The 56,794-nt window shown below is 59.6% G+C and carries 52 protein-coding genes (2 of these 52 cut by a window edge); 26 read left to right on the top strand and 26 right to left on the bottom strand.

Annotated elements, in window-relative coordinates; all coding sequences use genetic code 11:
• The 5 genes from K6118_RS00545 to K6118_RS00525 all read right to left on the bottom strand — a co-directional run.
• Window positions 1–1,080: the 5' portion of an MFS transporter gene (locus K6118_RS00545; protein ID WP_247118174.1), read on the bottom strand. Its footprint begins 168 nt before the window's first position; only the first 1,080 of its 1,248 coding nucleotides appear in the window; the start codon lies at window positions 1,078–1,080; its stop codon lies off the left edge, out of view.
• The gene (locus K6118_RS17465; RefSeq protein ID WP_247118173.1) at window positions 1,073–2,800 is read right to left on the bottom strand and encodes a serine hydrolase; all 1,728 of its coding nucleotides are present in this window, start codon (window positions 2,798–2,800) and stop codon (window positions 1,073–1,075) included. Before K6118_RS17465 ends, K6118_RS00545 begins: the two co-directional genes overlap by 8 nt.
• The gene (locus K6118_RS00535; protein WP_247118172.1) at window positions 2,797–4,347 is read right to left on the bottom strand and encodes a tetratricopeptide repeat-containing sulfotransferase family protein; all 1,551 of its coding nucleotides are present in this window, start codon (window positions 4,345–4,347) and stop codon (window positions 2,797–2,799) included. Before K6118_RS00535 ends, K6118_RS17465 begins: the two co-directional genes overlap by 4 nt.
• Before the next feature lie 88 nt (window positions 4,348–4,435).
• A complete protein-coding gene (locus K6118_RS00530; protein ID WP_247118171.1) occupies window positions 4,436–6,793 on the bottom strand; it encodes a TonB-dependent receptor in 2,358 nt (785 codons plus the stop codon).
• Window positions 6,794–6,899: 106 nt separating this feature from the next.
• Window positions 6,900–7,529: a TetR/AcrR family transcriptional regulator gene (locus tag K6118_RS00525; RefSeq protein WP_247118170.1), complete on the bottom strand. Its 630-nt coding sequence runs from the start codon at window positions 7,527–7,529 to the stop codon at window positions 6,900–6,902.
• A 267-nt stretch (window positions 7,530–7,796) separates the two neighbouring features.
• On the opposite strand from K6118_RS00525, the gene K6118_RS00520 reads away from it, so the two are divergent.
• The 6 genes from K6118_RS00520 to K6118_RS00495 are packed head-to-tail and all read left to right on the top strand — an operon-like array spanning window position 7,797 to window position 13,981.
• On the top strand, window positions 7,797–8,561 hold the full coding sequence (locus tag K6118_RS00520; RefSeq protein WP_247118169.1) for a hypothetical protein: 765 nt from the start codon (window positions 7,797–7,799) through the stop codon (window positions 8,559–8,561).
• Window positions 8,562–9,803, top strand: coding sequence for a hypothetical protein (locus K6118_RS00515; protein WP_247118168.1), 1,242 nt, complete (start codon window positions 8,562–8,564; stop codon window positions 9,801–9,803).
• Window positions 9,790–10,746, top strand: a complete 957-nt coding sequence (locus tag K6118_RS00510; protein WP_247118167.1) for an AAA family ATPase — start codon at window positions 9,790–9,792, stop codon at window positions 10,744–10,746. The genes K6118_RS00515 and K6118_RS00510 overlap by 14 nt, the downstream gene beginning before the upstream one ends.
• A complete protein-coding gene (locus K6118_RS00505; RefSeq protein WP_247118166.1) occupies window positions 10,746–12,056 on the top strand; it encodes a DUF58 domain-containing protein in 1,311 nt (436 codons plus the stop codon). Before K6118_RS00510 ends, K6118_RS00505 begins: the two co-directional genes overlap by 1 nt.
• Window positions 12,057–13,064: a stage II sporulation protein M gene (locus K6118_RS00500; RefSeq protein WP_247118165.1), complete on the top strand. Its 1,008-nt coding sequence runs from the start codon at window positions 12,057–12,059 to the stop codon at window positions 13,062–13,064.
• Window positions 13,061–13,981: an RDD family protein gene (locus tag K6118_RS00495; protein ID WP_247118164.1), complete on the top strand. Its 921-nt coding sequence runs from the start codon at window positions 13,061–13,063 to the stop codon at window positions 13,979–13,981. The genes K6118_RS00500 and K6118_RS00495 overlap by 4 nt, the downstream gene beginning before the upstream one ends.
• A gap of 46 nt (window positions 13,982–14,027) precedes the next feature.
• On the opposite strand, the gene K6118_RS00490 is transcribed toward K6118_RS00495, so the two are convergent.
• The 4 genes from K6118_RS00490 to K6118_RS00475 form a co-directional block, all read right to left on the bottom strand.
• Entirely contained in the window at window positions 14,028–14,831 is an 804-nt protein-coding gene (locus K6118_RS00490; protein ID WP_247118163.1) for a DUF7847 domain-containing protein, read from the bottom strand.
• Between the two features lie 70 nt (window positions 14,832–14,901).
• Window positions 14,902–15,720, bottom strand: a complete 819-nt coding sequence (locus tag K6118_RS00485) for a DUF975 family protein (protein WP_247118162.1) — start codon at window positions 15,718–15,720, stop codon at window positions 14,902–14,904.
• Window positions 15,721–15,894: 174 nt separating this feature from the next.
• Window positions 15,895–17,937, bottom strand: coding sequence for a penicillin-binding protein 1C (pbpC, locus tag K6118_RS00480; RefSeq protein ID WP_247118161.1), 2,043 nt, complete (start codon window positions 17,935–17,937; stop codon window positions 15,895–15,897).
• Between the two features lie 53 nt (window positions 17,938–17,990).
• Window positions 17,991–23,264 carry an alpha-2-macroglobulin family protein gene (locus tag K6118_RS00475; protein ID WP_247118160.1) on the bottom strand — a complete coding sequence of 1,758 codons (5,274 nt, stop codon included), beginning with the start codon at window positions 23,262–23,264 and terminating at the stop codon, window positions 17,991–17,993.
• Between the two features lie 355 nt (window positions 23,265–23,619).
• On the opposite strand from K6118_RS00475, the gene groES reads away from it, so the two are divergent.
• Together groES and groL are read left to right on the top strand one after the other, a co-directional pair.
• The gene (groES, locus tag K6118_RS00470; protein ID WP_247118159.1) at window positions 23,620–23,907 is read left to right on the top strand and encodes a co-chaperone GroES; all 288 of its coding nucleotides are present in this window, start codon (window positions 23,620–23,622) and stop codon (window positions 23,905–23,907) included.
• Window positions 23,908–23,967: 60 nt separating this feature from the next.
• Entirely contained in the window at window positions 23,968–25,611 is a 1,644-nt protein-coding gene (groL, locus tag K6118_RS00465) for a chaperonin GroEL (protein WP_247118158.1), read from the top strand.
• Window positions 25,612–25,845: 234 nt separating this feature from the next.
• Here groL and K6118_RS00460 read toward each other — a convergent pair whose 3' ends face one another.
• The gene (locus K6118_RS00460; RefSeq protein WP_247118157.1) at window positions 25,846–26,043 is read right to left on the bottom strand and encodes a hypothetical protein; all 198 of its coding nucleotides are present in this window, start codon (window positions 26,041–26,043) and stop codon (window positions 25,846–25,848) included.
• A gap of 28 nt (window positions 26,044–26,071) precedes the next feature.
• On the opposite strand from K6118_RS00460, the gene K6118_RS00455 reads away from it, so the two are divergent.
• The 6 genes from K6118_RS00455 to K6118_RS00430 all read left to right on the top strand — a co-directional run bounded on the left by K6118_RS00455 (window position 26,072) and on the right by K6118_RS00430 (window position 30,946).
• The gene (locus K6118_RS00455) at window positions 26,072–26,632 is read left to right on the top strand and encodes a GNAT family N-acetyltransferase (protein ID WP_247118156.1); all 561 of its coding nucleotides are present in this window, start codon (window positions 26,072–26,074) and stop codon (window positions 26,630–26,632) included.
• Window positions 26,633–26,769: 137 nt separating this feature from the next.
• Window positions 26,770–27,354, top strand: coding sequence for a DUF1285 domain-containing protein (locus K6118_RS00450; RefSeq protein ID WP_247118155.1), 585 nt, complete (start codon window positions 26,770–26,772; stop codon window positions 27,352–27,354).
• A 4-nt stretch (window positions 27,355–27,358) separates the two neighbouring features.
• Entirely contained in the window at window positions 27,359–27,982 is a 624-nt protein-coding gene (locus tag K6118_RS00445) for a CoA pyrophosphatase (protein WP_247118154.1), read from the top strand.
• Window positions 27,979–28,329, top strand: a complete 351-nt coding sequence (locus K6118_RS00440; protein ID WP_247118153.1) for a hypothetical protein — start codon at window positions 27,979–27,981, stop codon at window positions 28,327–28,329. Before K6118_RS00445 ends, K6118_RS00440 begins: the two co-directional genes overlap by 4 nt.
• On the top strand, window positions 28,307–29,500 hold the full coding sequence (locus K6118_RS00435; protein ID WP_247118152.1) for a CCA tRNA nucleotidyltransferase: 1,194 nt from the start codon (window positions 28,307–28,309) through the stop codon (window positions 29,498–29,500). The genes K6118_RS00440 and K6118_RS00435 overlap by 23 nt, the downstream gene beginning before the upstream one ends.
• 102 nt (window positions 29,501–29,602) lie before the next feature.
• Window positions 29,603–30,946 (top strand): globin-coupled sensor protein, encoded by a 1,344-nt coding sequence (locus K6118_RS00430; RefSeq protein ID WP_247118151.1) that lies wholly within the window; start codon window positions 29,603–29,605, stop codon window positions 30,944–30,946.
• A gap of 122 nt (window positions 30,947–31,068) precedes the next feature.
• Here K6118_RS00430 and K6118_RS00425 read toward each other — a convergent pair whose 3' ends face one another.
• From K6118_RS00425 to K6118_RS00405, 5 genes are all read right to left on the bottom strand, one after another.
• Window positions 31,069–31,653 (bottom strand): lipid-binding SYLF domain-containing protein, encoded by a 585-nt coding sequence (locus K6118_RS00425; protein WP_247118150.1) that lies wholly within the window; start codon window positions 31,651–31,653, stop codon window positions 31,069–31,071.
• Between the two features lie 88 nt (window positions 31,654–31,741).
• Entirely contained in the window at window positions 31,742–32,206 is a 465-nt protein-coding gene (locus K6118_RS00420; RefSeq protein ID WP_247118149.1) for a nucleoside deaminase, read from the bottom strand.
• A 60-nt stretch (window positions 32,207–32,266) separates the two neighbouring features.
• The gene (locus K6118_RS00415) at window positions 32,267–32,713 is read right to left on the bottom strand and encodes a YqaA family protein (RefSeq protein ID WP_247118148.1); all 447 of its coding nucleotides are present in this window, start codon (window positions 32,711–32,713) and stop codon (window positions 32,267–32,269) included.
• Between the two features lie 13 nt (window positions 32,714–32,726).
• The gene (gene hemF, locus K6118_RS00410; protein WP_247118147.1) at window positions 32,727–33,602 is read right to left on the bottom strand and encodes an oxygen-dependent coproporphyrinogen oxidase; all 876 of its coding nucleotides are present in this window, start codon (window positions 33,600–33,602) and stop codon (window positions 32,727–32,729) included.
• 8 nt (window positions 33,603–33,610) lie between these two features.
• Entirely contained in the window at window positions 33,611–34,072 is a 462-nt protein-coding gene (locus K6118_RS00405) for a tRNA (cytidine(34)-2'-O)-methyltransferase (protein WP_247118146.1), read from the bottom strand.
• Window positions 34,073–34,358: 286 nt separating this feature from the next.
• Between K6118_RS00405 and petA the strand changes: the two genes are divergently transcribed.
• The 6 genes from petA (at window position 34,359) to K6118_RS00375 (ending at window position 38,544) form a co-directional block, all read left to right on the top strand.
• Entirely contained in the window at window positions 34,359–34,910 is a 552-nt protein-coding gene (petA, locus tag K6118_RS00400; protein WP_247118145.1) for a ubiquinol-cytochrome c reductase iron-sulfur subunit, read from the top strand.
• A gap of 11 nt (window positions 34,911–34,921) precedes the next feature.
• A complete protein-coding gene (locus K6118_RS00395; protein ID WP_247118144.1) occupies window positions 34,922–36,193 on the top strand; it encodes a cytochrome b in 1,272 nt (423 codons plus the stop codon).
• 13 nt (window positions 36,194–36,206) lie between these two features.
• Window positions 36,207–36,998 (top strand): cytochrome c1, encoded by a 792-nt coding sequence (locus tag K6118_RS00390; protein ID WP_247118143.1) that lies wholly within the window; start codon window positions 36,207–36,209, stop codon window positions 36,996–36,998.
• A gap of 141 nt (window positions 36,999–37,139) precedes the next feature.
• Window positions 37,140–37,445, top strand: a complete 306-nt coding sequence (locus K6118_RS00385) for an ArsR/SmtB family transcription factor (protein ID WP_343269895.1) — start codon at window positions 37,140–37,142, stop codon at window positions 37,443–37,445.
• 183 nt (window positions 37,446–37,628) lie between these two features.
• Window positions 37,629–38,048: a glyoxalase superfamily protein gene (locus K6118_RS00380; protein ID WP_247118141.1), complete on the top strand. Its 420-nt coding sequence runs from the start codon at window positions 37,629–37,631 to the stop codon at window positions 38,046–38,048.
• A 67-nt stretch (window positions 38,049–38,115) separates the two neighbouring features.
• Complete coding sequence (locus K6118_RS00375) at window positions 38,116–38,544, top strand: Rid family detoxifying hydrolase (RefSeq protein WP_247118140.1); 429 nt, start codon at window positions 38,116–38,118, stop codon at window positions 38,542–38,544.
• Between the two features lies 1 nt (window position 38,545).
• Here K6118_RS00375 and K6118_RS00370 read toward each other — a convergent pair whose 3' ends face one another.
• From K6118_RS00370 to K6118_RS00340, 7 genes are all read right to left on the bottom strand, one after another.
• Window positions 38,546–39,046 (bottom strand): hypothetical protein, encoded by a 501-nt coding sequence (locus K6118_RS00370; RefSeq protein WP_247118139.1) that lies wholly within the window; start codon window positions 39,044–39,046, stop codon window positions 38,546–38,548.
• The gene (locus K6118_RS00365) at window positions 39,046–41,070 is read right to left on the bottom strand and encodes a M28 family peptidase (protein WP_247118138.1); all 2,025 of its coding nucleotides are present in this window, start codon (window positions 41,068–41,070) and stop codon (window positions 39,046–39,048) included. Before K6118_RS00365 ends, K6118_RS00370 begins: the two co-directional genes overlap by 1 nt.
• A 102-nt stretch (window positions 41,071–41,172) precedes the next feature.
• Entirely contained in the window at window positions 41,173–41,478 is a 306-nt protein-coding gene (locus K6118_RS00360) for a dATP/dGTP pyrophosphohydrolase domain-containing protein (RefSeq protein WP_247118137.1), read from the bottom strand.
• Window positions 41,475–42,125, bottom strand: a complete 651-nt coding sequence (locus K6118_RS00355) for a carbonic anhydrase (RefSeq protein ID WP_247118136.1) — start codon at window positions 42,123–42,125, stop codon at window positions 41,475–41,477. The genes K6118_RS00360 and K6118_RS00355 overlap by 4 nt, the downstream gene beginning before the upstream one ends.
• Before the next feature lie 67 nt (window positions 42,126–42,192).
• A complete protein-coding gene (locus tag K6118_RS00350) occupies window positions 42,193–42,753 on the bottom strand; it encodes a PAS domain-containing protein (RefSeq protein WP_247118135.1) in 561 nt (186 codons plus the stop codon).
• Between the two features lie 99 nt (window positions 42,754–42,852).
• On the bottom strand, window positions 42,853–43,440 hold the full coding sequence (locus K6118_RS00345; RefSeq protein WP_247118134.1) for a PAS domain-containing protein: 588 nt from the start codon (window positions 43,438–43,440) through the stop codon (window positions 42,853–42,855).
• 24 nt (window positions 43,441–43,464) lie between these two features.
• Entirely contained in the window at window positions 43,465–43,953 is a 489-nt protein-coding gene (locus K6118_RS00340) for a MarR family winged helix-turn-helix transcriptional regulator (protein WP_247118133.1), read from the bottom strand.
• Window positions 43,954–44,077: 124 nt separating this feature from the next.
• Here K6118_RS00340 and K6118_RS00335 point away from each other — a divergent pair, with 124 nt between their 5' ends.
• A complete protein-coding gene (locus tag K6118_RS00335) occupies window positions 44,078–44,950 on the top strand; it encodes a branched-chain amino acid aminotransferase (protein WP_247118132.1) in 873 nt (290 codons plus the stop codon).
• A gap of 85 nt (window positions 44,951–45,035) precedes the next feature.
• Here K6118_RS00335 and K6118_RS00330 read toward each other — a convergent pair whose 3' ends face one another.
• On the bottom strand, window positions 45,036–45,443 hold the full coding sequence (locus K6118_RS00330) for a helix-turn-helix domain-containing protein (RefSeq protein WP_247118131.1): 408 nt from the start codon (window positions 45,441–45,443) through the stop codon (window positions 45,036–45,038).
• A 211-nt stretch (window positions 45,444–45,654) separates the two neighbouring features.
• Here K6118_RS00330 and K6118_RS00325 point away from each other — a divergent pair, with 211 nt between their 5' ends.
• The 5 genes from K6118_RS00325 (at window position 45,655) to K6118_RS00305 (ending at window position 52,101) form a co-directional block, all read left to right on the top strand.
• Window positions 45,655–46,464, top strand: coding sequence for an outer membrane protein assembly factor BamD (locus tag K6118_RS00325; protein ID WP_247118130.1), 810 nt, complete (start codon window positions 45,655–45,657; stop codon window positions 46,462–46,464).
• Between the two features lie 25 nt (window positions 46,465–46,489).
• Window positions 46,490–48,160, top strand: a complete 1,671-nt coding sequence (gene recN / locus K6118_RS00320) for a DNA repair protein RecN (protein WP_247118129.1) — start codon at window positions 46,490–46,492, stop codon at window positions 48,158–48,160.
• 6 nt (window positions 48,161–48,166) lie between these two features.
• Complete coding sequence (gene ligA / locus K6118_RS00315; RefSeq protein ID WP_247118128.1) at window positions 48,167–50,530, top strand: NAD-dependent DNA ligase LigA; 2,364 nt, start codon at window positions 48,167–48,169, stop codon at window positions 50,528–50,530.
• Window positions 50,531–50,608: 78 nt separating this feature from the next.
• Window positions 50,609–51,589, top strand: coding sequence for a TIGR00341 family protein (locus K6118_RS00310; protein ID WP_247118127.1), 981 nt, complete (start codon window positions 50,609–50,611; stop codon window positions 51,587–51,589).
• Between the two features lie 194 nt (window positions 51,590–51,783).
• Window positions 51,784–52,101, top strand: coding sequence for a hypothetical protein (locus tag K6118_RS00305; protein ID WP_247118126.1), 318 nt, complete (start codon window positions 51,784–51,786; stop codon window positions 52,099–52,101).
• Between the two features lie 84 nt (window positions 52,102–52,185).
• Here the strand turns inward: K6118_RS00305 and K6118_RS00300 are convergent, their stop codons facing one another.
• The 3 genes in view from K6118_RS00300 to K6118_RS00290 are tightly spaced (at most 44 nt apart) and all read right to left on the bottom strand, a layout consistent with a single transcriptional unit that may run on beyond the window.
• Window positions 52,186–53,097 carry a 50S ribosomal protein L11 methyltransferase gene (locus K6118_RS00300; protein ID WP_247118125.1) on the bottom strand — a complete coding sequence of 304 codons (912 nt, stop codon included), beginning with the start codon at window positions 53,095–53,097 and terminating at the stop codon, window positions 52,186–52,188.
• 36 nt (window positions 53,098–53,133) lie between these two features.
• Window positions 53,134–55,491: an ATP-dependent helicase gene (locus K6118_RS00295; RefSeq protein ID WP_247118124.1), complete on the bottom strand. Its 2,358-nt coding sequence runs from the start codon at window positions 55,489–55,491 to the stop codon at window positions 53,134–53,136.
• A 44-nt stretch (window positions 55,492–55,535) separates the two neighbouring features.
• On the bottom strand, window positions 55,536–56,794 hold the 3' portion of the coding sequence (locus K6118_RS00290; protein WP_247118123.1) for a chloride channel protein. The gene runs 211 nt beyond the window's last position; 1,259 of the gene's 1,470 nt are visible here — the last part of the coding sequence; the start codon falls outside the window, past its right edge; it ends in the stop codon at window positions 55,536–55,538.

The following is a 56,794-nucleotide window of genomic DNA, read 5'->3' as shown; positions in this document are numbered from 1 at the left end:
GGCGGGCCCGGATGCCAGGCCCAGCTTGGAGAAAAACCCCGAAAGGGTCGCCATGCGGCCATGGCTGTCGAATGCGGCGCACATGCCGAGGAGGTAAGGAATCATGAAGGCCCATGTGATGCCGGTGATGATGTTTGCCAGGAAGAACAGGCTGCCATAGTGCGAGAGATGGAACATTGCCATCCCGGCCAATGTCAGCACAAAACCGGCGATCAGCGGCAGGGTGCGGCCGTTCTTGAGCCCGAAGAAATAGACCGCGAGCGCCCCGAGGACGGCGATCCAGTTGGCAAAGCCGAGCGAGTTGCTGATGCTGTCGGTCCCGAGCCCGGCATTTTTGCCAAGCTCGATGACATAGGCCGCCAGCCCCATGTTGGCGGCCTGGAAACAGAAGACCGCCAGCAGCGCTAGAACCAGCGGGCGCAGGACAACCCGGTCATTGCCGTCGTCATCGGGGGTGGGGAGCTTTTTTGGTTTCGGCGGATAAGCATCCAGAAACGGCACCATCAGCAGGGTAACAAGGCTGAAGGCGATAAGCGCATAGAACAGCACTTCCGTGCCATAGATCGGCACCAGCCGGGGCAGGGTCATCAACCCGACGCCGCCGAGGCCATATTGCACGACCAGAAGCATCCCGAAGACCCGGTCCGGCACCGCCGTGCGGGCAATCACCGAAAAGCCGATCCCGACCAGGAAGCCGCCCGCCATGCCGTGCAGGAAGCGCAGCGGCACCAGGATATTGCCGGTTGTCTGCAAGGAGGAGACAAAATCAACGCCGGTCATGCATAGAAGGGCGATGACGGCGGCGGCTTTCCAGCGCAGGCGTTTGATAACGAAGACAGCGGTGAAGGCACCGAGCGCCGCGCCGTAAACGTTGGCGGAGGCGACATAGCCTGCCGCCGCGCGCGAAAGCCCCATGCCGCTGACCAGACCGCTCACGAGCGCGGGCATGATGTTGACGTAAAACAGCCCCGCCGTGGTGAGGAAAGACAGCAGAATGGCCGCGACATGGCCGTTGGGTGCCGCTGTCGGCAACCCGGAGCGCTGCGGTAAGGGCGGAGCAGTGCCGTTCAGGTCAGTCATGGCTTTCCTTGCATATGGGGGTGATTTTGGAGAGTTCCCGAATGGGGGCGGCGAAGGCGTGCACACCGCTGTCGCTGACATAATAGTAGGCGGCGCCGTTCGGCAGCATGACCACTGAAATACCGCCATAGCCGGACAGGAACGGCAGCCAGGTATCCTTCCGGCAGCCAAGCGTCTTTCTGGCGTTCCAGGCCCAGAAGCCGTTTTTGTAGCGTAGCGTGTCAGCCCCGGCAGGCAGCCCGCGGTCCTTGGGCGCGCGCTGGAGGGCGGCATCCAGTGCCGGTGTGGCAAACAGGCCCCTGAGGGGGACGCCGCCGGTCGCCAGCCATGAGGCGGTGCGGGCGATGTCATCCCGGTTGAAGACCATGCCGTAGCCGGTGAAATCCTGGGCGTCTGCGCCCTCGGTCCGGCGCATGATATCCATCAGTGGGCTGAGGTTCAGTTTGTGCCAGATGGGCCTGACCAGATCGCGGTAGAAGTCCGACGGCTTGCCGGTCCGGGCGCGCAGGTAGGCGTTCATCGCCACGCCGAGGAGATAGGTGTCCGAGGTATGGTAGACCCATTTCTTGCCGGGTTTGCTTCTGTGCTTGAAATGCGTGCAGGCGAAGGCCGTCTTGTCCGCGGCGGTGCGCACGTCGAAGAAGGGCATATAATCGGCGGCGCCTTCGTCCACATGGGGGGTCGCGGTGCCATAATTGCCCGTGGTCATGTTGAGAAGATCGCCGAACGTGACGCCCCGCCAGCGTTTGAGGGCGCACTGGGGCACATAGTCCGCGACCTTGGCATCAAACGCGCCTGGGTAGAGGGCTTCAAGGCGCATGAGCCCGAGCCCCGCCGCCAACGATTTGGCGAGAGAATAAGACGGCAGCGTAAGCGCCCCACAGTGCGGGTAGGGACCAAGGCGGGTGGTGCAAGCCCCAGCATAGAGCGTGCCGTCATAGACGACGCCGTAGCTCGACATCTCCGTGGGTGGAATGAGGTTTGCCTCAGCGAATAGCTTGGCATCCAGGCCTGGGTGTTCGACCGCGAGGGCGGAGATGGGTTTGACCGGCAGGAGGGCAGCCTGTTCGGCTTTGAAGGCCGCTTGACGCGCGGCAAGGTCCGCGACCGGGTGCGGCTGCCAGGACGCCTTGTAGGAAGCCCAGAAATTATATTTGAAGTAAGCGCAGGTTTCGCTGCCGATCTGGACAAGCGCGTTGGAGGCTTTGCCGTCCGTGCCAATGTCCACCAGTACCACGCCGTTATGCAGGCAGTTGGCATTTTTCTCCATCAGCGCGAAAGGGATGGAAAGGCGGGTGCCTGTACCACTTCGCCACGCGCGACCGGGGGAAAGAACCCAATCGAAAGACGGATGGTCGGCTTCGATAATGCCGCGTTTCATCGGGACGAGGGCGTCACCGACCTCATAGAAGTCGAAGTCGAACGGTGGCAGGTCGCGGACCCGGTTGGCGGGGTCGGCCGCGATGCCGTCCTTGTCCAGAACGGCCTGGAACCCACCGGCAAGCGCTGTGGGGTCAAGATGCAGATGGCCTGCGAGCGGCTGCGCTGGCGCCTCCGCCTTGGCGGGGCTCGCGAAGGCGCCGAACGGGAGGGCCCACTTGAACACCTCATCGCCGTGGAGGAGCGCATCCACATGCTCATCCGCGCCGTATGCGGCACTGCCGAGTGCCAGGGTGCCCAAAAGGGCAAGGCGGGCGATATGTCCGGCTGCCTTGATCACAAGGATACTCCTGCTTCATTGAGGCGGTCACTGAGCGGTGTCAGCTGTTCTTCGAAATGACGCCAGTGGCCGACAGAACTGGTGTAAAGCGGCTGGCGTATCTGCGCGGCGCTTGCGGTGGCGCTCGGTGTGCGGTTGCTGTGGAAATTGAGGCAGTCGGCCTGCCAGTCCAGCCCGCAATGGTCCAGAAGACGCCGGACCTCTGTCTCGGGCTCGGTCACCAGCTGTTCATAGCGCACATCAAGGATACGCCCGGGCATCAGGCCGTGCCAGTGCGCCATCAGCGACCGGTAGGCCAGATAATAGGCCGCCAGGTCCTCAAGACGGTAGCTGTAGGGGTAGCCCATGCGGAACAGGGTTTTATAGATGGCGAAACAGCTGTCCATCGCGCCGCGTTCCAGATGGATGATGCGCGCGGTCGGCAGCGCGCGGGCGATGAGGCCGAGATAGAGGAAATTGGCCGGGGTCTTGTCGATGAGCCAGACGCTGTCCCGGCCGCGGCCGCGCGTGCTTTCAAGGTAGGATGCGCCGAGGGCATCGAAATCGAGCGTGGCTGTGGCTCGGATCAGTTCGCTTTTGCTGGTCACCGGTCCCGTGTGGCGGGTAAGCGCGAGGGCGAAGTCATTGATTTCGCCCAGGCTTTCTACGGCGTTATGGCTGCTGAGGATACGGTCGACCAGGGTGGTGCCGGTCCGTGGCATGCCGACGATGAAAATGGGGCCGGGCTCGGGGGACGCTGCGGGGATGCCGCGCGCGAACGCCGCGCCGAAGGTGGCTTCGATCTCTGCCATCGCCGCCACATCGTCATCCACGCGGTAGCGCATCATGCCAGCCCGCAGGTTGGCGCCGCGCTGGAGATGCGCAAACGCGGCATCCCAGTCACCCAGGTCCTCATATTCCTTGAACAGGGCGTAGAAGAGCTGGATAGCGCCCTTATGGTCCGGGATGCCGGCCTTCAGCAGGCCTTCCATCTCACCGATATGGTTATGGTCCGGCGTCTGCTTCTTCAGCGTCGACCGGTTATAATAGGCGTCATAGTCCCCGGGCCGCGCCTTGATGGCGGCATTGAGCCAGCCTTCAGCCCTGTCCATGTCACCAAGCGCAATGGCGGCCGTGGCTGAATTATAAAGCACATCCGGATCAGCCGGCGCCTTGGCGCGGGCCTTCGCGTAAACGGACCCGGCCTCTTCAAAAAGGCCGAGTTGGATGAAACCTTCGGCAATGCGCAGCAGCAGCGCCGCATCGTCCGGCGCGCGGCCCGCGAGGGCCGACAGGCGCTCGATCGCCTCCGCGGTCCGGCCGCAAAAGGTCAGCGCTTCAATGAAGGCAAGCGTGACGTCAGGCCGGAACGGGGTAAGGGCATCGGCCTTGCGGGCATGGCTGAGCATACCGTCAAAGTCGCCGCGGGACCGCTTGATGCGGGTCATCATGAGGTGACCCTCGGGCGCGTCCGGCTGCGATCCCAGAATGCGGGCGCAGGCAGCCTCCGCGCCGGGCAGGTCGCCCGACCGTAGCTTTGCTTCGCATTCTTTGAAATCTGTCAGCATGACTGGCTCGCGTTCCCGCAGTGTCCGAGAAGGGTGGTGCTGCCGGACGGCATACCGTCCGGCAGAGGATGGTTGACCTGTCCGCGGCCTAGAACCGGTAGGTCGCGGAAAGCCCGAAGGTACGCGGCAGGGCGATCTGCTGCTTGGAACCGTTGCCGTAGTAGCCCTGATCCGGTGCCGTTCCCATGAGTTCTTCCTTGAAGATGGCACTGACGCCTTCCGCGTTGAAGATGTTTTTCACCCAGAGGGAGACGTCGAACTTGTCGAACACCAGCGCGACCGAGCCGTTCCACAGGCTGTAGGCGGGCAGGGTGGCATCATAGCGGACCGACGTGCCGATTGCGTTCCGGGCCGAGGACTGGAAGTAGCCGTCGATGCGGCTGACCAGCTGGGCCTTGTCGCTGATGGCATAGGTGTGGTCGAGCGCGACGTTGAACATATGCTTCGGTGCACCCGGCAGCACGGCGCCGTCCGACGCGATCAGTGACCCGACCGGCGAGGTGAAATCGCTGGTCAGCTTGGCATCCGCATAGGCGTAGCCCATGCTGTAGTGGATGCTTGGCGTCAGGTTGCCCTCGATCTCGACCTCGATGCCCTTGGTGGCGGCGCTGCTGCCGTTCTGCACGGCGAAGAAGCCCCAGACCGGCGTGGCAGTGTTAAGCTGCGGGTCCGACCAGTCGACATAGAACAGGCTGACATTATAGCGGATGTCGTGGGCCGAGCCCTTGAAGCCAATCTCATAGTTGTCCACCCGGTCGGATTTGTAGACCAGCCAGGCAGGGGATTCGGCAAAATAGCCTGTGGTGGGCACACCGTTCTGGCCGCCGCGGCGGTAGCCTTGCGACCAGGTGGCATAGGCCAGGCTGTCGTCCGACAGGTGATAGGTCAGGTTACCCTTGAACAGGATCTTGCTTTCCGAGTTGCTGAAGGTCGAGTTCAGTTCCGGGAACAGGTCCGTGTAGAAAGGCAACGCCATAAAGGTGGTGGAGGAGCTTTCGTTCTTGAAATAGCGCGCGCCAACCGTGACATCGATTTTGTCGGATAGCTTATAGGTCAGCTCGCCATAGGCGGCCTTCTGCTTGAAATTTTCGTCCAGAACATAGTGGAAGTCCTGGTCGCCCGATACCCACGGAACGTCAGAGCCGAACAGCGCGTCAATATAGTCCTTGGCGCCGCGCAGATAGCTATGCTGGGTCGCCTGGCGGTCCTGGTCCTGATAATAGAGGCCGAAGACATAGCTGACCGGGCCATCACCCGAGGACACGAGCCGCACTTCCTCGACGAAGGCCTTGTCCTTGTAGGCGCGGTCGGCGGAGGCCATGGGCCTCGGATAGTTGTAATAGTAACCCAGCCAGCCGTTCTGGGCATAATAGCCGGTGTTCTCGCTGATGCTGCTGCCGTGCGTGTTGTAAAGCGAGGACGAAGAGGTCAGCGTGGCGAAGCCGAGGTCGAGCGTCGCTTCAAGTGCCCCAAGCTCGGTGTCGCTGTTCGCGGGCTCGAGCTGGACGGAGCCGTTCTCATATTTGCCGTAAGGATTGCCGTAGCCGTCCTTGCCGACCGTTTGGGCGCGGCGGCCGCCCGATTTGTCGGACTGGCGGGTATAGGTCGCGGTTACCTCGAACGTATCGCTCGGGCGCCAGCGCAGGCTGGCGCGGCCGAACCAGGCTTTGTAATAGTCGGCATCCTTGACGGACCTGTAGCTTGCGGTCGGGTCCAGAATACCCTTCGGAGCAATCGGGATGCCGTTTGCATCAAGATTATAGACATTCACATAGTCGGTCAGGCCAGGGTAATCCTGGCGGGTGCCGGCGAAGCGGAAGGCCAGGGTGTCACTGAAGGGTACGTTGAGCACGATATCGCTCGACCAGCCGATGCTACCTGAGCCCTTGACGCTGCTGAGCGAGCCGGAAACCTGACCGGAGAAACCGTCAAAGTCCGGCTTGCGGGTGATGTAACGTACCGTACCGCCGAGCGCGCCGGAACCGTAAAGCGTGCCCTGCGGGCCGCGCAGGACTTCCACGCGCTCCAGATCCTTGATCATCAGGTTCGCGAAGATCGGCGTATCATTAATGTAGGTTGAAACCGTCGGTGCGGACGAGGTCGCATAGTCCCCCAGGGTGTTGCTGTCTACATTGAGGCCGCGGATGTGGATGCTGTTGACCGTACCGGCATTTCGCGGGCCACGGTCGACCACAGCGACCCCGGAGACCGAGCGCAACAGCTCGGCTGAATCCAGCATCTTGAAATCGTCGATCCGCGTGCCGGAGACGGCGGAGATATTATAGGGGATGTCCTCGATGCGCTCGCTGCGGCGGGTTGCCGTGACGACGATCTCGTCCAGTTTTGTGGTGGTGTCCTTGTCGGCGGCGAGCAGGGCCGTAGAGCCGATGCCGCTGAGCGCAGTGGTTGATACCAATGCTAACTTTGTAAGTGTCCCGATAGCCATGATGGCAGTGCCTCCCATATCAAACATATTTGATAAAATAATGACGGCACAATTATTTTAGTCAACTAAAAATTATCTGGGCTAATATTTTTTAGTCGACTAAAACTTATGCGGCTTTGCGGACGTAAGGACCGACAATAAGCGTGACGTCGGCTGCGATGGCGGCTTCCAGGTCTGCCACCGTCATGGCTTTCAGGTAGACGAAGTTGAGAAAATGGATGCGTTCCATGCGGGTCAGCAGATAGGCGAGTTGGTGTACATCCAGGTTCTCGGCCACTTGATTCTGCTCCTGATAATAATGCAGGACAGCCTCAATCGCGGCGGCGAGGCCGGATGCAATCGTCTCCAGGTATTTGGGCGCGACCTCGGGGTCGGGGGCGGTGGCCACGAAGGCAATAACATGGCCCCAAAGTTCCCGCGACAGGGCGGACAGCGTATCGTTCACGTTGGATAGGATGACCTTGGTGACCATCTCGACAGGGTGATGAAAGGTGGCTTGCTGCCGAAAGTCGGAGAGGGCGCTTTCGATTCCTTCCTCACCATGGGCCACCAGGGCCAGAAGAAGGTCGCCTTTCGAACCGTAATAATTATAGACGGTGGGCGCGGAAACCACTGCCATTTCGGCGATCTCTTCGATCGTGGCATCCGCAAAGCCTTTCTTTTCGAAAAGCTCGCCAGCCGCTTTTTCAATGAGGGCACGGCGCTGTGCCTTTTGTCGCTCGCGCAGACTTGTCATGTGAACCTTCCCGGAAATCTGTAAATTAATTTAGGTATATATATTTTTATAGCGGCGTAAATATTTTTTGCTTTGATGGCGTTGCTTTGGCCGCTTTTTCTTGGCCTTCCAGTGAGAGAAATAGACTGGGGCTTAGGGGGCGCTTCCTCGCTGTGGCGCTGCTTCTTTAGCACTTTCTCAAAAGGGCTGGAATAGGGGTGGGGTTGAAAGAGATGCACCCGTCTTTTTCAGCTTTACCTACCTGTATTTGCTTCCTAAAGTAGCAGCATGAGTGGGGGAAATAAGCGTTTTGAGGTCAAGAATTGGCGGCACCTTTTGGTGCTGGCGCTGGTGGCTGCTCTTTTTTTCGGGGGCGCCTACTGGATGGCGACGAAACCGGCCGAGAAAGAGGCCGAAAACCCAGTTGTGGTGCCGGGGCATTCGCAGCAACCCCTTGCGGATACGACAAGAGGACGTCAGGTCAAGCGTCTGCTTGCGGATGAGAGTTTCCAAAAGAAACTGCCTGAAGGCATACATTTCCCGACGAAAGCGCCCGTTTCAATGCCTGCATGGGTCGGCGAGCTGATTCTTTATGCGCTTGTCGGGCTGGGAATTTTCACCATTGCGGTATTCATCTGGGTCCTTGTCACCGGCAATACCAAGCTTAAGCCAGCCGCGAAGGCTGAGAAAGCCAAACGCCAGCCACGTGAAACCGGGCGTCTGGCGCCAGATCATGCGCTGGCCCAGCACGCCACCTTGGAAGATGCGAAAGCACAAGCCGCCGAAGGTAACTTTGGCGATGCCGTGCGCGCGCTGCTGGCGGTGTCGCTTATCAGCCTATCCCGGCGGGAACTGGTTTTGCTGCGGCCTTGGATGACGGGCCGTGAGATTGTGCGCGATGCGAAGCTGTTTGCTGAGGCAAAAAAGGCGCTCGAGGGCTTGGTGTTCACGGTGGAGTCTTATGCTTTTGCGGGGGAGGAGGTCCGGCGAGAGACTTATGAAGCCTGTCTCCTGCAGTATGACCTGTTGATGCAAAAAGGTGGAGGTGCTTAAATGCAGGATAACAGCACAAGCAGCGCACCTTTCAGCGGCAAGTCCATATTCTGGCTGGTGTTTGTTGGCCTGTTGGCCACGATGGGGATTGCTGTCACGTCGGTTTTTCAGGGGGACGGACAGTATGAAACTTCCACGGGCGCAGACAGTTTCTCGAAATCCGCCATCGGGCACGCGGCCTTGGTCAGCCTGCTGCGGGAAGATGGATGGTCGATTGTCCAAAGTCAGCACAATACGCCAGGGAAACTGGGGGCCGATACCGCACTGCTGATCCTGGAGCCCCGCTACAATTTGGTGAATAAAACCACATTTAAGGAGCTCATGGGCCATGTGCCGACCCTGTTTGTCCTGCCCAAGCGGACGGGGCTGCCTGACAGCACCCGAAAAGGCTGGATAAGCCGTCAGCTGCTAATGGATGTGGCAGCGCCGAAGCGGGAGTTAAGGTTCGCGGTAGAGGCTGCCGACCTGGTGCGCCCGAAAAACGGTGTGCATAACTGGCATACGCCGATTTTTGACGGCCATGTGCCAGACATTAGCGATATCCAGCTGATCCAGTCCAAGAAGGTAGAGCCCGTCATCTGGGGCGATGAAGGCATTCTTTTGGGTAAGATCAAAGGGAGAGGCGGCGCGCCTGTCTGGATCCTGTCAGACCCGGATATTCTTGCCACCCACGGTCTTAACCGCGGCTGGAACGCCGACTTCGCGGTTGGAATTGTGAAAATGGTCTCGCATCAGGCGGGCACGCTGGTGATCGACGAAGTCCTTCATGGTCACCTGGTGGAGCCGAGCCTGGCGAGGGCCATGTTCCGGAGCCCCTTCGTTTATGCCACACTCGCATTGCTGGCAGCCCTGTCGGTGTTTCTGCTGACCTTTACGCGCCGCTTCGGTGCGCCGTTCCGCCAGCTTCGGGAGCCACAGCATTCCAAGGCCGTCTTCCTCCAAAATTCAGCCCGCCTTCTCGAAATGGCGGAAAAGGAACATGAGGCCCTGTTACGGCTTCTTGATGATACGGCACTGAATATCGCCCAACGCCTGAATGTCCGAGCTGACCTTGAACGGCACAGGCTGGAGGCCTGGCTCGATGAGCGGGCGCGCCTGATGGGCGTGGTGCCAGATTTTTCCACACTGAAACGCCGCCTGCAGATGATCCGGGAGGATGACGACACGCGTCGTCGGCGGCTGCTCATCATTTCAAATCAGATTTATACCTGGAAGCGGGAGATATTGCGTGACGCCAAATGATATTAAAAAGGCGGCAGACCAACTGCGGTTGAATGTGAAGAAGGTTATTGTTGGCCAGGATGAAGCAATTGACTTGCTACTGATCAGCCTGCTTTCGGAAGGGCATATTCTGTTTGAAGGCGTGCCGGGCGTGGCCAAGACGCTCCTGGCCCAAGCCTTTGCTTCAAGCCTGGACCTGCGCTTCGGTCGTATCCAGTTTACGCCGGACCTGATGCCCGGTGACGTGTTGGGCACCAATATTTACCAGTTCGAGACCAACGAGTTTTCCCTGACGAAAGGGCCGGTCTTCACAGACCTTTTGCTCGCGGACGAGGTGAACCGGACACCGCCAAAGACCCAGGCCGCGCTTTTGCAGGCAATGCATGAACGGGAAGTCACTATCGATGGCACGGCTTATGACCTTGGTGCCGGTTTCATGGTGATCGCAACCCAGAACCCGATCGAACAGCAGGGCACGTATCCGTTGCCCGAAGCGCAGTTGGACCGGTTCCTGTTCCAACATATCCTGGACTACCCAAGCAAGGACGAGGAACGGCGAATTCTGGGTCTTCATGGCCATCGGGCAACCATGCCGTCCGTTTCGGACATGGGCGTCAGCCCGGTGCTTGACCTGAACAGTCTTTGTGAGATGAGGAACACAATTTCGGCGCTGCCGATCGCAGATGAATTGCTCGACTATATTGTTGACCTGGTCCGGGGGTCGCGGGAACATGTTTCGGTCCGGGTCGGGGCATCGCCGCGCTGCGGTGCCATGATCGCGCGGGCTGCACGGGCCTGCGCCGCCCTCGACGGCCGGGAGTATGTGATCCCGGATGACATCAAACGCATCACCTTGCCAGCCTTGCGCCACCGCCTGGTGCTGAACCCGTCCGCGGAAATTGAAGGTATCCGGCCCGGTGATGTGGTGGAGCAGCTTCTGCAGCAGGTTAAGGCTCCGCGCTGATGCGGCCGACATTACGGACATTCTGGCTTGTCTTGTTGGCTGTGCCGATGGCGCTGCTTCTGCTGGCGCTTGGCGGTATCGGGCCGGGCCTTGTCCTCTATTACCTGTTGCTGTTGGGCTTTCTGTTGCTGCTGGATTGGATGGCGTGCCCCACTGCGTCGCGCCTGCGGTTCACTATCGAGGAGCCGCCCCAGATTTTCATTGGTGACGAGGCTGTGCTCAAGGTCGGTGTCGAGCGCCTGAATGGTGCGCCGATGACAGCGGTCGAAGTGGCGGTTGAGGTCAATGACAAGCTGGACCAGAAAGCGCAAGAGGCCATTACTATCGCCCCTGGAGCCGAGAGCGGCACGATCGATATTACGCCGCGCAGCCGGGGTATAGCCCGCATCCCTAGGGTGTGGTTCCGCTGGGCTGGACCGCTTGGCTTGGCCCGGCGCCAGTTCGTTTCGGAAACGGACCTGAAGATTCCGGTGCTGCCCAATTTTCAGCGGGCGGCACGGTCCGCCCAGCAACTGGTGGGTGCAAGTGCCGATGAATTCGGTCCTCGCCCCCATCCGAGGCAGGGAGACGGCTCCGAATTTTCCAGCTTGCGGGAGTATGTCGCCGGGATGGATCCGCGGACGGTGGACTGGAAACGGTCGGCTCGGTACCGCGGCCTGCTGGCTAAAGAGTATGAGGCGGAACGCAACCACCAGATCATTCTCGCGTTTGACACCGGTCACCTGATGGCTGAACGATTGGGTGGCCTTACCCGGCTTGATCACATGATCAACGCAGGCCTTGTTCTTGCCCATGCTGCCTTGAAGGGGGGCGACAAGGTTGGCCTTTTCGGCTTCGACAGCCAGGTCCGGTCCCTGGTGCGGCCCCTTGGCGGCATGACATCTTTCACGCATTTGCAGCACCATATGGCCGCGCTTGAATGCAGTGGCGACGAGACAAACTATACGCTGGCCATGACCCGGCTGGCAGGCAGCCTGACACGCCGGACGCTTGTTATCCTGTTCACGGACTTTGCCGACAGTATCACAGCCGAACTGATGCGGGAAAACCTGGGCGTTCTTGCGGTTCAGCACCTTGTAGTCTTTGTCGCGCTGAAAGACCCCTATCTCATTGAACAGGCCGAGAAACCGCTTGAAACCGTGCGCAATATTTCGGAGGCGGCAACGGCTAGCGAGCTTTTGAAGGAGCGCCGGCTCCTGTTCTCGCGGCTGCGGCGGCAGGGTGTTTTGTGCCTTGAACCCGCGCATGGCCATCTGGTCGGCGAGGTGTTCCATCAATATCGCACTATTATCAATCAGGAGCTTATCTAGATGGCGGCGGTATCATCCAAAAGCTATCAGTTTCGGATGGCGCGGCAAGACAAATGGCTGCAGCTGGAGGAATTGGTGGGGAAGGCAGAGAAGGGCGGTATCCAGTCCCTTACTGCGGCACAGGTTTTTGAGCTGCCCCACCTATATAAAGCTGCCCTTTCAAGCCTCAGCGTTGCGCGCGCCATATCGCTTGACCGCAATGTGGTCGACTATCTGGAAAGCCTGACGGCACGGGCTTATTTCTTGCTCTATGGTCATCAACGGCCTGTGTGGGAGGCCTTCCGGCGGCTCATGGTCTTCCTTTTGCCCAATGCGGTTCGGTCTGTTCGTCAGGAACTGATGGTTTCCGTGCTGGTCTTTTTTCTCGGCGTCATCGCCGCCTATGTCCTCGTTCAGAAGAATCCTGACTGGTATTTCACTTTCGTGGACCAGTCGATGGCGGCAGGGCGTCAACCTGGGGCCTCCGCCGATCAGCTCCGCGCCACGCTCTATCCAAAAGAGGGCGGGACCTCTTCACTGGATATTTTTGCCACTTCACTTTTCACACATAATGCCAGGGTGGGGTTGATGGCTTTCGCGCTCGGGTTCGCGCTCGGGGTGCCCACCCTGTGGCTGTTGTTCGGGAACGGTGCGACACTTGGCGCCTTCCTTGCGCTCTTCCATTCGCAGGGGCTTTTGTATGAGCTTGGGGGCTGGTTGATTATCCATGGCTCCACGGAAATTCTGGCGATTCTCTTGTGCGGGGCGGCCGGGTTGGCCATCGCACGCCACTATATATTTCCAGGGCGCCTGGGCCGGATGGAATCGCTCGCACTGTTCGGTCGTCAGGCGGCACTTGTCGCCTTTGGCTGTATCACCATGTTCCTGGTGGCCGGTCTTCTTGAAGGTTTCGCGCGCCAACTGGTGACAAGCGATGTCGTGCGGTACGGCGTGGGGCTGACGTTCCTTGCCCTGTGGGGGCTTTATTACCTGGCTGGCGGGCGCGGACAAGAGGAGGCCGTCTTATGAGTAGGGCGACCTCAGTTCGGCCGGACGGGAACGCTGAACATCAGGACAAGATCAGGGAAATCATTACACCAGAAGGCGTGGCCCTGAAGGTGACATTGGCCCAACGCGGGGATAGGGCGACGGCTGTCTTGATAGACCTTGTTCTCCTGTGTATTGCCCTAGTTGCCGGGGCGATCAGCATCTTGTTCCTTTCGACACTTTTGGGGATATCCCGCCTGGGGATCATTCTTGTCATCCTGTTGATATTTGCGCTCAGAAATTTCTATTTCATGTTTTTCGAACTCAAGTGGCAGGGGCAGACGCCGGGCAAAAGAAAAATGGGCATCAAAGTGATTGACCGTTTTGGCAAGCCTTTGACGTCAGAGGCCATTTTTGCCCGCAACATCATGCGGGAAATCGAGCTGTTCCTGCCGATTGGCGTTCTTTTTTCTGGGAGCGCGACAGGCGTTACAGGCCTGATGCAGTTTTTCGCCTTTGTTTGGGCAGCCACCCTTGTGTGCGTTCCCATGTTCAACCGGGACAATCTGCGCGCGGGCGATCTTGTCGCCGGTACGCTGGTGGTCCGGGAGCCCAAAATCATCCTTGCGAAAGACATGATGGAAGCAGGGGAGGCCCAGCAGGCCGAGCAAGGGGCTGCTTATGTTTTTACGGCCGACCAGTTGAATGCATATGGCATTTTCGAACTGCAAACCCTGGAAACGCTGCTGAGGAACCTGTCGTCCGAAGGGGCAATGAAGCGGCTAACGGCCGGCAGGGCCATTATCAAGAAAATCAACTGGCCTGACCCGGTAACCGACCGTCAGATGGAAGACTTCCTGTCCTGCTATTACCATGCCTTGCGCAAACGGCTTGAAGGACAGCTGTTGATGGGCAAGCGCAAAGAAGACAAATTTGATACGGAGAAGGCGGACACCTAAGGTGCCCGCCTTCTTCTCATTTGTCTTTGTGGCCAGGTCTTGCGTCTTAGGCAAAGACTTCCGTGACTTCATCGGTTGATATGCCTTCTTTGCATTCCCGCAGTTGCACATAGACGGCTGCGTTCAATGCGCCGTTCACGGCGGTGATTACACCATAAGAAAGAACTGTGACGACGAAGAGCAGGGGAACATTTTCAGCGCTTGGCTGAATAAAGCCCACAAGCCATTGAGGGACGTTCGTGATAATGGCCACAATGATCATTACGGCGAAGATAGCCCAGCGACTGCCCCTCGTGAGGTCGCGGCTCCGCTTCAATGCCTCTATCGGATCTTTTTTCTCGGCGATAACGGCAGGTATAGCGACATAAAGCATGAGCGAGATAATGACCCCAGGGATGATCAGGAACACATAGCCAAGCAGCACCAGGACGAAGGATATAATGGCGACGGCGATTACGGGGAATAAGAATTTCATTCCGCTCCTGATCATGCGGCCCAATGTCATCTTATCCCCGGAGAGGAAGGAAATTCCGCCGCTGAGGATGGCCACATAGGCGATTTGGGTGAATATGGCCGTCGCCAGAAAAGACAGCAAAACTCCCATCCATCCGACCTGGGAGGTATCTCCTTTCAGGACGGTCACATTGCCAGTGAAGGCGATAGCGCATGCTACGATTGGTGCATATACCAGGCAGCCGATCGCGCTGAAGCTAAAGAAATTACCGAACAGGGCGCCAATGGCGCGGGAAAGGGCTGTACCCAGCTGAAGCTTACGCACTGGGCCTGACACCTCTTCGGTGTGTGGGGCTTCCTCGGAAGGCCTCACGCCGGAAAGTTTTACGTGTTTCATGATTGGTTCTCAGTGGTTACCCATTATAGGTGAGGCAGGGTTGTCCCCTGCCTCATGCCTGTTTGGTGGGTTATGCGAAGACTTCCGCGATCTCGTCGACTGAAGTGCCCTCTTTCGTCGCCCGCAGACCGGTATAGATGGAGGCGATGCAAGCGCCGAGGACGCCGTAGGTGGCACCGCCCGTACCCAAGGAAACGATGCTTCCAATGGTGGAAGCAGCGGAGGAGTGCATGGACACTGAGACAGCTGACACGCCGAAGCCGAAGACCATCATGACAATATCCATGATAAGGCTGACGAGGAAAATGGCCCCGAAAATCTGCCATTTATAGCCGCTGGTCAGTTCCCTAGACCGGCGCATGGCAGCAATGGGGCCATGCCCTTCGGCCACGATCGCCGGAACCGTCATGCTGAACATCAAGCCGACAATGATACCGGGAATCAGCAACAGCATGGCGCCCAGTATATAAAGCGGCATGATCATGATGGCAGCAAGGATAACAGGTACAAGTGACTTAATGCCTGTCTTCAACATGCCGGAGAAGGAGACCGGTTTGCCAGCCTGATACTCGATACTGCCATAGGTGACAGCCGAAAACATCACGGCACCGGAAAGGGCCATCAAAGCCATGGTCAGTGTGAAGGTCATGAAAAAACTGTTCACGTCTTGCGCTGCGATTTGTTTTGTGGCCGAGGGCCCAAATATGTTGGTCGCGGTGCCAAGAAGCAGAATTGGGGCATACAGAAGCATCCCCAGAATGAAGAATTTCAAGAAATTACCAAAGAAGGTGTTGAAGGTTTGGCTCACAATGTTGCCAACGCGAAATTCCGGCAAAACGCTTGCCGTGGCTGTTGTATCTGTCATGAAAATTTCCCCCAAAATTGCCACGACATACCTGCGCGGAATGCGTGGCAGCAGATAACCGTCAAAAGCCTAGCGCAAGGGTATAATGAAATGCAACCACCTCTTGCCCTTTTTAGGGGAAGCAATGGACATTCAACCGCCAGTGCCATGACCTAGGCGGGGTGGCTTCTTCTTCCCACGGCGACCCTTGTTTAGAGGCTATCTTTTTGCCGCAAAATTCACCGATCGCCGGTCGCCTGCTCGATCCACAACGCTCACCCGGTAAAAACCCTGGTTTTTGAGCAGGAGCGTCGCAGTGTGCGACCAGCGGCTTGATGCCAGAGGCATGCCATCGACAAACCATTGCAGGGGGAGTTCGCCGCCTTCGGCCGAAAGGGTTAGCGGCGTTTTGCCGGTGTCCAAGGCGACGATACTGTCGGCCAAGGGAAAGGCGATGGTGAGGGGTAGCATCCTTTTGCCGGTGACAGTGGAGATCTTGGGTCCATCGAAGTAGCGCAGCCCCGGCGGTAAATTCTCAGCGCTCAGAAGCGGGCTCGATACCCGCGGGGATGAGGTCACGGGCAGATGGTCGAACGCCTCGAAAAGGATGGGCGCGGCCGTGTTGCTGCCGAAGTGGCCGGGCAGTGGCGTGCCATCCGGTCGCCCGACCCAAACGCCTATGGTGTAACCGCCATCATACCCGATGGCCCACGCATCCCTGAAGCCATAGCTGGTGCCAGTCTTGAAGGCGATGTGGCGGGGATTGAGCTGATACTTCCGTGGCAGCCGGTCCCCCGGCGCCCCGATCCCTGACAGGATGTGCCGCAGGGCATTGCGCGACGCTGTACTGAGCAGGGGGTGGGAGACGGGAACACTTTTCTGGCCTTCTGTCAGCACCAGGGGGCGGAGCTTTCCATCGTCAGCCAGGGCGGCATAGAGCGAGACGAGATTTTCGAGCGACGTGCCGACGCCGCCCAGGGCGACGGCAAGGCCTGCGGGTTTGTCGTCGGGCAGTTGCAGGTTGGCCCCGGCATGGCGGAGCGCCTCGGTAAACTGCACAGGCCCCAGGCGGTCGAGGACCGCCACTGCTGGCACATTCAGGGACCAGCGCAGCGCCTTCGATATGGTCACTTCGCCATAGAAGGCGTGCATGAAATTGCTGGGGGCATAGGTGCCGAACCGCCTGGGGGCGTCTATGATGCGGGTTTGCGGGCGCACGATCCCCCGGTCGAAAGCCATGCCGTAGATGAAGGGCTTTAACGTCGACCCTGGAGACCGGATGGCCGTCACCATATCGACGAAGCCCGAACGGGCGGTATTGGCAAACTCTGCTGATCCGACATAGCCCAGCACGGAACGGCTTTTATTCTCCACCACCAGGATGGCGACGCTGGCATTGGGATGGACCCGCCTGGCCCAGCTCGCCGCGAGGTCTTCAAGCTGTTGCTGGAGAGCAGCGTCAATAGGGGTGCGGATCAAGGGTGAAGGATGTGCGTCTTCCACACGTGCAGCCAATTGGGGGGCGACCTGCGCTGGCGTCTGTTTGCTATGGGGGACGGGAGCTGCCTCGGCCAGCGTCAACAGATGAGCGGACAACCCGGCCTCTTGCCATACGCGCGCAAGGACCTTGTTCCTGGCGGCTCTGGCATTTGCGGGGTGTTTGTCGGGGCGTAAGCTGGCGGGAGACTGCGGCAGCACCACAAGAAGGGCGGCTTCGTCAGGTGTCAGGTGTTGCGCCCCATGGCCGAAATAAGCGAGGCTCGCCGCCCGAATGCCCTCCAGATTGCCGCCATAAGGGGCGAGCGTCAGGTAGATTTCCAGGATTTTCCGTTTGCTATAGTGATGCTCCAGTTGCAGTGCGCGGAACATCTCAACCAGCTTCGACGCCAGGGTTCGGGGGCGTGGCTCCAGCAGGCGGGCAACCTGCATCGTCAGGGTGGAGGCCCCGGAGACGATCTCGCCAGAGGCCACGGCCTGCCACATTGCGCGGACGACAGCCAGCCCATCGACACCGATATGCCGGTAGAAACGCTTGTCTTCATAGGCGATCAGCATCTTGAGAAACAGCGGGTCTACCTGGCTCTGCGATGCGGCAAGGCGCAGGCGGCCATCCTCGACCGGAAAAAGCCGTAGGAGACTGCCATCGGCGGCAACCACTTCATGGGAGACGGTTCGGTAGCGCGCAAGATTCGGCGGAAAAGCAGCATCGAACAGGAAGAAAGCGGGCACCAGGAGGCCGAGGCCTGCAGCAAACAAAATCACTGCATGTCTCAGCCTCTTGGGCATTTTTCGCCAATATGGCAAGGAAGGCAGCATCACTCCTTAACCACCAGTTGGGATGCCTTGCCCTGATAGCGGAACCGGGGCTTGTACATATCCTCCACGAAAGGCCCTGGCATCACGTAGGTTCCGGGTGTGATCGCCCGAACGATGTAGGCTACGCGGAACGACCGGTATTTGTCGGGCGTAAAAGGCACAATCTTGAGCGCGGCGACAAACCGGTCGTCCCGCGCGTCGGAGAACTCGACCGAGGTCAGGTCGCCGAGGAAGGAAAGATCACTCGTGTCCGTGCTGTCGATTTCGAGCCCCGCAGGCAGCAGGTCTACAAGCAGCGGGTCCTCAATGGCTTCCGCATCGGCCTGCCCCCACAAGAGGACGACAAACCGGCCGTTCCGGGGGAGGCTGTCTGGGCTGATGGGGTGGCCCTGGAGGTCATAATATGACCGGGCATAGCGAAACCCGTGGGAGACTTCATCAGGGGCAGCCTTCGGGATGCCCCGCACGGAATGAACGACCCTCAGGGACGTGTCGCTCGTGTTGATGATGGAGGTTGTCGCCAGGTTTGTGCCCTTGGCAAATATCTTTTGCCAGAAGCCATGCTTGGCCTTTGTTTCCGTGCCGTTAATCGCGAACGTCATCTCGCTGGCATTGTTCCCGGCGAAGGCGGCTGCGGCGCGGGAAAGCCAAGCCATTTCCTGGGTGTTCAGCCAGCGGTTCTTGGCGACACTCGCTTCCAGCCCGTCGGCCAGGTCGGCCATTAAACTGGCGTCTACCCCGGTCTCCTTAAGGATGGTCGTGATCGCGGCCAGGTCACGCAGGCGGGAGCCATAGTCGCCCCATAGGGTTGCGTCCTTGCGGCTCGTATGCACCGCCTTGACCATAAGGCGGGCTGAAAGGTCGGCTTCCCCCATGATTTTCAGGGCACCCGCTATTTGCGCGATGGCCAGCGGGGACCTCAGTTTGGGGGCGAACTGGTCAGCGAAATAGCGGACTTCGCTTGCTGAGACGTCACCATAACGCGCGAGGACATAGTGGGCATACGCCTGGGCTTCCGGGAATCCCTGGCCACGGTTCGCCACCATGCGTTTCAGCCGGGAAAGGGCGAGGCTGATGGCAGAGTCCGACACGAAATAGCCTTTGTCCCGGGCGCGTAGAAGGAAATCTGTGACATAGACATCCAGCCAGTCATATCGTGAGCCGAAACTGTTCCACAGACCAAAACTACCGTCCGACCGCTGACGGTCCAGCAGGCGGGCAATGGCCCTTTCCACGGTATTTGCTGCGTGGCTATTGTCTGAGGGCATTTTGTAAAGGCTGTTCAGCTCTTTAAAGAACAGGTTCGGCATCGCCCGCGAAACTGTCTGTTCACTACAGCGGTAGGGATAGTCGTCCAGGTCCTGGAACAGACGCCCGGCTTCCAGGTTGGGGCGCGAGGTCACGACCAGGTCCTGGCTGACAGTGCCCTTATAGAAGCTGCTCAAGGCGATACCGTCTGCAGTCCCCGTTTTGCCGGGTGTCAGGGAGAACCTGTTGCGCTGTGTCACATAGGGCCATGCCGCGCGGACGGAGATATCATAATGACGGTGTACCGGCGTCATGGTGCCGCCGGTGACGGCCAGGTCAATGCCTGCCGTGCCGACGGTGATACCCTGAAGCGGTATGGTCAGATCACGACGTTCGCCATTCTTGAGGGTGACGGTCTCCTGGGGTGCCTGAAGCCCGATAGCCTGCGACAGGGTTTCGAGCTGTACCGTGAAGGTCCCATCCTGGCCCGACAGATTCTGGACACTGAGGGTGGCTTGCGCCTGATCCCCCGGCGCGAGGAAGCGCGGCGTGATCAGGTCCGCGACCACGGGCGTCCGCACGGTCAGGTCGGCTTTGCCCGTCCCCACAGCCCCCACCGAAGTGGCGACTGCCATCAGGCGCAGTTTGCCGGAAAAGTCAGGTAGGGTCAGCGTGACACTGCCTTCACCCTTGTCATCCAGGCTGATGTTCCGGCTGATCAGGGCCACGGTTTTTGTTGTGCGTGTCATTGGGTTGAAGAGATTGCTGGTGGGGCTATTCCTGTCCACTCGGCTCCCGGTGACGACCACTTCTTCAAGGCCGCCGCCGCCAGTACGGATTTTGCCGCGCTTGCCTGCCTCTGACCGGATGAGGCGGCCATAGATATCCCGGATGTCGAAGGCGAACCATCGTTTGCCGAAATAGAATGCGTCGGCGCTCGGGGTCTTGAACCGCGTGATATTGAGGATGCCCTCATCAACCGCTGTCACTGTTACTTTCATTTCGCCGGGTGGTCTTTCCCCCTCAAGTCTGATGGGAATGGTGATCTTCTGGCCGGGCAGGGCGGTTTTCGGAACATCGAAGACAATCGCCTTTGACCGGGCTTTGCGGTCGATCGAGAACCAGGTCAGGCCGGTTGCACGTATGGGCAGGCGCGATATGGCCCCGGCATCAGGGCGCAGGGCAGTCGCCAGGATATAGGCGGACGGCCCCCAGTCTTTCTTCACCTTGAAGTCAAAGTCGCCGCCCTCTTTACTCAGATGGATGGTTTTGTGGGCGAGCACCCGGTCATTTGCCACCGTAATCAGCGCGATCCCTTCAAAGGGCGCCTTCACATGGCCGTGCACCCGGTCACCGCTTTTCAGTGCCGTTGACTTCAGCGAGAGTTCCAGCCCATCCGGTACGTCCGGGCTTTGGGATGCGGCCCACCAGCCGACGGTAAAGCGCGCACTTGCCGCCGCCTTGCCGTCCGGGGTGCGCACATCGAGGCGGTATCGTCCCCACGGCAGTGTCCGCGAAAGCTGGACCGTGCCATCCATACCACTGCGGACCTGTTCTTCGCCCATGGTTTCATCATAGAAGCTGGGGCGATATTGCCACCGGTTGCGGCTTTGGTACCAGGTATAGCTATAGTGTTCCTTGACCCACACGGCGGTCAGGTTTTTGCCTGTAAGCGGCTTGCCGTTACCGTCCACGGCGACAACCGAAAGGGCGGCGGGCGTGTTCTCTTCAAAGCTGCCATCTTGTTCAGCGCGCACGCCCAGCATCACCGGGGCGTGCTTGACCGGTAGCCAAACGGCATCCTGAACGGGACGCCCGCCAACATCCTGGATCTCGGCGGTCAGCTTGGCCCTAAGGGGGAGGGTTGTGTCTGGCAGCTTGTTTGCTACGAGCGCGACCCGCGCCAGCCCGGTGGCGTCTGTCTTGAGGGGGAGGCTGTTCAGCTTTTCGCCGGAAAATTCGTCCTGTACCAGCCCGAAATGATAGCGCTTCCATTCCTTGAAGGGCGCCGGGTCAGCTGCAAGCGTGGTGGAGAGTGTTCCTGTAAGGTCAGCGCCTGGTGCGCCATACAGGAAGTCCGCCTGCACATGCACTTCCAGGGACACGCCAGCGCTTAACTGGTTCTTTAGGGTATCGAGTTTCGCGCTGAGCCGTTCGGGGACAAAATCGTCTACCTGGAAATGTGTTTCACCAACGCTTTGGGCCTCGTTATCCGCAAGCAGGCTAACCCGCCACAGGCCTGTGCGGGCGGCGGGCGACAAGCCATAGTCAAACGCATAGGCGCCCAAGCTGTCGCCGGTGATGCGCTTTTTGACGGCTTCGACGCCGTCCGGGCGGGTAATGACGAGGGTCAAAGGCAGCTTGCCAACGGCGCGCGCCTGTGCATCCCGCAACAGGCCAGACAGGAAAACAGTCTCGCCGGGGCGGTAGATACCGCGTTCGGTATAGAGGAAAGCATCAAGCGGCCCGCTTGTCTTACGGCCCTCGGTGCCTCGGTCGCTCATATCCAGGGCCGCGCCCTGAAGCTTGATGAAGTTATAGTCACCTTTCGAGGTGCTGGCTGTCAGAGCCATCGGGAGATTACCGCCTGTACCCCGAAACTGTTCAGCGGCGATCGTGGCCTGACCGTCTCTGTCGGTCTGGACGTCGGCGAGAATGTCGTTGTTCCTGGCGATGACCTTGATGGTCACGTTCTTAAGCGGCTTCGCCGTTTCCAACGAATTGACGAAGACATGCAGACCATCCGCTCCCTGAAGTGTCATGATGCCCAGGTCCGAGATCACGACCCACTGGGTTTGTTGTGGCTCCCACTCCTGCTGTTGTTTTCCGTCTCCGGGTGTTGCGACCAGGGCATAGATGCCCGGCTTTTTCGTCTTCAGCATGTCCCTGATCGGCACGAGGGTGGTGACGTCCTCGTTCTTGACCGTGTCAATATCGACATGGCCTTTCCAGACCTTCTCGCCAATATTGTTGCCCAAATTCTCCTGCGCCCAACCATTGAGGTTCTTGCCTTCAAGCCCTGAATTCATCCAGGGTACGAGGCCGCGGTCCGGCACGCGAAACAGGGCCAGGCTCGCCGTGTCCACATTGACGCTTTTGAGGGGAACAGTCTCGTCACCCACCTTGGGCAGGATATAGGTGCCATTGCCGAAAACAAGGCGTGCCGGCCGGTCCGAAATGACGATGGTGCGTGTGGTATCCTTATAGAGCTTGGTCCCTTCCTCGCCGGGCAGTCCGGCCAGAACGGTAACCTCCATCTTGTCGCCGTAGGTTAGCCCCATGAGGCAAATACGGTCATGCTCGGCCTGTATGGAAACATCACGGCCGCCGGTTACGCGGACATAGTCCTCCACCGGGATCGGCAGCGTCTTCCGTAAGGGATGGGAGAAAACGAGACAGGCGCGCGGGGACTTGCCTTCGGTGTCGACGGTCTGGTCGGTAATGCGCAGGGTGAAGCGGTCTTCTACAGAATTAAGCCATATCTGGCGGCTGTCGATCGGATAGACCGCCTGCGCTTCCCGAAGTGTCGTCAGCGCCTCTTCGGGTTTGTGGTCAGCCAAAAGGATTTTCACGAAAGTGTCGAGGGCACCGGCGCGGGCACCCGGGTTGTCCGCTACATGCAGCAGGTGCCATGCGGCGCCGTAGGCATCGTCAAGGCGCCCGACCTTCAGCCAGGCCTCAGCCGCGTTGCGCCAGGGGTAGCTCTGGTTGGCATGCTGGGCGAGCTGGAGTTCTGCGCTATAGCGTTTTTTGAAATCTTTGATGCTGCCTTCAGGAGGCGTCGGGGGGAGCCCCTGTTTAAGAGCATCGGAAAGATTGAGGCCATCAACCGATTTAGCGGCCTCCAGCGTTTCAAGCTCATGGACTCGCTGCTTCGCTGCCTCGAGCAACCGGGCGGCGGTTGCGGACCTGTCTTCAAGAACCGTGGGTGATGTTATGTCACCCGCCATGGTCTTGGCAGACGGCAGGAGCGGAGTGGCAAGGCAGACAAGTGCAATAAGCAATAAGGTGGCGAAGCGGCGCATATTTTCCCCCAAGGATAGAAGTATCTATGTGTAACTTTACCTATAATTGTGGTCAAACCCTGCCTGCTTTGCGTCGAGATCTGGAAAATTGTGTTAGAAACGCGTCACGCTGCCCCAATTTGACATGACGCGCGGCCGAAGCTCCCATGACAGGGACATTCCCTTTCCTGAATGATATTGGTTTTCCGTTTTCGGCGTCAGGGCGCATCCTTGGCAAAAAAGAGTCAAAAAATCTCGCTTTCCCCTCTTGAAGCCGGAAGGCCCCCGGATTACATACGGTCACGGTGTTAGCACTCTGTTAGGGTGAGTGCTAACAGAGGGAACATTTCCTGTTTTATCATTTAGGAGAACAACCATGGCTCTTCGTCCGCTTCATGACCGTGTTCTGGTCAAGCGCCTTGAAAGCGAAGCTAAAACCGCTGGCGGCATCATTCTGCCCGATACCGCCCAGGAAAAACCGTCCGAAGGTGAAGTTCTGGCAGTCGGCACCGGTGTCCGCGGTGAAGACGGCAAAGTAACGCCGCTCGACGTTAAAGCCGGTGACAAGATTCTGTTCGGCAAATGGTCGGGCACCGAGGTCAAGGTCGACGGCGTTGACCTGCTGATCATGAAAGAATCCGACATCATGGGCATCATCGAGTAATCCACTCGCCCATCCCCTTTGTCGTTTCCTAATTAAACCTTCAGTTCAGGAGCCCAAAAAATGGCTGCTAAAGACGTAAAGTTCAACGAACAGGCCCGCGCCAAGATGCTCAAAGGCGTCGATACGCTTGCGGATGCCGTTAAAACCACCCTCGGCCCGAAAGGCCGTAACGTTGTCCTCGAGAAATCCTTCGGCGCACCGCGCATCACCAAAGACGGTGTTTCGGTTGCCAAGGAAATCGAACTCAAGGACAAGTTCGAAAACATGGGCGCGCAGATGGTGAAGGAAGTAGCTTCCCGCACCAACGATGTTGCCGGTGACGGCACCACCACCGCGACCGTTCTGGCGCAAGCCATCGTCCGCGAAGGCCTGAAGTCGGTTGCTGCCGGCATGAACCCGATGGACCTGAAGCGCGGTATCGATATCGCCACCACCAAGGTTATCGAAAGCCTGAAGGCCCGCACCAAAGACGTCACCACCAATGAAGAAATCGCCCAGGTTGGTACCATCTCCGCCAACGGCGAATCCGAAGTTGGTAAGATGATCTCCGACGCGATGGACAAGGTTGGCAAAGAAGGCGTTATCACTGTTGAGGAAGCCAAAGGCCTCGATAGCGAACTCGACGTCGTTGAAGGCATGCAGTTCGACCGTGGCTACCTGTCGCCTTACTTCATCACCAACTCCGAAAAGATGACTGTCGAACTCGACAACCCGCTCATCCTGCTCCACGAGAAGAAACTCTCGAACCTGCAGTCGATGCTTCCGGTTCTCGAGTCCGTCGTTCAGGCCAGCAAGCCGCTCCTGATCATCGCGGAAGACATCGAAGGCGAAGCGCTCGCTACCCTCGTTGTCAACAAGCTGCGTGGCGGCCTGAAGGTTGCTGCGGTTAAAGCTCCGGGCTTCGGCGATCGCCGTAAAGCCATGCTCGAAGACATCGCCATCCTCACCGGTGGTCAGGTGATCTCCGAAGATCTCGGCATCAAGCTTGAGAACGTGACCGTCGACATGCTCGGCACCGCCAAGCGCGTCAACATCACCAAGGAAGACACCACGGTTGTTGACGGCGCCGGTTCGGAAGACGACATCAAGGCCCGCTGCGAGCAGATCAAGGCCCAGGTCGAAGCCACCACGTCCGACTATGACAAAGAGAAACTGCAAGAGCGTCTGGCCAAACTGTCCGGCGGTGTTGCTGTGATCAAGGTCGGTGGTGCAACCGAGGTTGAAGTGAAAGAACGCAAAGACCGCGTTGATGACGCCCTTCATGCGACCCGTGCGGCCGTTGAAGAAGGCATCGTCGCTGGCGGTGGTACCGCGCTTCTTTACGCTACCAAGGCGCTCGAAGGTCTTGACGGCCAGAACGACGACCAGACCAAAGGCATCGACATCATCCGCAAGGCCCTTCAGGCCCCGGTTCGTCAGATCGCTGAAAACGCCGGTGTTGACGGTGCGGTTGTTGCTGGCAAGCTTCTGGAGCAGGACGACACCGACTTCGGTTTCGACGCTCAGAATGAAGAGTATGTCAACCTGGTTGCCAAGGGTATCATCGACCCGACCAAAGTTGTGCGCACCGCCCTGCAGGACGCCGCTTCGATCGCTGGTCTGATGATCACCACCGAAGCCATGGTTGCCGAAATTCCGGAAGACAAGCCGGTTGGCGGTATGCCGGGCGGCGGCATGCCGGACATGGGTGGCATGGGCTTCTAAGCCAAACCAACTCAGTACCGAGTACAGGAAACCCCCGGGGCACACCGCTCCGGGGGTTTCTCTTTTGGGTTTGCAGCTGGGGCCGGGAGGCGCTGGTGCTATGGGGCGAAGGCGGCCAAGGGTGCGGTGAAGCCTTATCCGTAAGAAAAACTACATATTTTAGACCTAAGGGAACGGTGCCTGCCTTGGTGCCATTTCCTTTTTTGCATTGTTATTAAATGATTTTTAGGAGTTTTACGGTTTTATGTAAAAGCTAAGAAAAAGTATCTTGCGGTGGGCGAAAAAACTGGTAATTTCCGCCATCTTGAACACAAAACTGTCATGGGTGCCATGGTACTTACGCTCCATATCAACCGGGTTAACCGATCGCGACGACGGATGCGCTGCTAGTCCAGCTTCCTTCGCCTGCTTTTGATTATCTTTTTGGCGCATGTGCGCCTCTGATATGGATACACTGCCGATGATCACCTACGATCAAGAACGGCCTTTTGATTCAGCATTGGTTGAGACCTTGCTGGATGTGGCCTTCGGACCGGACCGGTTCGCCAAATCTTCCTACAGCCTTCGGGAAAATGTGCCCGCACTCCGCCATCTGAGCTGGGTCGCGCGCGCGGATGACCGCTTGGTGGGGACGGTGCGCTTCTGGCCGATCTATATCCAGGACATGATCCTCGGCACGAAGGAAAGCGCCATCCTCCTCGGCCCGCTTGCGGTTGCCCCGGACATGCAGAAATACGGTATCGGCGCCGAGCTGATGAAACGGGCTGTCGCCCGGGCCAACAGTGCCGGCCACCAGCGTATCCTGCTTGTGGGCGATCATGACTATTATAGCCGGTTCGGGTTCGAGCACGTGCTGCCGCGCTATATCACCATGCCCGGCGGCAAGGACGCCCGCCGCCTGCTGGTTCGGCAACCGGCGACGCTGCCGTCGCTGCCCGCTGTTGGCAAGATCGTCTCGGTCGCGCCTGATGCGGACGCCGTGGAAGCTGCCCGCGCTGGCGCGCTGCCAACCGCTGCCTGACAATTAAATCGAGACCCCGGGGGTAATCATCCCCGGGCTTTCCATCGGGCCCGTGGCTGCCCGGTGCGGATGATATTGGTTTTAAAACCTTTTCTTCCGCCACGTGCTGCCCATATAAAGGGGCAGGAGACAGTGTCATGACCGCCGACCGCGCGCCCACATCTTTCAATCTCGAAGCCTTGATCAAACAGGTGGAAGGCCAGCGCTTTCCGCCGGTTGAGAAATGGAATCCGGATTTCTGCGGCGACATCGATATGGAGATCAAGCGCGACGGTACCTGGTTCTATATGGGTACGCCCATCGGCCGCAAGCGCATGGTCAAGCTGTTCTCCACGGTACTCAGGCACGATGCGGATGGTCGCTTCTATCTGGTCACGCCGGTGGAGAAGGTCGGTATCCGGGTTGAGGATGCGCCGTTTATCGCCACCCAGGTGGATATCCTCAAGGATGATAGCGGCGCACAGCTCCTGAAGTTTACCACCAATGTCGGTGACGAAGTCATCGCTGACGCCGAGCATCCCATCCGGGTGGAAACCGACGCTGAAACCGCGGAACCGCGCCCTTATGTGCTTGTCCGTGGCCGGTTGGAAGCCCTGATCGCCCGGCCGGTTTTCTATGAACTGGTCGAAGCGGCGGATATGCAGGGAAAAGCCGGTGTGAATGAACTCACGATCGAGAGCCGGGGCGAACGCTTCAGCCTCGGCCAGTGGCAGGAGGGCTGACGCGATGCGCTCCTGGCTTACCCGTGCGCTCGGACCCGATAATCCCGCGGCCCGAGGCAAACGCAGTGATTATGACCTGAATGCCGAGTTGAAGGCGGAACTCCTGAAGGATAGCCCGCTCAGGGATGCCGCCGTGTTGGTGCCGATCATCGCGCGGCCGGAAGGCCATACGGTGCTTCTGACCAAACGCACAGAACATCTGCCCAAACATGCGGGCCAGGTCAGCTTCCCCGGCGGTGCGGTTGATCCCGCGGACCGGGACGCAGTCGATGCCGCATTGAGGGAGACGGAGGAAGAGGTCGGGCTTGACCGCACCTTCATCGAAGTCTGCGGCTTTCTGGATGAATACCGGACGGGAACAGGGTTCGTCATCACGCCGGTTGTCGGCCTTGTCCAGCCCGGTTTCGAGCTGACCCTGCAGCCAGATGAAGTCGATGTGGCGTTCGAAGTGCCGCTGACCTTCTTCCTGGACAGGGCCAATCATCAGCGACAATCCACGGTCTGGAAGGGCCATACGCGGCATTATTATGCCATGCCATATGGCGATTATCATATCTGGGGCGCAACGGCAGCCATGCTCGTTAATCTCTGTGACGTGCTGGAAGCCGCGGAGGAGACAACACCATGATTGCTGCATTTCTGCGCCTTGTTCTTCTGCTGCTGCCGCTTGTCGCCATGGGGATGTGGCTGCGCTGGCGCATCGCCAACCGGGGCGATGAAGCCGAACTTCAAAATGAATTCAAGCGGCTGAGGAAAACTCTGGTGGTCCTCATCATCCTGATGCTGCTGTCCGTCCTGGGCTTGTGGTTCGGGGACGATGACCTTGGCAAGGCTGGGCTTAAATACGTGCCGCCGCACAGTGAGAACGGCAAGGTCGTTCCCGGCGAATTCGTGCCCGCGGACAAGGATAAGCCGTCCGAGACCCCGCAAGACCGCAAAAAAGATACGCCGGATGACACCGATGGTGGTCGCTAAGCTTCAGGCTTCCTGGCTGGAATCGCCCTTCGTTAGGAAGGTGGTGACGGCTTTGGGCGCGGATAATATCCGCTTCGTCGGCGGGGCGGTGCGGGACACGCTTATCGGCAAGACGGTGGGGGACATTGATGCCGCGACCCGGCTGACCCCGGAAGAAACGATGGCGGCCCTGAAGGCAGCCGGTATCCGCGTCGTGCCCACGGGGCTTGCCCATGGCACCGTGACGGCGGTGGAAGACGGGCAGCATGTGGAAATCACCACCCTGCGCGTCGATGTGAAGACGGACGGTCGTCATGCCGAAGTCGCCTTCACCACCGACTGGCGCGAGGATGCCGCCCGCCGGGATTTCACCATGAATGCGCTTTATGCCGCGCTTGACGGCAGTGTTTATGACCCGTTTGACGGCCTTGCCGACCTGAAGGCCGGGCATGTCCGTTTCATTGGCGATGCGGCTGCGCGCATCCGGGAGGACGGCCTGCGTATCCTGCGCTTCTTCCGGTTCTACGCCTGGTACGGCAAAGGACCGGTCGACCCGGCAGGTCTCGCCGCTTGTACGTCGCTTGCGGATATGATCGACACGCTGTCTGCGGAACGGGTGCGTGATGAAATGCTCAAGACCCTCTCGGCGCCTGATCCCGTCGCGGCGTGGTCCGCGCTTGTGGACGCGGGCGTGGCAGCCCATCTGCCCGGTAAGGGTGGCGATGTCTCTGGGCTGATGCGATTGGTCGCGCGGGAAAGGCTGCTGGGGTGTGAGCCGGAAGCGTTTGTCCGTCTTGCTGTCGTAACCGGACTTAAAGCAGATGATGTGGCACCGCTTGCGAAAGCTCTCCGGCTTTCAGCGAAACAGAAACGGCACCTGAAGGCCGTGACGACCGGCTGTGCCGCAGGCCGGGTAATGGATGAGGTGGCGCTCCGCGCCTTTGTGTACCGTCATGGCCGCGCGGCTGGCCTTGCGCACCTTCTGACTGTGATGGGCGATCCGGACCCGGCGCTCATCTATTGGGTCCGGGACTGGCCGGTGCCTGTCCTGCCGGTCAAGGGGGGAGACCTGATCGCACTGGGCGTTCCCATGGGGCCGGATGTGTCTGAAAGACTCGCCGAGATAGAGGCTGAGTGGGTGAGAAATGACTTTCGGGTCGAGCGTTCTACTCTTTTGGCGCGATTCTACTGATTTTTTAATCAATAGTCGGTTTTTTTTAATTTCCGTTTACTTTTTAGTGTGTATGCATGGGCTTCTATTTTTGGCTTCTGAAGCTTGGATTGAGGGATTTTTATGTTCGATGTACACGGCTCTGTAACGCCCGCGTTGACTGAGCGGCTGCGCCTTTTCGATATCGATAAGGCGACCTCGGAACTGCTAGCCAATTCGGCAGACCGAATTGTCAGCCATCTGCCGGCCATTCTGGACCGTTTCTACGAGCATCTTTGGGAGATCCCGTCGGCCCGTGAAATCCTGGGTACGCAAGACCGGTTCCCCGTCCTCAAGAACAAGCAGAAGAGCCACTGGGCGCAGCTGCTTTCCGGCCGCTTCGATGCCGCATATCATGAAAGCGCGCGTACAATCGGGACGGCCCATTTCCGGATCGGCCTTGCCCCGACGATTTATATCGGTGGCTATTCCTTCGTCCTTAATCAGATGATGATCTCTCTCGCAGGCGAGTTTGGCGAGCAAGGCTCCTTGGTTCTCGGGGCGGTTGGCAAGGCGTTGATGCTGGACATGGACCTGGCGCTTTCGATCTATGAGGACGCAATATCGGAGGCCAAGAAAACCGAATTCGCGACCCTCGCGACCCAGCTGGAAAGCCAGGTGCAGATGGTGGCATCCACGCTTGTCGATCAGTCGACCACCGTTAAGGATTCGGCGTCTGATCTCGTGGTGTCTGTCCAGGGTATCAGCCAGAGCGCAACCGCGGTCGCCGCAGCATCCGAGCAGGCCAGCGTGAATGTCGGGACTGTTGCCGCTGCAACAGAAGAGCTGAGCGCATCCGTCCGGGAAATCGGGCGTCAGGCCGTGCAGTCGCGGGACATCAGCGACCGCGCCGTCACCGAAGCAGACCGGGCGACAACGGCCATCGATGGCCTCTCGACCACCGCGCGCGAAATCGGCAATGTCCTGAAGTTGATTTCCGATATCGCTAGCCAGACCAACCTGCTGGCACTCAACGCCACGATCGAGGCTGCCCGCGCGGGCGACGCCGGTCGCGGGTTCGCTGTGGTGGCAAGCGAGGTCAAAAGCCTGGCGAACGAAACCGCGCGCGCGACCGATACCATCAGCGACCAGATCAACGCGATCCAGGACGCCGCCCAAAATACTGCCGAGGTTATCGGCGGCATCCAGGCCGTGATCGCCGACATGAAGGCGAATGCCACGTCGATCGCCGATGCGGTTGAGGAACAGATGGTCGCCACCGGTGAGATCAGCCAGAATGTGCAGGAAGCCGCAGCGGGAACCCAGCAGGTGACTGCGGAGATTTACCAGATCTCCGACCAGACCGGTGTTGCCAATGAGCTTACGGACAAAATGGCGAGGGCCGCGGGTGAGACGGAAGAGACGGCGCTTGAGCTGCGCTCCCGCGTGCATGAGGTGATCGAACAGATGCAGTCGGGCCAGAATTGAGTACGGCTTGATGGCACCGCGCCCCTAAGGTGTGGGGCAAGTACTAATAAAAAAGGGCGGTCTTGGCCGCCCTTTTTCGTGTCTGAATATATTCTCCCGATGCCGGGAGCTGTCGGACGGGATCAGTCCTTCCGGTTCAGCTTCTTGCTGCGCCAGTATTTGGTGCCGTGAAGCGAGGCCTGCAGCGCCAGACCGTTTTTGGTGAACTGGTAGACCACCACTTTCTTGCGCACGGAGGCCGCCTCGCCGATCTGGCCGCCTTTCTGGTCGCCGCTCTTGTCTTCGGCAACGGCAGCGGCATCAGCTTCGCCGGAGAAATCCCAGCCGTGCTTGATGAAATTCTGCATCGACTTGCGGTCATAGAAGATGAACACGGCCCGGAAGTCCTTGAGCCCGAGGCCGATGCCGACGCTTGCGGTGGCCATATGCATGTAGGTGTCCTGGCCGAACTTGTTGTCATGCACCACGCCGGTCCCGCCACCGCCACCGAACAGCAGGATCTGGACGCCGACGTTGGAGAAGACCGCATAGCCTTCCGAGTTTTTGATTTCGGTCTTGGCCTGGGGGCGTTCCTTGAACAGCTCGGCCAACACTTCCTGGCGCATATTGCGAATTTTTTCGCGCTTGGCCTCGTATTTATCGGCGTATGCAGGCGCGGCGACCGCGAACACAAGCATCAGCAGGGTCAGTCGTCGTAAAATAGCCATGGGGTTCCCTCGTATTCTCGTTTGTTTGGTCTCAGAGTTTTGTGGCAGCCAATTTCGCCAATTCTGAGGCAGTCGTGTGGCGGTTGATTTACGCCCGGCTGTCGCTGCCTGCAATATCTTCATCCCAAAGCGCGGGTTTTTCCTTGATAAAGCGCGCCATAAGCTCCGTACAGGCGGGGTCGTCGAGGACGGTGACTGCAACGCCGCGGTCCTTCAGAAACGACTCATTGCCGCCGAAGTTCTTGGCCTCGCCGATCACCACATGCTTCACACCGAACTGGACGATGGTGCCTGCGCACATCATGCAGGGGCTGAGGGTGGTGTAGAGCGTGGTCTTATCATAGCGTGGACGCCTGCCGGCGGCACGGAAACAGTCCATCTCGCCGTGTGCGGTGGGGTCGCCATTCTGGACGCGCTGGTTATGGCCACGGGCGATGATGTGGCCGTCTTCCACCAGCACGGCGCCGATCGGCAGTCCGCCCTCATCATAGCTTTTCTGTGCCTCCTTGAAGGCGTCGGCCATGAAGTAGCGATGTGTGGCAGCGTCTGTCATGTGCATCCTTCGTGTCTATTGCTCATGAGTGTGCGGCAAAAGTGGCGGACCTGCAATGGCTTACCCGCCCGTCATCGCCCAGGTAACCCCAAGCACGATAAGCCCATAGCGCGCGGCTTTGCCGATCCCGACGAGGATCACGAAGGGCAGCAGCGGTGCTTTCAAAATGCCAGCGACAAAGGTGAGCGGGTCGCCGATGATCGGCGCCCAGGCGAGCAACAGGCTGCCCATGCCGTAGCGCGCGAACAGGCCTTGCGCCCGTTCGAGCTGCTCGGGCTTGAAGGGAAACCAGCGCTTGTCCTGAAACCGCAGCAGGTTCTTGCCAAGCCACCAATTGAGAATGGACCCGAGGATATTGCCGGTGGTCGCGGCGAGGAACAGGGCCAAAGGGCTGCTTTGCCCTGTGGCCAGAAGCCCGGTCAGCGTAACTTCCGACCAGGCCGGCAACAGGGTCGCCGCCACAAAGGCATTGAGGAACAGCCCGGCAAGGACAAGGGCTTCGGTCATTGGCTTCTGGTGTTCACGGCCATTTGGCTTCAGGCGGCAGCGACATCAGAATCGCTTCCACATTGCCGCCGGTCTTGAGCCCGAACGTGGTACCGCGGTCATAAACCAGGTTGAACTCGGCATAGAGCCCCCGGTAGACGAGCTGGGTTTCGCGCTCCTCATCGGTCCAGTCTTCGCTCATGTGGCGGCGGACGAGGGCGGGATAAATCTCGTTGAAGCTGGTGCCGACATCGCGGGTGAAGGCAAAGTCCGCGTCCCAGTCACCGCTGTTCAGACCGTCATAGAAGATGCCGCCTTCGCCACGCGCCCGGTTCCGGTGCGGGACATAGAAATATTCGTCGCACCATTTTTTGTATTTCTCGTAATAGCTCGGGTTATGCCGGTCGCACGCCTCTTTGAGCGCGGCGTGAAAGTCAGCCGTGTCCTCAGCGTTAGGCAAGGGCGCATTGAGGTCCGCGCCGCCGCCAAACCAGCTTTTGGTGGTGACGATGAAACGGGTGTTCATATGAACCGCCGGCACGCGTGGGCTGTTCATGTGGGCCACAAGGCTGATGCCGGTCGCGAAGAAGCGCGGGTCCTCATCCGCTCCGGGGATATTCTTGGCGAATTCCGGCGTGAAGGTGCCATGCACGCTGGAGATATTGACCCCGACCTTCTCGAACACACGACCGTTCCGCATGATCGACATGACGCCGCCGCCGCCGGGCTTGTCGTCGGCCTGGTTGGTCCGGTCCCAGGCTTTGCGCTCGAACCGGCCTGCGGGCCTGTCGGAAAAGCGGCCTGTATGGTCGTCCTCGATGGATTCGAAGCTGGCGCATATCTGGTCGCGAAGGTCGCGGAACCAGTCGGCAGCCTTCTGTTTCTTATCCTCAATCGTCAGGTCGGTCATATCTATCATTATCCTTTGGGCCAGCCGTTCGTTTGCCTGAGAGCCTCACCGAGCACCATGGCCATGGAGACAGCCACATTGATCGACCGGGCCTCCGCCACCATCGGGATGGTTACGCGGGCGTCGGCTGCGGCATGAACGTCATCCGGCACGCCGGAAGACTCGCTGCCCACCATCAATATATCATCGGGCGTGAATGTGAAGTCGGTGTAGGCGCAGTCAGCTTTAGTGGTCAAGAGGACAAGGCGCCGCCCGCGGTCTTTCCGCCAGTCTTCGAAGGCGGCCCATTCTATATGGTGGTTGAGCGTGACGAAGTCTGCATAATCCATCGCCGAGCGCTTGAGCGCGCGGGCGGAAAAGGGAAACCCGCAGGGCTCGATGACATGCACGGGGCAGCCCATACAGGCCCCCAAACGGAGAAGGGTGCCGGTGTTCTGGGGCTGGTCGGGTTGGTAAAGCGCTATATCCATGGCGCGGACCCTAATTAGTCGGCCTCCTGTCTGCAATGCTTGCGTTTAATTCCAGCCTAATTTCTGCCACTTTTTCCCGGCTTTGCCTGATAAACCCTTGCCTCTTTTGCGCTCTCCGACTAAACCAGATCACATTCACTGGGCGTATTGCGCCTGGTGACGAACTTAGTGGCGTCTGCCCTGCGGCGTCCTGACGCAGGGGGTGGGGGTCATGCCAAGGGTAGGATAAGTTCGGGGAAGAGCGACTGATTGCATATAGCAACTCGTTCCTGTCAGGGAAGATTACATGAGCACAAACGACAAGACTATCGAAGAAGGTGGCGCCAGCCGGCGCGATTTCCTTCATGTGGCCGCCGCCAGTATGGGCGGTGTGGGCGCCGTAGTGGCCGCCTGGCCCTTTATCGACCAGATGAATCCTGCTGCTGATACTTTGGCAGTGGCCTCCACTGAAGTGGACCTCAGCAAGATCGCACCCGGTGAAGGCGTGGTCGTCAAATGGCGCGGCAAGCCGGTGTTCGTGCGGCATCGCACCGAAAAGGAAATCGAGGAAGCGCGTGCTGTCCCGATGGCCGACCTTCGGGACAAGCAGACCGATGCGGAACGCGTTCACAAAGGCCATGCCGAATGGCTGGTCGTGGTAGGGATTTGTACCCACCTCGGTTGTGTGCCGCTCGGCACCCGTACTGGTGAGCAGCGCGGCGAATATGGTGGCTGGTTCTGCCCGTGCCACGGTTCGCAGTATGACACCGCCGGCCGTATTCGGAAGGGCCCGGCGCCGTTGAACCTGGCGGTTCCGGAATACACCTTCCTCAATGCCAACACGATCAAGATCGGTTAAGGGGGGGCACTATGGCTGAATGGAAAGCAGCGAAGCCGCAAAACAAGGCGTTAGCCTGGTTCGAAGAGCGGCTCCCGATTATTTCTCTCGTCAACAATGTCGTCGGCAAAGATACGCCGACGCCGCGTAACCTGAACTACTGGTGGAACTTCGGGTCGCTGGCCGGCCTGATGCTGGTTCTGCAGATCGTCACCGGTATTGTTCTCGTCATGCACTATACGCCGAACACGGCGATGGCATTTGACAGCATCGAACACTTCGTCCGTGACGTGAACTATGGCTACATCATCCGTACCATGCACGCCAACGGCGCATCCTTCTTCTTTATCGCGGTTTACATCCATATTTTCCGCGGCCTCTACTACGGTTCCTACAAGGCGCCGCGTGAAGTGCTGTGGATGCTTGGTCTCGTGATCCTGCTTCTGATGATGGCGACCGCCTTCATGGGCTACGTTCTGCCCTGGGGCCAGATGTCCTTCTGGGGTGCTACGGTTATCACCAGCCTCTTCTCGGCTATCCCGGTTGTCGGCAAGTCGATCGTGACCCTGCTGTGGGGTGGCTTCTCCGTCGATAACCCGACGCTGAACCGTTTCTTCAGCCTGCACTATCTGCTGCCGTTCGTTATCACCGGCGTCGTGATCCTGCACATCTGGGCCAAGAAGGTGTCCGACAGTGGCAACCCGCTCGGTATCGACGTCAAGTCGGGTGCCGACCAGATCCCGTTCCACCCGTACTATACGGTTAAGGACGGCTTTGGTGTTGCCGTATTCCTGGCGATCTTCATGACCTTTGTCTTCTTCATGCCGGACGCCTTCGGTGCCGCCGACAACTTTATCCCGGCGAACCCGATGTCGACCCCGGACAGCATCGTGCCGGAATGGTACTTCCTGCCGTTCTACGCGATCCTGCGTTCGATCACGTTCAATATCGGCATTCCGTTTACCGATATCGTCCTGATCCCGGCGAAGCTTCTGGGCGTCATTGCCATGTTCGCGTCGATCCTCCTTCTGTTCTTCCTGCCCTGGCTGGATAGCTGCAAGGTACGCTCGGCCAAGTTCCGCCCGGTTTACTCGAAGATGTTCTGGTTCCTGGTCGTGGACGTGTTTGTCCTCGGGTATGTTGGTTCCCAGCACCCGGAAGGGATCGTCCCGATGCTCGGTCTTATCGGCACCGCTTACTATTTCTTCCACTTCCTGGTGCTGATGCCGTACCTGGCCCGGAAAGAAAAAACGCTGCCGCTGCCGGAAAGCATTGCTAACCCGGTCATCAAAGCCGCTGAGTAAGGGAAAGAGCACGATGAAATTCGTAAAAACAATTGCGATCGCCCTTACTGCCGTAGTCGGCATGTCGGGCACCGCTCTGGCCGCTGAAGGCCCTGAGCATCCGATGCAGATGGAATGGTCCTTCGAGGGTCCGTTCGGCCAGTTTGACCTGCCTTCTGTCCAGCGTGGCTGGCAGGTCTTCCGGGAAGTCTGTGCAAACTGTCACAGCCTGAAGTATTTCCACTTCCGCAACCTGTCTGCCATCGGCTACGAGCCGGACATGATCAAGGCATTTGCGGCCGAGTACACTGTACCCGGTGGTGTGGATGATTCGGGTGACCCCGTAACCCGTCCGGGCCGTCCTGCTGACGCGATCCCGGCACCGTTCGCCAACGAGCAAGCTGCTCGTGCCGCCAACGGTGGCGCGCTGCCGCCGGATCTGTCGCTCATCGTGAAGGCCCGTGAAGACGGCCCGAACTATGTTTACAGCATCCTGAACGGCTACGGCGAAACGCCTGCTGGTGTTTCGATCCCGGACGGCAAGCACTTCAACAAATACTTCAAGGGCGATGCCATCTCCATGCCGCAGCCGCTGTCGGACGGTATGGTCGACTATCAGGACGGTACGCCGAACACCCAGGAACAGTTGTCCAAAGACGTGGTCAACTTCCTGTCCTTCGTGGCTGACCCGCATCTGCCGGCCCGCCACCGTATCGGTCTGGGTGTTGTTGGCTTCCTGGTGATCTGGGCCTTTGTCCTGTACCGCTCCATGAAAAAGCTGTGGAAGCCGGTTAAGGAAGGCAAGAACTTCTACGAAGACGCATAAGCCTTCGTGAAAAGCGATTGAGAAAAGGGCTGCCCAACCGGGCGGCCCTTTTTGCTTGGGGCTGTGCCCCGCTGTGCCCCCGTATCGGCATAAAGCTGCCTTGCAAGCAACACAGCCGGGCGCTAAGAAACTTCCATGACCATGGATGATATTTTTCACGCCCTTGCCGATCGGAACCGCCGCCTGCTCCTGGACAGGCTCCGGGACAATAACGGCCAGACCTTAAGCCAGCTGTGCGAAGGCCAGCCGATCACCCGCCAGGCCGTCAGCAAGCATCTGGCGGTGCTTGAACGCGCGGACCTCGTCCTCACCAAACGGCGGGGGCGGGAGAAGCTTCATTATATCAACCCGGTGCCAGTGCATCAGATCGCCTGCCGCTGGCTCAACCAGTTTGAGACCATGCCGCTCGCCGACCTCGTGCGCGGCTATAACGAAGCCGCCGGTTGACTTCCTGCGTACTTTTCCTACATAAGCGGCCTAAGGGTGGAAGGCCCCTGCCGCCCGCGGGCCATAGGCCACGGTGAAGCCTTCCTCAGACTGACGTCATCCGTTTCATGCATGGCATGCGGTTCGGTGGCAATGCGGGGCCCATCTTCCTGATCGCGCATGCCGGCAGCAATGAGGCCGACGATGACGACGACTGATACCCATCCCTCCCTCAGGGAGGTTTACACCCATGCACAAACCGAAACCGCGCCCGTGCCGGACGATGCCGCGCTTGATAGCGCCGCGCATGCCCACGGCTATGAAAGCTGGGCTGCGTTCGAAGCGGTGGCCGGTGTCTCCTACCTCACCTTCGGGGCAGGCACCCGTGTTGAAGGCCGCTATCTCGGCCACAGCTTCACCGGCACCATCAAGGGTGCCAACAGCCATGGGCTCCGGCATACGCGCCTCAGTGTTGCGTTCGACACGCCGCTTGACGTGTCTGCCTTCAAAGCCTTCTCCGTGCTCCGCCAGCGGGTCTCCGCCACGGTGGACCGGTTTGGCGACAGCGAGGCGAAAACCTCCGACGGGGTGCCGCAGATGCAGCTGTGGCGGCTCGCTGACTGACCGCTTGCCGATCTCGTTCGCGTCGGGCTAAGCTGCTTCTCCAACAATCAAGGGGGAGGGCTTACCCATGCGCGCGCGTCATTTTCTGTCTGCGGCTTTGCTGCTGAGCTTCGCTGCTGTTCCGGCGGCGGCTGAAAACCTGCAGGCCAAGCTGCCGTTCTCCAAAGCCGTTCGCGTCGGCAACATGCTCTATCTCTCCGGAGAGCTGGGCGCAAAGCCGGGCACTATGACGCTGGTTGAAGGCGGCATCGGGCCGGAAACCAAGCAGACGATGGAAAATATCAAGGCGACCTTGGAGGCCAACGGCTCCGACATGGCGCATGTGGTCAAATGCACGGTGATGATGGCGGACATCAAGGAATGGCAGGCGATGAACGCGGTCTATAAAACCTACTTCACCCCCGGCCACTATCCCGCCCGCAGCGCCATGGGCACCTCAGGTCTCGCCCTCGGTGCCCGTGTGGAGATAGAATGCCTCGCGACGGTGAAGGAATAGACTAGGAACCTTCTTGGGTAGGTTTGGCTCCAAATTCACGCCACCTTACGCCCATGTAGAGAGCAATATAGGCGATGATGCCTGTCAGGACGATAAAGCCAATGATGTCATCAGTTGAGGCGCCGGAAATGCCGTGGCCAAGGTCAGTAATATAGAGGTAGAATATCTCGGCACTGATGGGCAGCAGGCATAGAATCGCAAGCCTATACCTATAGGAAATCCCGAACCCAATTATAGTGAGCAGCGTGCCTACGAGTAGACCGGGCACAATAAGTTGGTCCATGCCGTGACCAAAAAGCTGTATGGCCTGTTCCAGCAGCATTGTCTCAATAATGCTGATCCCGACGAAAATATGAACGCTTCCTACAATAAAACCCAGTCGGTAGCGCTTGGTTCCTGGCTGCTTCTTATCTGCAAAGTCATTAGCCGGAATAAGGCCGCCCCAAAACACGCCCAGCACACCAGCAATCGCCAAAGCAAATAGGTAGAAGATACCGTACATCAGGTGCTTACCACGCCAATGCTGGCGAGGGCGGCCAGATATTCCTTCAGCGCATCCATCGGCACGGGGCCGAATTCGGCGACCAGCAGGTCATGAATGTCGGCGACACTGCGCTGGCCGTTGACGAAATTGAGCGCCTCATAGGAGACTTCCTCGCCATTGTCGGCTTGCATTAGGGTCAGCTTGGCGACCTTGTCCGCGCCCAGCTTGTCCTCAAGATAGCTATAGCCGAACACGCTCATGATGCCCTTGATGGCCGGGTTATGGGTATAGACCGGGCCGGGCACGACCCTCACGCCCGTGTCTTCCTTGATTCCTGTCAGCTTCCGCATGCCGCTCGCCAGCGTGGTCAGGCCCTTGGTGTCGGCCTCGGGCGCATAGCCCTTGATGCTGCGGGTGATGCGGGCTTCCGTCGCCCAGTGGCCGCGGCTCGCGGCGGCCTGGTCCCCGGCGTCATAATCACGGGCTTTGGCCATCAGGTCACTCGCGCGTGCCACCACGGCGGGGCGGTCGAGCGCAATCAGCTTTGCGCTGTCCGCATCGGTGAGCGTGGCGAGGATTTCCGCCTGCACCACGCCGATGAAGGCGGCGCGTTTCAGCTTGGTCGGGTCGATATTGGCGGCCACATCCTTGTTGGTGTGGATATAGATATCCGGCCAGTCATGCAGGTAGGTCACCGGAATGCGCCAACTGCCCGCGGCGAAGACATCATGGTCGCTGCCGAGGGAGATCCATTCCTTGAGCGCGCTCTGCGGGTTGCGCGTGCCTTCGGGGGAGAGGAGCGGGAAGTCCGTGTCCTCGCCGTCGGCGAAGGCCTGGGTGTTCTCATTGACGAAATCGGTAATGGCCCAGGCGATGTCGCCGGAAATGTCGGCGGCGCTTTTCGGTCCGCGCGAGACCCGGAACACTGACTTGGTGGCCTGGTTGCCGCCGACCATATCCATATGGATGACGTGTTTGATGCGGGCGGCGAGGTCCGGCCGGGCGTTCAGCATGACGGTGGTCGATTCGATTTCCGCTGGCCACAGGAAGCGGATCGTGCGCTTGGGCGCCGGGATCGTGCCTTCGGCCACTAGCCGCTTCAGTACCCGTGCGGCTTCAAGGATGGCCACACAGCCGCTGGCGTTATCGTTCGCGCCGGGGCGCGGATGGTCCAGGTGGCAGCTGAAGGCGATTTCCTCATGCTTGAGCTTGGGGTCGCTGCCGGGAATGGTGGCGGTGACGATACGGTATTCGCCGGGCTCGCGCCGGGCTTCCACCTTGGCATGGAAGCGGACGCTCTCCCCCGCCTTCAGCCGCGCCTGCAGTTTGCGGGCTTCGCCGAGGCTGGTCATGAAGGCGAAGGCCTTATAGCCACGGAAGCTGGACATATGGCCCCAGCGCACCAGGCTGTCGTCCAGCTTCCACCAGCCGGTCTTCTGGTTGGCGGCGTAGGAGAGGATGCCCACAGCGCCATATTTCTGAAGCGCGAGCGCCTCCACCGCGTCCGGCTGGCTGGAGGTCAGCACGATCTTGCCGCGGATGTTTTTGCGGGCGTAATCGGCATCCGCGGTGCCCGCGCCGATATCGACGAGGTTGGCGCTGACGTCCGCGCTGTCGCTATCTTCGGCGAGGGTGAGGGGGCGTGCCGCCCAGTCGCCCAGCTTGTGGACGCGGACTTCCTTGCCGCCTTCGTCTTTCACTTCCCACAGTTCGGCGAAATCGACCTGCCAGGCGGGGCGGGATTTCTGGGTGCCGAACATGGTTTTGCCGTCCGCCGGGAAACGCAGGATCTCAGCGGTGTCATAGCCATAGGCCACTAGTTGGTCATACACATACTGGGCGGCTTCATTGAACTGGTCACTGCCGCGCATGCGATGATAGAGCGTGATGCGGTCCAGGTTCCGTTTCGCCAGCGCACCGGAGGTCTCTGCCGCGACCGCTTTCAGTTCAGCCGTCGGCATCAGGTCGGTGAGCGCGTCGGCATGGGCGGTGGTCGTCCCCATCATCAGCATGGCGGCGAAAGTGGCGAATTTCCCAGTCATATGTTTCCCCCTGACTAACTAGTCAGCGAGCTTAGGCAGCAGACGGGAAACTGGCAAGGGCAGGGTGTGGGCTTACACCGTTATGTGACTGGACTGAGGACGTCAGGCTGATTTGACGTGGCTGCCGGTACCGTCGCCCTTGGGCTTCCAGGTGCGGGCGCGGTTGATCGCCATTTTACCGGTGACTTCATCGTCGAAATCGAGGCCCGAGAGCGCCATGAGCCGGTAGAGGAGAATGGCGATGTCCGCTGTCTCCCGGCCTGTCTCCGGGGTATCCCCGGCTTCGACGGCTTCCAGAAGCTCATCCAGTTCAACGCGGGCGCGCTTCACCAGGACGGCAGGGTCGCCCACCGGGCCGAAGGTTTCTTCGGCCCAGGTGGCAATGGTTTGTTGGGTCTCGCGGTTCACTTACCCGCGTCCGCCAGCACCGAGCGGACGTTGAAGTTGGTGTCACGCCGGTCCAGCACTTCGACGAGGTCGCCGTTGCGGATATCGAAAACAAGGCCCGAAAGCTTCAGTGTGCCGGCTTCGACCCGTTCGGCCACGAACGGGAAGCTTTTCAGATTCTCGATCGACAGGTTGACCGCGGCGCGTTCGAGGATGCGCTTGCGCAGGGTCGGGTCCTTGGTGAAGCTGTCGCCATTGTCCTTGGCCCAGTCCTGCAGCGGACGCATCCAGCGGCCGACGAAGCTTTCCTCGGGCAGGGCATGGTCAACCACATTGGCGACACCGCCGCAGCCGACGTGGCCCATGACCACCACATTGTCGACTTCAAGCACGGTGACCGCGAATTCGATCGCGGCCGATGTACCGTGATAGCCGGCATCGGTTTCATAAGGCGGCACCATGGCGGCGACGTTCCTGACCACAAACAGGTCGCCGGGGCCCGCATTCAGGATCTGCTGCACGATCACCCGGCTGTCGGAGCAGGTGATGACCAGCGTATGGGGCGTCTGCCCGAAATCAGCCAGGTCCTCATAAATGCGGCGGTCTTCTTCAAAAATGACGTCGCGGAAGTGGCGATAGCCTTCACGCAGGCGGTCGTCGATGGTCATGCCAGGGTCCTCTATGCAGATGAAGATGATGTGTCAGACATCAGCTGACGTTACGGCGTCATAGCAGCTAACGATGAAAGATGAAATCCTCAATCCGCGCTGAAGGGGCACCAGCGCCAATATCCAGATAATGCAGTTCCTTGATGTTGCCGGGGCTATGGCTTTCCCGTGTCCGGCTGCTGGCATCCTCAAAGGGTTTGCGGCCGAGGCCGTAGGCCATCAGGAAGCGGACGTCGCCGTCGTCATCCACAAGCGGCAACTGCATGGTTTCATGGAGATACCGGCTGCCCTGGCTCGTGACGATGATATCACTGACCTCCGCGCCACAAGGGGTTTCCAATAGAATTTCATGGAACTTGGCCATGGGTTTATGGAACTCCAAGGGCAGCAGGTCGTAATAATTCTGGTCGGCGATCGGCAGGCCTGCGTTCCGCTCAAAGCCGCTGCCGGCATAAAATATATGGAGGTAGCAGGGGCCAAGCATTTCCGTGAGCGCCATGAAGGGCAATAGCCCAGGGAAGGTATCCGGTCCGACGTCGCTCCGGCTCGGCAGTAAGTCGTGCGCTCGCCGGGGCAGTCTGCGCCAGGCGTTGTAGAAAGCATCGAACTCTGGGTTGGGCACAAACATTGGCGCGCCTTCCTTGTGGGCTCAGTCGCTCATGCGCGGTGAGCAGCGGTATCGTAGCATCGTTCGGCCATTCTTCGCCAGCGGCGGAAGCGGCCTCCCTCAGCGGTAAAAGATAAAATCCTCAATCCGGGCTGAAGGGGCACCGGCCCCAATGTCCAGATAATGCATTTCCTTGATCGCCCTGCGTCCGATGCCTTCGATGTTACGGTCTGTCTTGTCCGTGAAGGGCTTGCGCCCGAGGCCATAGAGCAGAAGATAGGTCGGTGTGCCCTTGTCGTCGGTCAGCGGAAACTGGAGCGACTCATACAGATATTGGTTGCCGGCCTCTGTTTTCACGAAATCGGCGATATAGGCGCCGCAGGGGGTGGAGAAGAGGAGGTGGTGGAATTTCATGAGCGGCGAGCGGAAAACTTCAGGCAGCAGGTCGTAATAGTTCATGCCTGTAACCTTGAGGCCCGAAACCTGCTCCAGCACACTGCCGTAATAAAGCACCTCCATTTTCCCCGGCCCTTGATGGAGCCCGATCCCGATATTGGGCAGGAAAGGGCCAAGACGTGCCGGTGTGCAGTCAGACCTGGCGGGCAGAAAGGGGTGTCTGGATCGCGGCAAGGCCTGCCAGCAGGCCAGAAACGGGGTGAATTCTGGGCTGATCTTGTTACTGGTCGCTATGCTGTGGGCCGGGGTCATACGGTAAGGATGCCCTGGACGCGGTTATTTTTCAATCTGTCTTAGAACTGTGTCGCGTTGGTCTTCGTCAACAATATTGAGAAGAACCTCCCAGAAACCGGCCACTGCTTCCGGTCCGGCCTTCTTGTAGGCTTCGGCGACGCGGTTGCGCTGGGTGGCGAACAGCTTCTTTTCGAAGTCCTCGCCTTTGTCGGTCAGATACAGGAGACGTTGGCGGCGGTCCACTTCGCCCGGCTTCTGTTCAACATAGCCTTCATCGACAAGCTGGCCGAGCACCCGGCTCAGGCTCTGCTTGGTGATGCGCAGAAGCCCCAGGAGCCCAGACACGGTTGTCCCTGGGTTGCGTCCGACGAAATAGAGCACCCGGTGATGCGCCCGGCCAAAGCCGGACTGCGCCAGAATGTCATCTGGATCCTTGGTGAAATCGCGGTAAGCAAAGTATAAAAGCTCGATTCCGCGCCGGAGTTCTTCCTCGCGTAGATATAGGTTCGAATGAGGTAATTTGCGTTGCATCGTTCGATGATAAATCAATCAGTAAATTATGTCAGCCTTATTGACATATTAAAGACATAATGTTACTGAGATCAAGTTAAAAACGACATAATGTTATATGTCCAGGGTGTTTGGAGATTAAAGAATGGCATCTGCGCCGTATGATGACCGCGATGGTTGGATCTGGATGGATGGTGAATTCCGGCCGTGGCGAGAGTGTAAAGTCCATGTGTTAACCCACGCGCTGCACTACGCGGGCGCAGTTTTTGAAGGCCAGCGCGCCTATGGCGGCAAGATCTTCAAGCTGGATGAACATACCGAGCGGTTGTTCTATTCCGCCAAGACCTTGGGCATGGAAGTCCCCTTCACGCAGGAACAGGTCAGTGACGCCTGTAAAGAAGCCCTGGTGAAGAACAATCTCGTGGATGCGTACCTGCGGCCGGTTATCTGGCGCGGCAGCGAGATGATGGGTGTTTCTGCGCAGAAGAACACGATCCATGCTGCGATCGCGGTTTGGGAATGGCCGTCCTATTTCTCGCCCGAAGCGCGGATGAAGGGCCTGAGACTCGATATTTCCGATTGGCGTCGGCCTGCGCCTGAATGCGCGCCCGTCAAGGCGAAAGCCTCCGGCCTTTACATGATCTGCACGCTGTCGAAGCACGCGGCCGAAGCCAAGGGCTTTGATGATGCGCTGATGTTCGATTATCGCGGGCAGGTGGCGGAAGCCACCGGCGCCAACGTCTTTTTCATCAAAGACGGTGAAATCCACACGCCGAAGCCGGATTGTTTCCTTGATGGCATCACCCGCCGGACCGTGATCGGCCTCGCGAAGAAGCGCGGTATCAAGGTTATCGAACGCGCGATCATGCCGGAAGAAATGGAAGGCTTTGAACAGGCGTTCCTGACCGGTTCCGCCGCCGAGGTAACCCCGCTCAGCGAAATCGGCCCGTACCGGTTCGAGGTTGGTGAGATCACCAAGACCCTGATGCTGGACTATGACGCCTGCGTCCGCGCTTAGGCATCCGGCTTAGCCAAACATAAAAAAGCCGCCCGATGATAGGCGGTTTTTTTATTTTAAGGGGGCCTCTTATGGGGTTAGGGGGTCATCGCATCATTTTGCTGTCCTTGATGGCGCGGACGAGATCGGTCAGGGCATCGCGGACATTGACGTTCGGCAATGTGTCCAGGTCGGGGATGATAAGGTCGGCTTCACTGATGCGGCCGTTCAAGAGCTCATCCCCAGGTGGTAAGCCTTCGTAAAAATAGCCGACTTCCGTCCGCATGATGTGGGCGAGAAGGTACAGCCGGCCAGCGCTGATGCGGTTGAGGCCGCTTTCATATTTCTGCACCTGCTGATAGGAAATGCCGAGAATATTGGCGATATCCTGCTGCGACATATCGAGAAGTCGGCGGCGGTCTCTGAGGCGTTGACCCACATGCTTGTCGATCAGGTCGGCTTTTCGGGCCGACAGTGTGGCAATGTCCATACTTTCGTCATGATGTTGCCGCATAGAAACTCTCCTGTCGCAAGGTGGTTATTCTCCGTTGGCGCTTGCTTTATCCTGTGCTAGAGAATGCGCCTGCGCTCGCGGGAGCGGTTCACTCGAAAGAGTGTAAAATAATACTGAAAGTTGCATAAGGTTAAAGGTACAACCTTATGGGGGAATTGCAAGCACGCATTTGGTTCACAATACACGCGTGCGAGCGGGACATGGAGCTGACATGACAGCAGAGTGGCTGAAGAAATCCGTTTTGAGTTTGATGGTATTGGGCCTGGTTGCCTGTAGCTCCAAAGATGACGAAGACCGCTATGTCGCGCGGGATGTCGATGTCCTCTATAACCTGGCGCAGGACCAGCTTCAGAAACACCATTACAAGTTCGCAGCCAAAGCTTTCGATGAGGTAGAGCGCCAGCACCCCTATTCGGTGTGGGCCCGCCGGGCGCAGCTGATGGCGGCCTATTCCAACTATATGGCCAACAATTATGACGACGCGATCCTGGCGGCGCAGCGCTTCCTGCAGCTGCACCCGGGTAACCGTTCGGCGCCGTATGCTTATTATCTCATCGCGCTCTGCCAGTATGAGCAGGTGTCCGATGTCGGGCGGGACCAGGCCAAGACCGAGGAAGCCGAAAAGGCCCTCACAGAGGTTATCCGCCGTTATCCGAACAGCGATTATGCCCGCGATGCCAAGCTGAAGCTGGCGCTGGCGCATGATCACCTTGCCGGCAAGGATATGGAAATCGGCCGTTTCTATGAAAAGCGGCAGGAATATCTGGCGGCTGTGATCCGCTTCCGCCATGTGGTGGAAACCTATCAGACCACCAGCCATGTGCCTGAAGCCCTGCACCGTCTGGTCGAATGCTACCTGGCGCTTGGCATCTATGACGAAGCCAAGATGGCGGCAGCCGTGCTCGGCCACAACTTCCCGGGCAGCAAATGGTACCGTTACAGCTATAATCTCCTGAGCGGCAAGAACATGAAGCCGGAAGCCAAGAAAGGCTCCTGGCTCAGCAAGCTTTGGCCGTTCTGAGACGGCTCTATGAGGGGGTAAGGGGATGCTGACCGGTCTCAGCATTCGCGACATAGTTCTCATCGACAAGCTGGATCTGGATCTGGCTGGCGGCCTTACTGTGCTGACCGGGGAAACCGGCGCCGGTAAATCGATCCTGCTGGACAGCTTGGGGCTTGCGACCGGCGCGCGCGCCGACAGGGCGCTTGTGCGCCAGGGCCAGCCTCAGGGCAGCGTCAGCGCCGAATTCAACGTTTCAAGCGATCATCCCGCCTGTGCACTGCTGGCTAAGCAGGGCATGGACCACGGGGACGGCTTCGTTATCCTGCGCCGCCAGATTACGGCGGACGGTCGCAGCCGTGCCTGGGCCAACGACCAGGCCATCAGCCAGGGGCTGCTTTCCGACCTGGGCGCGCTTCTGGTTGAAGTGCATGGCCAGCATGATGACCGTGTGCTTCTGGATGCGGGCGCCCACAGGGACCTTCTGGATGCCTTCGGTGGCTATGACGACAAGATCGACGCGGTGAAAACCGCGTGGCAGGCGCACGCCCAGGCGAAGAAGGCCTTGGCGGCTGCCGAAGCTGACCTGGAAGCCGCGCGCAAGGATGAGGACTTCCTGCGCCATGCGGTCGAGGAACTGACCAGCCTGTCGCCGGAACCGGGGGAGGAAAGCGAGCTTGCCGACCGCCGCGCGCTGATGATGCAGGGCGAAAAGCTGGCTGAAGACCTCAATAGCTATCAGGATGAGCTTGCCGCCGATGGTGGGGTCGATGCCATTGTCCGCGGCGTTCTCCGCCGGATGGAACGTGCGGACGCCAGCGTCGCGGGGCTCCTGACCCCTGTCATCGAAGCGCTGGACCGCGCCGCGATTGAACTGGGCGAAGGCCTGGCTGCTCTCGATGCCCTCCAGCGCGATCTGGAGTTCGACCCCAATGAGCTGGAGCGGGTGGAAGAGCGGCTGTTCGAGATGCGCAGGCTCGCCCGCAAGCATAATTGCCAGCCGGATGACCTTGCCGTCCTCGGCGCGCAGCTGGAAGCCAGGCTGGCGGCGCTCGATGCCGGGGATGCCGCGGTTGAAGACGCGCGCCAGGCTGAGCTCGCGGCCATGAAGGCGCTCAAGTCCGCGATTGCTAACCTGTCCGCGGCTCGTACGGCCGCCGCGATGGAGCTGGACCGGTTGGTCATGGACGAATTGCCGCCGCTGAAACTGGAAAAAGCGCAGTTCCGCACGGATATCGAGGCGCTGCCGGAAGGCGAGTGGGGGCCGCATGGCGGCGACCGTGTCAGCTTCGAGGTCAAGACCAACCCGGGCACACCGTTCGGGCCGCTGATCAAGATTGCGTCTGGCGGCGAACTGGCGCGGTTTATCCTTGCGCTCAAGGTCGTGCTCGCGCGCGGCAGCAGCACGCCGGTGATGGTATTCGATGAGGTTGACCGCGGCATTGGCGGCGCGACCGCCAGTGCTGTGGGCGAGCGCCTGAAGCGCCTGACCGAAGGCGCGCAGGTGCTGGTCGTCACCCACAGCCCGCAGGTGGCGGCGCGCGGCGATCAGCAGTTCCAAATTTCGAAACGCGATGAAGGTGCGACGACCCGCACCACAGTGGTTGAGCTTTCGCGTGATGAGCGCCGGGAGGAAATCGCCCGGATGCTGGCCGGTGAGGTGATCACCGATGAGGCCCGCGCGGCGGCCGACCGCCTTCTGGATATGAATGGATAGGACATTATGGCCGACGCCTCGACCATACCCGTGAAAGACCTCACTGAAGCTGAGGCCGGGCGTGAACTTGCCCGCCTCGCCATGGAAATCGCTTTCCATGACCAGCGCTATTATGCCCATGACGATCCGGTCGTAAGCGATGCCGAGTACGATTCATTACGGGTGCGGAACAATGAGATAGAGGCCCGGTTCCCGGCGCTTGTGCGTGCGGATAGCCCGTCCAAGCGGGTCGGGGCCGCGCCGCGGTCCAGCAAGTTCGAGAAGGTGGTGCACGCGCGGCCCATGCTGTCGCTCGACAACGCTTTTTCCGATGACGATGTCGCCGAATTCGTTGGCCGGGTCCGCCGTTTCCTGGGCCTTGGCGCGCATGAGCCGGTGGAGATTACCGCCGAACCCAAGATCGACGGTCTTTCGCTCGCGCTGCGCTATGAAAGCGGCAAGCTCGTTCAGGCGGCTACGCGCGGGGATGGCTCGGTCGGGGAAAATGTCACGGTGAATGCCCGCACGATTGCGACGATCCCGCAAACGCTGAAGGGTGCCGGCTGGCCCGACATCCTTGAGGTACGTGGCGAGGTCTATATGGGCAAGGCCGACTTCATGAAGCTCAATGAAGCGCAGGAAGCCGCTGGCGCCAAAATTTTCGCGAACCCGCGCAACGCTGCGGCGGGCTCCCTGCGTCAGCTTGACCCGTCGATCACGGCCTCGCGGCCCTTGCGCTTTTTCGCCTATGCCTGGGGTGAGGCGAACAGCCTGCCGGCGGACACGCAGATGGCGGTCATCGAACGCTTTCATGACTGGGGCTTCGAGATCAACCCCATGATGGTGCTGTGCGACGGGGCTGGGGCCGCGATCGAGCAGTACCGCAAGATCGAGGCACAGCGCGCCGCGCTCGATTATGACATCGACGGCGTGGTCTATAAGATCAACCGGCTGGACTGGCAGGACCGCTTGGGCATGGTGTCGCGGGCGCCGCGCTGGGCGATCGCCCACAAGTTCCCGGCCGAACAGGCAACCACCGTCCTCAAGGATATCGACATCCAGGTCGGCCGTACCGGCGCCCTGACGCCGGTGGCCAAGCTGGAACCGGTCACTGTGGGCGGTGTGGTCGTCTCCAACGCCACCCTCCATAACCGGGATGAGATTGCCCGGCTGGATGTCCGCGTGGGCGATACCGTCGTCATCCAGCGTGCGGGTGACGTGATCCCGCAAGTGGTGGAAGTGGTGCTGGAGAAACGCCCCGCCGATGCGGTGCCGTTTGATTTTCCCGACCATTGCCCGGTTTGCGGCTCCCAGGCCGTGGCGGAAGGTGACGACGTGGTGGTGCGCTGCACCGGCGGCCTGATCTGCTCGGCCCAGCGGGTGGAGCGGCTCAAGCATTTCGTCAGCCGCAATGCCTTCGACATCGAAGGCCTGGGCGACAAGCAGGTCGAAGCGTTTGACGCCTGGGGCTGGGTGCATGAACCCGCTGACATTTTCGCCGTCCTGCCTGAAAAGCAGGAGGAGCTCGCAGGCAAGGAAGGCTTCGGCGCCAAGTCGGTCGAAAACCTTCTGGCCGCCATCGAAGACCGGCGCACCATCGATTTCCACCGGCTTCTGTTCGGGCTCGGCATCCCGTCGATCGGGCAGGAAACCGCGAAGATGCTCACGCGTCAGTTCGGCACGGTTGAGGCGCTGATCGCCTATCTTGAAGAAGCCAACGCCATCCTTGGACACCTCGCGGAGGGGCTGGAGCCGCAGGACGTGTCCTCGCTCAATTATGTGCTGATGACGCTGTCGAAGCTGAAGAAGTTTCAGGATGCGCTCAAGCCGGGCGATTTGCTCAGCGACCCGAACGGCTATGTTGAACTGGTCGCCGAGCGTGTGGAGCAGATCAAAAGCGGCAAGCTCAAGCAGGAGAATGTGAAGCTCCAGCATCTGGAGACTGTCGCGGCTTTCCTGGAGCGGGACGGTTTCCGCTTCCCGCTTGAGGATGCCCGCGCGCTTCTCAAGCATAATGCCGTGTTGGGGGACATTGATGGCATCGGGGTCGATGCGATACTGAATCTCGAGGACTTTTACTTCGAGGAACGCAACCGCAAGGCGGTGACTCGGCTTCTTGACTATCTGAGTGTGAACCCCGCGCTTGCGCAGGCGTCCGACAGCCCGGTTTCCGGCAAGACGGTGGTCTTCACCGGAACGCTGGAGAAGATGACCCGGAACGAAGCCAAGGCACGCGCGGAAAGCCTGGGGGCCAAGGTGGCGGGCTCGGTTTCCGCCAAGACGGATATTGTCGTCGCCGGGCCGGGGGCAGGGTCCAAGCTCAAGAAAGCGCAGGACCTGGGCGTGGCGGTCATGACCGAAGACGAATGGCTCGGCCTCATCGGCGGCTAAGCGGGCAGCCTGACACGACTTAAGCTTGCCGTCTTTCCCCCGCGCCGGTACGCTGGCTGGAAATAGAGGGGGAAAGCCATGGCAATCAAATTGTTGCGGGTAACAGCGCCGATCGCGGCGGAAGCCAGCATAAGCAAGCTCGCGCAGACAGGCGGGGTTATTTCCTTCTACAAGGGCACCGAGCTTGAGGACGACCACGCCCTCTATTTCATGCTGATCGGCACGGAACGCCGGCAGAAACTCATCGACGAGCTCCAGAAGCTTCTGGACACCTCCTCCAAGGCGCGGATCGACATCATGCCGGTCGATGCCACCTTGCCGCCCGTCGAGATGCCGGGCGCCAGCGACACCCGTGAGGAGCTGTATCAGAAGATCGGGCAGGGTGTGCATTTCGACCTCTCGTATCTTGTCCTGACCTTCCTCTCCACCATTGTGGCGCTTATCGGCCTGGTGCAGGACAATGTTGCCGTCATTATCGGCGCCATGGTGATCGCGCCTTTCCTTGGCCCGAACCTGGCTTTCGCCTTCGGCACCAGCCTGGGGGACCGGGAACTGATGTGGAAGGCCTTCAGGACCGGCACAGGCGGTGTGGCCTTCGCCGTGTTCATCTCGGCCGTCACCGGCCTCATATGGCACCAACCCCCGGCAAGCCATGAACTGCTGATCCGCACGGAAGTTGGCATCGGCAGCGTGGCCCTGGCGGCTGCCTCCGGGGTGGCTGGGGTGCTTTCGCTTACCTCCGGCCTGTCGATGACGCTGGTGGGCGTGATGGTCGCTGTGGCCTTGTTGCCGCCTGCGGCCACCTGTGGCTTCATGATCGGGGTGATGGACTTCAAGGCCGCCTTCGGGGCCTTCCTGCTCCTCAGCGTCAACGTCGTCTGCGTGAACCTGTCCGGGCTCATGGTTTTCATGGCCAAGGGTATCCGCGCCCGTGAATGGTTCGAACGGCGCATGGCCAAGCCCTATGTCTATGGCGGTGTTCTTGTGTGGTCCCTTCTCCTGGCCGCCCTGATTATCGCGATCGACCTGCTGCCGGCCTCTTTTCGCGTCGCGCAATAAACAAAAAGACCAGTCAGTCTAGATATTCCAATATTACGGTTGTGTTGCGATATAGCCATGCGTTTAACGCATGGCTAGCCTGCGTTTTTATGCACTTTTTATTCGCGAAGAGCGGGCCTATCTAGGCTCTGTCAGCAAGACAGCTGACAAATAAAACAAAATGTTCAGCGAGCAAGATTTCAGGAGAAGCCCCAATGGCAAATGCAGCACAAATGGTTGAGCAAATTAATCCCTTCACCTTTATGGGCCTGATGGCGTCGAAAGGTAATATTCCCGGTGTTGTGAGTAAGTCGGATGACAAACAATTCATGCTTGTCGCCCTTGAAGAAGGCGCGCGTGGTCTTGTTTCTGATCTTACTGCCAAAGGTGACTTCTTCTCCCTCATGACCGAATTCGGCATGATGAAGGCTGAAGATCCCAAGAAACCCTACATGTTCCGGATCGTTCGTCCGAGCGGCCTGGGTGGTGGTTTCAAGGGCGGCAACTTCGGCGGTGGTGCTTTCGCCCACTAAGGATTTCCCCCCAAAGGAACGGGTTCCTCCCTCCCCAACTCCCTTTTGGCCCGTTCCTGATCTAGGCCGTTCCTCCCAAGCGGCCTAGGGCTTGCGCAAAACCAGCGCAAGCCATTCCCCTTTCTCCACTCTGCCCTGAGTGTCTAGTCCTTGCGCCTCATAAGGCGCGAGGACTTCTTTTTCCTGGGTCACAAGCAGGCCGGACAGCACAAGGGTGCCGCCGGAGGCAAGGACGCCGGTAATATCGGGTGCGAGGGTGATCAGCGGACCGGCCAGGATATTGGCGCAGATCAGGTCGAAGGGTCCTTCATCCTTGAAGGCCGGGTCGTCAAGCCCAGGGGCGACGATGCAGGCGATGCCCGCGCCGCGCGTTCCGGCTGTGCGGGCGACGCCCTTGTTGATCTCGACATTTTCTACCGTCACATCGATGGCGATGGGGTCGATATCGCTGGCGACGATCTCAAGCGAAGGCCAGACCTTCTGGGCGGCCAGGGCCAGCACGCCTGAGCCGGTGCCGAGGTCGAGCATGGTTTTCGGCGTGAGGCTATCGGCCAGTTCGTCCAGAACATCCAGGCAGGCGGACGTGGTTTCATGCTTGCCGGTTCCGAAGGCTTGCCCGGCGTCGATCAACAGGTTGATGGCATCGGGGCGGGCCTTGTCGGCATCATGGCTGCCGAAGACGAAAAAGCGCCCGGCTTCCACCGGTTGCAGCAGCTTCTGGCTTTCCGCCACCCAGTCTTTTTCCTCAACCGGTTCAAAACTTTCCACCCAGTCGCTGCCGCCCATGCGCTCGATGACTTCCTCGACAAAGCCGCTTTCCGGGGCTTCGGGGAAGAAAACTTCGATGACCCAGGGCTCATCCGGCGCCTGTTCGAACATGGACAGGGTGGGCGGGAAGACGCCTCTTTCTTCGGCCATCTGTTCAAGGATGGTTTCAAGCTTGGCGGAGTCTTCCTGCCTCAGTTCGCCTTTGAGGCACCAGATATCGCTCGTCATGGGAAGCTCCTTTGAAAAATGGCTTAGGGTCAAGCCCTAGGCGCGGGACACGAAAGTGTCGACCACGCGTTTGGTGCCGGCTTTATCGAAGGCCACAAGCAGTTTGTTGCCCTCGACATCCTCAATGAGGCCATAGCCGAACTTGTCATGGAAAACCCGCTCGCCGACCGCATAGTCGCTGATAGGCGTGGGCTTGGGTTTGCTGACGCGGGTCGCCCGGCCTTCGATGGTGGGGGCGGACGGTCGGCGGTAGCTGGTCTGCTGTTGGTCACGCCAGCTTTGTGCGCGTTTGTAGCCCGGGCCGTATTTGTCGCCCGAACTGGTGTAGTAGCCGGCTTGGTCACCGGACCAGTCATCCTGACCCCAGCCGCCGGGGCGAGGCTGTTGCCGGTTATAAATGCCCTGGGCGCTATCCATCTCCACCAGATGGCCGGGTAGTTCGTCGATAAACCGGCTCGGCAGGCTGGACTGCCACTGGCCGAATACCTGGCGGTTGCCCGCGAACAGCACATAGGCTTTTTTCTTGGCCCGCGTCAGCCCGACATAGGCGAGGCGGCGTTCTTCCTCCAGCCCCTTCATGCCGGTTTCATCCAGCGCGCGCTGGTTCGGGAACAGGCCTTCTTCCCAGCCGGGCAGGAAGACGGTATCGAATTCCAACCCCTTGGCGGCATGGAGTGTCATCAGCGAGACTTTCTCCGCCGTGTCATTGCTGGCGTTATCCATCACAAGCGAGATGTGTTCGAGATAACCGCCGAGGTTCTCGAACTCGCCCATGCCGGACACCAGTTCCTTGACGTTCTCCAGCTTGCCGGGGGCATCGGGTGACTTGTCCTTCTGCCACATCTCCATATAGCCCGATTCCTCGAGCATGATTTCGGTCATTTCCACGTGGCTCGAGGTCTGCAGGAGGCCGCGCCAACGGTCGAAATCATCCATCAAACCGCGCAGCGAATTACGCGCGGCGGGGCGAAGCTCGTCCAGTTCGACAATCTGGCGCGCGGCGCGGGTCAGCGAAATGCCGTGCGCGCGGGCGATGTGATGAACCTTCTGGAGGGTCGCGTCCCCGAGGCCGCGCTTGGGTACATTGACGATGCGCTCGAACGCCAGGTCGTCATCCGGCTGGGCAATCACCCTCAGGTAGGCCAGCACATCGCGGCTTTCGGCGCGCTCATAGAAACGCGGGCCGCCGACCACGCGGTAAGGCAGGCCGAGGGTGATCATGCGTTCCTCGATCTCGCGCATCTGGAAACCGGTGCGGACGAGCACGGCCACTTCCGAAAGCGGCGTCTGCTTGCTCATCAGGTTTTCGATTTCCTCACCGATCAGGCGGGCTTCCTCAGGCGCGTCCCACACACCGCGGATTTCGATCTTCTCGCCGTCTTCGTCCTCGGTCCACAGGGTCTTGCCCAGGCGGCCTTCGTTGGCGGCGATCAGCGCTGAGGCGGCCGCGAGAATATGACCGGTGGAGCGGTAATTCTGCTCAAGCCGGACGATCTTGGCGCCCGGGAAATCCTCGGAGAAGCGCAGGATATTGCCAACTTCAGCGCCGCGCCAGCCATAGATGGACTGATCGTCATCCCCCACGCAGCAGATATTGTGCGTGGCCTGGGCCAGCAGCCTGAGCCACAGATACTGGGCGACGTTGGTATCCTGATACTCATCGACCAGGATGTAGCGGAACTGGTGGTGATATTCCTTCAGCACATCCGGGCGTGTCTGGAACAGTGTGATGACATGCATCAGCAGGTCGCCGAAGTCACAGGCATTCAGGACCTGAAGCCGTTCCTGATACAGCCGGTACAGCTTGGACCCCAGGCCGTTGGCGTAAGCGTGGGCCTCACCCTCCGGCAGCTTGCCGGGGCTGATCGCGCGATTCTTCCAGCGGTCGATGAGACCGGCAAGAACGCGGGCGGGCCAGCGCTTGTCATCGATGCCTTCGGCCTGGATAAGCTGCTTCAGAAGCCGGATCTGGTCGTCTGTGTCCAGGATGGTGAAGTTGGATTTGAGGCCGACAAGCTCGGCGTGTTTCCTGAGGATTCGCACACAGATACTGTGGAAGGTGCCGATCCACATGCCTTCGACCGGGCGGCCGATGACGCGGGCGACGCGGTCCTGCATTTCCTTCGCAGCCTTGTTGGTGAAGGTAACAGCCAGGATGTTCCAGGGGGCAGCCTTGCCCGTGGCCATCAGGTGGCCAAGCCGGGTGGTCAGCACCCGGGTCTTGCCGGTACCTGCACCCGCGAGAACCAGAAGCGGGCCTTCGGTTGCTAGCACGGCTTCGCGCTGGGGTGCGTTGAGGCCTTCAAGGTAAGGCGGATCACCCGCAGGCGCGTGCGCTGCAGCCGGGGCGGGCGTGTCGTCGAAATCGTCCAGATCGAAGGGGTCGTTCATCATCGCGCTTCTATAGCATCCGCTTGCAGCCGGGGCCAAGCGCCGTTTCAGTCTGCCTTGGTCTCGTCCGGGTTGGCGGCGTCTGCTTGCTGCGGGATGGCTTCGTCCTGAACGTTTTCAGCCTGAGAGCTTTCTGCAGGGACGGTGGGCGCATCTTCCTGGAGGGCGGGCTCGCTTTGCAGGGGCGCGTCCGGTTCCACGACCGGCATGGTCGGCTGACGGAGCTTGCTGTCGCCGATGAAGTTAAGCGCCAGGATCTGGTAAACGCCTTCCTTGCACACCAGCTTGGAGACGCCGTTTGCGATCAGCGCGCTCAGCATAATTGGCAGCACCAATGCGTGGTTCTCAGTCATTTCGGACACGATGACGAAGCTGGTGATCGGGGCCTGCACGACACCGGAAAGATAGGCGGCCATGCACAGGATAGCGAACACGCTGATCGGCACGTCCGGCATCAGGTGGCTCAGGTTGGCGCCAATCCCGGCGCCGACAGCGAGGGACGGGGAGAACAGGCCGCCCGGGATGCCGCTGATGGACGACAGCGCGGTGGCGATAAGTTTCAGCGGGCCGAACAGCGGCGAGAGATTGCTTTCACCGCTCATGATCGACTGGGATTCTTCATAGCCCGTCCCGAAGACGCTACCGCCCGCGGCAAAGCCACACAGGCTGACACCCGCGCCACACAGGACGGCGAACATGACCGGGTGCGCCTTGACCCATTTACCGGCTTTGCCGGGGAAGCCTTCGGCTGCGATTGCCAGGACCCGGCTGAACAGGCCGCCGGCCAAGCCACACACGGCACCGGCGACGAAAACTGCCAGCCATCCGGGGCCGATCGGCAGCACGGCAACGGTTTGGCCGAAATAGGCATAGTTCCCAAGAACGGCGAGAGAGGTCAGACCCGCGGCGATCACGGTGCCGAGCACAAGGCCGCTGGTGCGGACCTCGAATGAGCGGCTCATTTCCTCGATCCCGAACACGATCCCGGCAAGCGGTGCGTTAAAGGCAGCAGCCACGCCCGCGGCGGACCCTGCAAGCAACAGGCCCGGTTGGCGGTGGGGGGACAGGCGGCCGAACAAAAGCATGATGGCGGCGCCAACCTGCACGGTCGGTCCCTCACGGCCGATCGAGGCACCGCACAGTAGCCCGACCCCGAGCATCGCGATTTTCGCCATCGACGCCTTCATGGAGACAAGCGCCTTGCGGGCTTTGATGTCTGCAAGCTGGCGGGCGGCGATCACCTGCGGGATGCCGCTGCCCTTGGCCAGCGGGAAGAAACGAATCGTCAGCCAGGCAATCAGCCCCA

The sequence above is a fragment of the Kordiimonas marina genome (assembly GCF_023006325.1).
Classification (GTDB): Bacteria; Pseudomonadota; Alphaproteobacteria; order Sphingomonadales; family Kordiimonadaceae; genus Kordiimonas; species Kordiimonas marina.
This window is presented reverse-complemented; position numbering and strand designations above follow the sequence as displayed.

Excerpts from the sequence above, each read along its gene's own strand:
- K6118_RS00535 (WP_247118172.1), bottom strand. The coding sequence starts at position 4,347 with ATGCTGACAGATTTCAAAGAATGCGAAGCAAAGCTACGGTCGGGCGAC.
- K6118_RS00530 (WP_247118171.1), bottom strand. The coding sequence starts at position 6,793 with ATGGCTATCGGGACACTTACAAAGTTAGCATTGGTATCAACCACTGCG.
- K6118_RS00525 (WP_247118170.1), bottom strand. The coding sequence starts at position 7,529 with ATGACAAGTCTGCGCGAGCGACAAAAGGCACAGCGCCGTGCCCTCATT.
- K6118_RS00520 (WP_247118169.1), top strand. The coding sequence starts at position 7,797 with ATGAGTGGGGGAAATAAGCGTTTTGAGGTCAAGAATTGGCGGCACCTT.
- K6118_RS00515 (WP_247118168.1), top strand. The coding sequence starts at position 8,562 with ATGCAGGATAACAGCACAAGCAGCGCACCTTTCAGCGGCAAGTCCATA.
- K6118_RS00505 (WP_247118166.1), top strand. The coding sequence starts at position 10,746 with ATGCGGCCGACATTACGGACATTCTGGCTTGTCTTGTTGGCTGTGCCG.
- K6118_RS00500 (WP_247118165.1), top strand. The coding sequence starts at position 12,057 with ATGGCGGCGGTATCATCCAAAAGCTATCAGTTTCGGATGGCGCGGCAA.
- K6118_RS00495 (WP_247118164.1), top strand. The coding sequence starts at position 13,061 with ATGAGTAGGGCGACCTCAGTTCGGCCGGACGGGAACGCTGAACATCAG.
- K6118_RS00490 (WP_247118163.1), bottom strand. The coding sequence starts at position 14,831 with ATGAAACACGTAAAACTTTCCGGCGTGAGGCCTTCCGAGGAAGCCCCA.
- K6118_RS00475 (WP_247118160.1), bottom strand. The coding sequence starts at position 23,264 with ATGCGCCGCTTCGCCACCTTATTGCTTATTGCACTTGTCTGCCTTGCC.
- groES (WP_247118159.1), top strand. The coding sequence starts at position 23,620 with ATGGCTCTTCGTCCGCTTCATGACCGTGTTCTGGTCAAGCGCCTTGAA.
- groL (WP_247118158.1), top strand. The coding sequence starts at position 23,968 with ATGGCTGCTAAAGACGTAAAGTTCAACGAACAGGCCCGCGCCAAGATG.
- K6118_RS00460 (WP_247118157.1), bottom strand. The coding sequence starts at position 26,043 with ATGCGCCAAAAAGATAATCAAAAGCAGGCGAAGGAAGCTGGACTAGCA.
- K6118_RS00455 (WP_247118156.1), top strand. The coding sequence starts at position 26,072 with ATGATCACCTACGATCAAGAACGGCCTTTTGATTCAGCATTGGTTGAG.
- K6118_RS00450 (WP_247118155.1), top strand. The coding sequence starts at position 26,770 with ATGACCGCCGACCGCGCGCCCACATCTTTCAATCTCGAAGCCTTGATC.
- K6118_RS00445 (WP_247118154.1), top strand. The coding sequence starts at position 27,359 with ATGCGCTCCTGGCTTACCCGTGCGCTCGGACCCGATAATCCCGCGGCC.
- K6118_RS00440 (WP_247118153.1), top strand. The coding sequence starts at position 27,979 with ATGATTGCTGCATTTCTGCGCCTTGTTCTTCTGCTGCTGCCGCTTGTC.
- K6118_RS00435 (WP_247118152.1), top strand. The coding sequence starts at position 28,307 with ATGACACCGATGGTGGTCGCTAAGCTTCAGGCTTCCTGGCTGGAATCG.
- K6118_RS00430 (WP_247118151.1), top strand. The coding sequence starts at position 29,603 with ATGTTCGATGTACACGGCTCTGTAACGCCCGCGTTGACTGAGCGGCTG.
- K6118_RS00425 (WP_247118150.1), bottom strand. The coding sequence starts at position 31,653 with ATGGCTATTTTACGACGACTGACCCTGCTGATGCTTGTGTTCGCGGTC.
- K6118_RS00420 (WP_247118149.1), bottom strand. The coding sequence starts at position 32,206 with ATGACAGACGCTGCCACACATCGCTACTTCATGGCCGACGCCTTCAAG.
- K6118_RS00415 (WP_247118148.1), bottom strand. The coding sequence starts at position 32,713 with ATGACCGAAGCCCTTGTCCTTGCCGGGCTGTTCCTCAATGCCTTTGTG.
- hemF (WP_247118147.1), bottom strand. The coding sequence starts at position 33,602 with ATGACCGACCTGACGATTGAGGATAAGAAACAGAAGGCTGCCGACTGG.
- K6118_RS00405 (WP_247118146.1), bottom strand. The coding sequence starts at position 34,072 with ATGGATATAGCGCTTTACCAACCCGACCAGCCCCAGAACACCGGCACC.
- petA (WP_247118145.1), top strand. The coding sequence starts at position 34,359 with ATGAGCACAAACGACAAGACTATCGAAGAAGGTGGCGCCAGCCGGCGC.
- K6118_RS00395 (WP_247118144.1), top strand. The coding sequence starts at position 34,922 with ATGGCTGAATGGAAAGCAGCGAAGCCGCAAAACAAGGCGTTAGCCTGG.
- K6118_RS00390 (WP_247118143.1), top strand. The coding sequence starts at position 36,207 with ATGAAATTCGTAAAAACAATTGCGATCGCCCTTACTGCCGTAGTCGGC.
- K6118_RS00385 (WP_343269895.1), top strand. The coding sequence starts at position 37,140 with ATGGATGATATTTTTCACGCCCTTGCCGATCGGAACCGCCGCCTGCTC.
- K6118_RS00380 (WP_247118141.1), top strand. The coding sequence starts at position 37,629 with ATGACGACGACTGATACCCATCCCTCCCTCAGGGAGGTTTACACCCAT.
- K6118_RS00375 (WP_247118140.1), top strand. The coding sequence starts at position 38,116 with ATGCGCGCGCGTCATTTTCTGTCTGCGGCTTTGCTGCTGAGCTTCGCT.
- K6118_RS00370 (WP_247118139.1), bottom strand. The coding sequence starts at position 39,046 with ATGTACGGTATCTTCTACCTATTTGCTTTGGCGATTGCTGGTGTGCTG.
- K6118_RS00365 (WP_247118138.1), bottom strand. The coding sequence starts at position 41,070 with ATGACTGGGAAATTCGCCACTTTCGCCGCCATGCTGATGATGGGGACG.
- K6118_RS00355 (WP_247118136.1), bottom strand. The coding sequence starts at position 42,125 with ATGACCATCGACGACCGCCTGCGTGAAGGCTATCGCCACTTCCGCGAC.
- K6118_RS00350 (WP_247118135.1), bottom strand. The coding sequence starts at position 42,753 with ATGTTTGTGCCCAACCCAGAGTTCGATGCTTTCTACAACGCCTGGCGC.
- K6118_RS00345 (WP_247118134.1), bottom strand. The coding sequence starts at position 43,440 with ATGACCCCGGCCCACAGCATAGCGACCAGTAACAAGATCAGCCCAGAA.
- K6118_RS00340 (WP_247118133.1), bottom strand. The coding sequence starts at position 43,953 with ATGCAACGCAAATTACCTCATTCGAACCTATATCTACGCGAGGAAGAA.
- K6118_RS00335 (WP_247118132.1), top strand. The coding sequence starts at position 44,078 with ATGGCATCTGCGCCGTATGATGACCGCGATGGTTGGATCTGGATGGAT.
- K6118_RS00330 (WP_247118131.1), bottom strand. The coding sequence starts at position 45,443 with ATGCGGCAACATCATGACGAAAGTATGGACATTGCCACACTGTCGGCC.
- K6118_RS00325 (WP_247118130.1), top strand. The coding sequence starts at position 45,655 with ATGACAGCAGAGTGGCTGAAGAAATCCGTTTTGAGTTTGATGGTATTG.
- recN (WP_247118129.1), top strand. The coding sequence starts at position 46,490 with ATGCTGACCGGTCTCAGCATTCGCGACATAGTTCTCATCGACAAGCTG.
- ligA (WP_247118128.1), top strand. The coding sequence starts at position 48,167 with ATGGCCGACGCCTCGACCATACCCGTGAAAGACCTCACTGAAGCTGAG.
- K6118_RS00310 (WP_247118127.1), top strand. The coding sequence starts at position 50,609 with ATGGCAATCAAATTGTTGCGGGTAACAGCGCCGATCGCGGCGGAAGCC.
- K6118_RS00305 (WP_247118126.1), top strand. The coding sequence starts at position 51,784 with ATGGCAAATGCAGCACAAATGGTTGAGCAAATTAATCCCTTCACCTTT.
- K6118_RS00300 (WP_247118125.1), bottom strand. The coding sequence starts at position 53,097 with ATGACGAGCGATATCTGGTGCCTCAAAGGCGAACTGAGGCAGGAAGAC.
- K6118_RS00295 (WP_247118124.1), bottom strand. The coding sequence starts at position 55,491 with ATGATGAACGACCCCTTCGATCTGGACGATTTCGACGACACGCCCGCC.